The sequence below is a fragment of the Glutamicibacter sp. BW77 genome, assembly GCF_002332285.1.
In the GTDB taxonomy this organism is placed as follows: Bacteria; Actinomycetota; Actinomycetes; order Actinomycetales; family Micrococcaceae; genus Glutamicibacter; species Glutamicibacter bergerei.
In genome coordinates this window covers 1-57104 of the sequence record NZ_NRGT01000008.1, presented here as the reverse complement: position 1 = coordinate 57104, position 57104 = coordinate 1, and the positions used below count along the sequence as shown (strand labels likewise).

The 57104-nt window shown below is 59.2% G+C and carries 53 protein-coding genes, 7 tRNA genes and 1 riboswitch (1 of these 61 running past the window's edge); of the genes, 39 read left to right on the top strand and 21 right to left on the bottom strand.

Translation table 11 applies throughout. The annotated features are described in order from the left end of the window. Positions 1-745: the 5' portion of a DUF6421 family protein gene (locus tag CIK74_RS01000; protein ID WP_096253840.1), read on the bottom strand. The gene continues 629 nt to the left of window position 1, outside the view; 745 of the gene's 1374 nt are visible here — the first part of the coding sequence; its start codon is at positions 743-745; the stop codon falls past the left edge of the window. A gap of 146 nt (positions 746-891) precedes the next feature. Next, positions 892-1299: a peptide-methionine (R)-S-oxide reductase MsrB gene (msrB, locus tag CIK74_RS00995; RefSeq protein WP_096253853.1), complete on the bottom strand. Its 408-nt coding sequence runs from the start codon at positions 1297-1299 to the stop codon at positions 892-894. Between the two features lie 62 nt (positions 1300-1361). Here msrB and CIK74_RS00990 point away from each other — a divergent pair, with 62 nt between their 5' ends. Further along, on the top strand, positions 1362-2579 hold the full coding sequence (locus tag CIK74_RS00990) for an alpha/beta fold hydrolase (protein ID WP_096253839.1): 1218 nt from the start codon (positions 1362-1364) through the stop codon (positions 2577-2579). On the opposite strand, the gene ybaK is transcribed toward CIK74_RS00990, so the two are convergent. From ybaK to CIK74_RS00975, 3 genes are read right to left on the bottom strand one after another with little or no spacing between them, the layout of a single operon-like run. Beyond that, positions 2570-3076, bottom strand: coding sequence for a Cys-tRNA(Pro) deacylase (gene ybaK, locus CIK74_RS00985; protein WP_096253838.1), 507 nt, complete (start codon positions 3074-3076; stop codon positions 2570-2572). The genes CIK74_RS00990 and ybaK overlap by 10 nt on opposite strands. A gap of 32 nt (positions 3077-3108) precedes the next feature. Next, positions 3109-3546, bottom strand: coding sequence for a SufE family protein (locus CIK74_RS00980; RefSeq protein ID WP_096253837.1), 438 nt, complete (start codon positions 3544-3546; stop codon positions 3109-3111). Further along, on the bottom strand, positions 3543-4457 hold the full coding sequence (locus CIK74_RS00975) for a sulfurtransferase (protein ID WP_096253836.1): 915 nt from the start codon (positions 4455-4457) through the stop codon (positions 3543-3545). Before CIK74_RS00975 ends, CIK74_RS00980 begins: the two co-directional genes overlap by 4 nt. A 217-nt stretch (positions 4458-4674) precedes the next feature. Here CIK74_RS00975 and zapE point away from each other — a divergent pair, with 217 nt between their 5' ends. Further along, positions 4675-5715, top strand: coding sequence for a cell division protein ZapE (gene zapE, locus CIK74_RS00970; protein WP_096253835.1), 1041 nt, complete (start codon positions 4675-4677; stop codon positions 5713-5715). Positions 5716-5745: 30 nt separating this feature from the next. On the opposite strand, the gene CIK74_RS00965 is transcribed toward zapE, so the two are convergent. From CIK74_RS00965 to CIK74_RS00930, 8 genes are all read right to left on the bottom strand, one after another. Further along, complete coding sequence (locus CIK74_RS00965) at positions 5746-6933, bottom strand: benzoate/H(+) symporter BenE family transporter (RefSeq protein ID WP_096253834.1); 1188 nt, start codon at positions 6931-6933, stop codon at positions 5746-5748. A gap of 124 nt (positions 6934-7057) precedes the next feature. Next, positions 7058-7279 carry an antitoxin gene (locus CIK74_RS00960; protein ID WP_096253833.1) on the bottom strand — a complete coding sequence of 74 codons (222 nt, stop codon included), beginning with the start codon at positions 7277-7279 and terminating at the stop codon, positions 7058-7060. 163 nt (positions 7280-7442) lie between these two features. Beyond that, positions 7443-7518 (bottom strand) — tRNA-Gly (locus tag CIK74_RS00955). 28 nt (positions 7519-7546) lie between these two features. Further along, a tRNA-Val gene (locus tag CIK74_RS00950) sits at positions 7547-7618 on the bottom strand. 53 nt (positions 7619-7671) lie between these two features. Beyond that, a tRNA-Gly gene (locus tag CIK74_RS00945) sits at positions 7672-7744 on the bottom strand. 34 nt (positions 7745-7778) lie between these two features. Next, positions 7779-7850: transfer RNA gene (locus tag CIK74_RS00940), tRNA-Val, on the bottom strand. 25 nt (positions 7851-7875) lie between these two features. Continuing rightward, a tRNA-Cys gene (locus CIK74_RS00935) sits at positions 7876-7946 on the bottom strand. A 55-nt stretch (positions 7947-8001) separates the two neighbouring features. Further along, positions 8002-8074: transfer RNA gene (locus CIK74_RS00930), tRNA-Gly, on the bottom strand. Positions 8075-8268: 194 nt separating this feature from the next. Here CIK74_RS00930 and CIK74_RS00925 point away from each other — a divergent pair. From CIK74_RS00925 to hisF, 13 genes are all read left to right on the top strand, one after another. Next, the gene (locus CIK74_RS00925) at positions 8269-9132 is read left to right on the top strand and encodes a cytochrome (RefSeq protein ID WP_141392824.1); all 864 of its coding nucleotides are present in this window, start codon (positions 8269-8271) and stop codon (positions 9130-9132) included. 72 nt (positions 9133-9204) lie between these two features. Then, entirely contained in the window at positions 9205-9768 is a 564-nt protein-coding gene (gene def, locus CIK74_RS00920) for a peptide deformylase (protein WP_096253831.1), read from the top strand. Between the two features lie 2 nt (positions 9769-9770). Next, positions 9771-10703, top strand: coding sequence for a methionyl-tRNA formyltransferase (locus CIK74_RS00915; protein ID WP_096253830.1), 933 nt, complete (start codon positions 9771-9773; stop codon positions 10701-10703). Then, positions 10700-12214, top strand: a complete 1515-nt coding sequence (locus tag CIK74_RS00910) for a transcription antitermination factor NusB (RefSeq protein ID WP_096253829.1) — start codon at positions 10700-10702, stop codon at positions 12212-12214. The genes CIK74_RS00915 and CIK74_RS00910 overlap by 4 nt, the downstream gene beginning before the upstream one ends. 40 nt (positions 12215-12254) lie before the next feature. Continuing rightward, positions 12255-12917, top strand: coding sequence for a ribulose-phosphate 3-epimerase (rpe, locus tag CIK74_RS00905; protein ID WP_096253828.1), 663 nt, complete (start codon positions 12255-12257; stop codon positions 12915-12917). Between the two features lie 32 nt (positions 12918-12949). Further along, positions 12950-13088, top strand: a riboswitch (FMN riboswitch). Positions 13089-13200: 112 nt separating this feature from the next. After that, positions 13201-13911, top strand: coding sequence for a nicotinamide riboside transporter PnuC (gene pnuC, locus CIK74_RS00900; protein WP_096253852.1), 711 nt, complete (start codon positions 13201-13203; stop codon positions 13909-13911). After that, positions 13908-14966 (top strand): bifunctional diaminohydroxyphosphoribosylaminopyrimidine deaminase/5-amino-6-(5-phosphoribosylamino)uracil reductase RibD, encoded by a 1059-nt coding sequence (gene ribD, locus CIK74_RS00895; protein WP_096253827.1) that lies wholly within the window; start codon positions 13908-13910, stop codon positions 14964-14966. Before pnuC ends, ribD begins: the two co-directional genes overlap by 4 nt. Positions 14967-14980: 14 nt before the next feature. Continuing rightward, positions 14981-15604, top strand: coding sequence for a riboflavin synthase (locus CIK74_RS00890; protein WP_096253826.1), 624 nt, complete (start codon positions 14981-14983; stop codon positions 15602-15604). Next, positions 15604-16827, top strand: a complete 1224-nt coding sequence (gene ribB / locus CIK74_RS00885; protein ID WP_096253825.1) for a 3,4-dihydroxy-2-butanone-4-phosphate synthase — start codon at positions 15604-15606, stop codon at positions 16825-16827. Before CIK74_RS00890 ends, ribB begins: the two co-directional genes overlap by 1 nt. 35 nt (positions 16828-16862) lie before the next feature. Continuing rightward, on the top strand, positions 16863-17336 hold the full coding sequence (gene ribH, locus CIK74_RS00880; RefSeq protein ID WP_096253824.1) for a 6,7-dimethyl-8-ribityllumazine synthase: 474 nt from the start codon (positions 16863-16865) through the stop codon (positions 17334-17336). A 71-nt stretch (positions 17337-17407) separates the two neighbouring features. Then, positions 17408-17671, top strand: a complete 264-nt coding sequence (locus tag CIK74_RS00875; protein ID WP_096253851.1) for a phosphoribosyl-ATP diphosphatase — start codon at positions 17408-17410, stop codon at positions 17669-17671. 136 nt (positions 17672-17807) lie between these two features. Beyond that, positions 17808-18656 carry an ATP phosphoribosyltransferase gene (gene hisG, locus CIK74_RS00870; RefSeq protein WP_096253823.1) on the top strand — a complete coding sequence of 283 codons (849 nt, stop codon included), beginning with the start codon at positions 17808-17810 and terminating at the stop codon, positions 18654-18656. A 26-nt stretch (positions 18657-18682) separates the two neighbouring features. Continuing rightward, positions 18683-19453, top strand: a complete 771-nt coding sequence (gene hisF, locus CIK74_RS00865; RefSeq protein ID WP_096253822.1) for an imidazole glycerol phosphate synthase subunit HisF — start codon at positions 18683-18685, stop codon at positions 19451-19453. Between the two features lie 77 nt (positions 19454-19530). Here the strand turns inward: hisF and CIK74_RS00860 are convergent, their stop codons facing one another. From CIK74_RS00860 to CIK74_RS00850, 3 genes are all read right to left on the bottom strand, one after another. After that, positions 19531-20406 carry a hypothetical protein gene (locus tag CIK74_RS00860; RefSeq protein ID WP_141392823.1) on the bottom strand — a complete coding sequence of 292 codons (876 nt, stop codon included), beginning with the start codon at positions 20404-20406 and terminating at the stop codon, positions 19531-19533. Between the two features lie 27 nt (positions 20407-20433). Beyond that, complete coding sequence (locus CIK74_RS00855; protein WP_141392822.1) at positions 20434-21045, bottom strand: DUF6318 family protein; 612 nt, start codon at positions 21043-21045, stop codon at positions 20434-20436. A gap of 155 nt (positions 21046-21200) precedes the next feature. Next, the gene (locus tag CIK74_RS00850) at positions 21201-21860 is read right to left on the bottom strand and encodes a TIGR03085 family metal-binding protein (RefSeq protein WP_096253819.1); all 660 of its coding nucleotides are present in this window, start codon (positions 21858-21860) and stop codon (positions 21201-21203) included. Positions 21861-21976: 116 nt separating this feature from the next. Between CIK74_RS00850 and hisI the strand changes: the two genes are divergently transcribed. The 11 genes from hisI (at position 21977) to pyk (ending at position 36918) form a co-directional block, all read left to right on the top strand. After that, entirely contained in the window at positions 21977-22378 is a 402-nt protein-coding gene (gene hisI, locus CIK74_RS00845; protein WP_096253850.1) for a phosphoribosyl-AMP cyclohydrolase, read from the top strand. A gap of 77 nt (positions 22379-22455) precedes the next feature. Then, positions 22456-24018, top strand: a complete 1563-nt coding sequence (locus tag CIK74_RS00840; RefSeq protein ID WP_096253818.1) for an anthranilate synthase component I — start codon at positions 22456-22458, stop codon at positions 24016-24018. After that, positions 24015-24602, top strand: a complete 588-nt coding sequence (locus tag CIK74_RS00835; protein WP_096253817.1) for a Trp biosynthesis-associated membrane protein — start codon at positions 24015-24017, stop codon at positions 24600-24602. The genes CIK74_RS00840 and CIK74_RS00835 overlap by 4 nt, the downstream gene beginning before the upstream one ends. A gap of 147 nt (positions 24603-24749) precedes the next feature. Next, positions 24750-24998, top strand: a complete 249-nt coding sequence (locus tag CIK74_RS00830; protein WP_096253816.1) for an HGxxPAAW family protein — start codon at positions 24750-24752, stop codon at positions 24996-24998. 1 nt (position 24999) lies between these two features. Beyond that, a complete protein-coding gene (trpC, locus tag CIK74_RS00825; protein WP_096253849.1) occupies positions 25000-25824 on the top strand; it encodes an indole-3-glycerol phosphate synthase TrpC in 825 nt (274 codons plus the stop codon). An 85-nt stretch (positions 25825-25909) separates the two neighbouring features. After that, positions 25910-27169, top strand: a complete 1260-nt coding sequence (gene trpB, locus CIK74_RS00820; RefSeq protein ID WP_096253815.1) for a tryptophan synthase subunit beta — start codon at positions 25910-25912, stop codon at positions 27167-27169. Beyond that, positions 27170-27952: a tryptophan synthase subunit alpha gene (gene trpA, locus CIK74_RS00815; protein ID WP_096253814.1), complete on the top strand. Its 783-nt coding sequence runs from the start codon at positions 27170-27172 to the stop codon at positions 27950-27952. It abuts the gene before it with no gap. Positions 27953-27955: 3 nt separating this feature from the next. Beyond that, complete coding sequence (lgt, locus tag CIK74_RS00810; RefSeq protein ID WP_096253813.1) at positions 27956-28924, top strand: prolipoprotein diacylglyceryl transferase; 969 nt, start codon at positions 27956-27958, stop codon at positions 28922-28924. Between the two features lie 322 nt (positions 28925-29246). After that, a complete protein-coding gene (gene gltB / locus CIK74_RS00805; protein ID WP_096253812.1) occupies positions 29247-33860 on the top strand; it encodes a glutamate synthase large subunit in 4614 nt (1537 codons plus the stop codon). After that, positions 33853-35322: a glutamate synthase subunit beta gene (locus CIK74_RS00800; protein ID WP_096253811.1), complete on the top strand. Its 1470-nt coding sequence runs from the start codon at positions 33853-33855 to the stop codon at positions 35320-35322. Before gltB ends, CIK74_RS00800 begins: the two co-directional genes overlap by 8 nt. An 84-nt stretch (positions 35323-35406) precedes the next feature. Further along, entirely contained in the window at positions 35407-36918 is a 1512-nt protein-coding gene (pyk, locus tag CIK74_RS00795) for a pyruvate kinase (protein ID WP_096253810.1), read from the top strand. 185 nt (positions 36919-37103) lie between these two features. On the opposite strand, the gene CIK74_RS00790 is transcribed toward pyk, so the two are convergent. After that, a tRNA-Leu gene (locus CIK74_RS00790) sits at positions 37104-37185 on the bottom strand. A gap of 187 nt (positions 37186-37372) precedes the next feature. On the opposite strand from CIK74_RS00790, the gene CIK74_RS00785 reads away from it, so the two are divergent. From CIK74_RS00785 to CIK74_RS00770, 4 genes are all read left to right on the top strand, one after another. Then, on the top strand, positions 37373-37990 hold the full coding sequence (locus CIK74_RS00785) for a response regulator (RefSeq protein WP_096253809.1): 618 nt from the start codon (positions 37373-37375) through the stop codon (positions 37988-37990). A 309-nt stretch (positions 37991-38299) separates the two neighbouring features. Then, on the top strand, positions 38300-39541 hold the full coding sequence (locus CIK74_RS00780) for an inorganic phosphate transporter (protein WP_096253808.1): 1242 nt from the start codon (positions 38300-38302) through the stop codon (positions 39539-39541). Then, positions 39538-39774, top strand: coding sequence for a hypothetical protein (locus tag CIK74_RS00775; protein WP_096253807.1), 237 nt, complete (start codon positions 39538-39540; stop codon positions 39772-39774). Before CIK74_RS00780 ends, CIK74_RS00775 begins: the two co-directional genes overlap by 4 nt. Positions 39775-39842: 68 nt before the next feature. Next, positions 39843-40388 (top strand): dihydrofolate reductase family protein, encoded by a 546-nt coding sequence (locus tag CIK74_RS00770; protein ID WP_096253806.1) that lies wholly within the window; start codon positions 39843-39845, stop codon positions 40386-40388. A 7-nt stretch (positions 40389-40395) separates the two neighbouring features. Here the strand turns inward: CIK74_RS00770 and CIK74_RS00765 are convergent, their stop codons facing one another. Further along, positions 40396-40881: a hotdog fold thioesterase gene (locus tag CIK74_RS00765; RefSeq protein ID WP_096253805.1), complete on the bottom strand. Its 486-nt coding sequence runs from the start codon at positions 40879-40881 to the stop codon at positions 40396-40398. Here CIK74_RS00765 and polA point away from each other — a divergent pair. The 5 genes from polA (at position 40880) to CIK74_RS00740 (ending at position 49250) form a co-directional block, all read left to right on the top strand. After that, positions 40880-43582: a DNA polymerase I gene (polA, locus tag CIK74_RS00760; RefSeq protein WP_096253804.1), complete on the top strand. Its 2703-nt coding sequence runs from the start codon at positions 40880-40882 to the stop codon at positions 43580-43582. The genes CIK74_RS00765 and polA overlap by 2 nt on opposite strands. A 117-nt stretch (positions 43583-43699) precedes the next feature. After that, positions 43700-44998, top strand: coding sequence for a GNAT family N-acetyltransferase (locus tag CIK74_RS00755; protein WP_096253803.1), 1299 nt, complete (start codon positions 43700-43702; stop codon positions 44996-44998). A 5-nt stretch (positions 44999-45003) separates the two neighbouring features. Next, a complete protein-coding gene (locus CIK74_RS00750) occupies positions 45004-45954 on the top strand; it encodes a polysaccharide deacetylase family protein (RefSeq protein ID WP_096253802.1) in 951 nt (316 codons plus the stop codon). 253 nt (positions 45955-46207) lie between these two features. Beyond that, positions 46208-47692: a 30S ribosomal protein S1 gene (gene rpsA, locus CIK74_RS00745; RefSeq protein WP_096253801.1), complete on the top strand. Its 1485-nt coding sequence runs from the start codon at positions 46208-46210 to the stop codon at positions 47690-47692. 244 nt (positions 47693-47936) lie between these two features. After that, a complete protein-coding gene (locus CIK74_RS00740) occupies positions 47937-49250 on the top strand; it encodes a hypothetical protein (protein ID WP_096253800.1) in 1314 nt (437 codons plus the stop codon). Here the strand turns inward: CIK74_RS00740 and CIK74_RS00735 are convergent. The 3 genes from CIK74_RS00735 to CIK74_RS00725 form a co-directional block, all read right to left on the bottom strand. Beyond that, the gene (locus CIK74_RS00735; protein WP_096253799.1) at positions 49247-50839 is read right to left on the bottom strand and encodes an HNH endonuclease signature motif containing protein; all 1593 of its coding nucleotides are present in this window, start codon (positions 50837-50839) and stop codon (positions 49247-49249) included. The genes CIK74_RS00740 and CIK74_RS00735 overlap by 4 nt on opposite strands. 77 nt (positions 50840-50916) lie before the next feature. Beyond that, positions 50917-52035, bottom strand: a complete 1119-nt coding sequence (locus CIK74_RS00730; RefSeq protein WP_096253798.1) for a methyltransferase — start codon at positions 52033-52035, stop codon at positions 50917-50919. Continuing rightward, a complete protein-coding gene (locus tag CIK74_RS00725; RefSeq protein ID WP_096253797.1) occupies positions 52032-52703 on the bottom strand; it encodes a YigZ family protein in 672 nt (223 codons plus the stop codon). Before CIK74_RS00725 ends, CIK74_RS00730 begins: the two co-directional genes overlap by 4 nt. 26 nt (positions 52704-52729) lie before the next feature. On the opposite strand from CIK74_RS00725, the gene coaE reads away from it, so the two are divergent. From coaE to CIK74_RS00705, 4 genes are all read left to right on the top strand, one after another. Then, positions 52730-53320: a dephospho-CoA kinase gene (gene coaE / locus CIK74_RS00720; RefSeq protein WP_096253796.1), complete on the top strand. Its 591-nt coding sequence runs from the start codon at positions 52730-52732 to the stop codon at positions 53318-53320. Further along, entirely contained in the window at positions 53320-53574 is a 255-nt protein-coding gene (locus CIK74_RS00715; protein WP_096253795.1) for a hypothetical protein, read from the top strand. Before coaE ends, CIK74_RS00715 begins: the two co-directional genes overlap by 1 nt. Positions 53575-53636: 62 nt before the next feature. Continuing rightward, on the top strand, positions 53637-55721 hold the full coding sequence (gene uvrB / locus CIK74_RS00710) for an excinuclease ABC subunit UvrB (RefSeq protein WP_096253794.1): 2085 nt from the start codon (positions 53637-53639) through the stop codon (positions 55719-55721). 290 nt (positions 55722-56011) lie between these two features. After that, a complete protein-coding gene (locus CIK74_RS00705; RefSeq protein WP_096253793.1) occupies positions 56012-57070 on the top strand; it encodes a TerC/Alx family metal homeostasis membrane protein in 1059 nt (352 codons plus the stop codon). Positions 57071-57104: the final 34 nt, after the last annotated feature.

Here is a 57104-nt window from a genome sequence, read left to right as displayed (position 1 = left end):
GCATGTGGGTGCGATCGTGGATCAGATCCCACATAATGAAGGTCTCTTCGGTTAACTGCTGGTCGCTAAGGAGTTCTGCCGCGTCGTCAGGTAACTGTAGGTTGGTGATCGCGGCGGCTTCCTTGAGCACCTTGCGAAAACGTGCGGCCTCTCGGTCTTGGAAGATGGCGCCCCACGTAAATGACGGGGTTTCGCGAATAGCTACGGATTCTGGAAAGAGCACCGCGGAGTTGGTGTCGTATCCGGCGGTGAAGTCGAGGAAACGCAGTGGTACGAACAGCGCGTTAGTGTAGCTGTTGGCTTCGAGCTCGGAGATAAAGTCAGGCCACATGACCTGTACCAGCACGGCTTCGAGATAGCGGTTGGTCGAGCCGTTCTGCGTGTACATCGGGAAGAGCACCAGGTGCAGTAGTCCGTCTTCACGCTGGGTTTGAGGTTGGAACTGAAGTAGTGCATCCAAAAAGTCAGGGACCCCGAAGTCGGTGCTTTCCCACTTGGTCAGGTCCGCGATGAGTGCGCGGAGGTAGGCCTCATCATGCGCGAAGTATGGCAGGAGTTCTTCCAGTGCGGCCACGATGCGGGCAATCAATTCGCTGGCTTCGCCGCGTGTTGCTGGATCGGAGAGCGAACCGTCTTTGGACTGCAGGCTCTGGAATTGCGTGGCAGAGGCTTTCAAAGACAGCCATGCGCTATGGGAAACGAGCTGGTCCGCGGTGGCGCGTGGGGAGTGCTGGAGCTGAGTCATCGTGGGGCACCTCTTGAGATTCTGTGGTCGGTACGTTGCTTAGCTATCACGCTACGCCCAAAGAACAGCATTAGTAATGCTCGATCAGCTATGGATAAGCATCTCTAATGCTAAGAGTGAGGTGCACCCCACGACGGTCAGAGGCTTTAGCCCTGTGTTTCCCGCAGGCTCAAGCTCAGCGAGTTCATGCAGTACCGCAGATCGGTGGGTGTTTTAAAACCTTCTCCCTCAAAGACGTGACCCATATGCGAATCACAGTTGGCACAGCGCACCTCAACGCGCTTCATGCCCATCGTCTCATCGGTAATATAACGCACCCGGTCCTCCGCTAGCGGTGCGTAAAACGAGGGCCAACCGCAGCTCGCGTCAAACTTCGTGTCACTGGCAAACAACTCAGCGCCACAAGCCCGGCAGGAGTACACGCCCTGTGTGGTGGTGTCCCAGTATTCACCGGTAAAAGGACGTTCCGTGCCTGCCTGGCGCAAGACGTTGAACTCCTGCGGAGAAAGAACTTGCTGCCAGTCGATTTCTGTCTTCTTTGAATCTTCAGTCATATAGGACACAACGATTTGAACGGCGAGATGATTCCCGAGCGTTCATTTGAGAGTATGGGCACATGGCTCGAAACATTGTCGACACCTTAGAACCGCGCAAAACCCTGCCCGCCACGCTATTGGGCGTCTCCCTGGGACTTGCTGCGGGCTCGGTATTTGCCGCCAGCGTCTCGGCGTTGGCGGGATATTTTGCCCGGCGCATGGTCACCCCGGAAGAACGACGCACGGGCAACGCGCTTATTCGCGCCATCGTCACCGACGAGGAAGGGCAAATCTGGTTGCATTTCACCCGCGGCGCAGACACCGCCGATCCTGGCGCGTGCATGCTCATCGCCGAGGATGAAGCCTGCGTGGCCCGGCTATCGGCTCCGCGCCCGGTACCCGAGAAGCCTCGGCTAGTAGCCCGCAAACTCGAACAAATCTATCGCGGTAGCCTGGATGGAGTGCGTCGGGGATATCTTTCCGGGGCCATCTATGAACACCCGCAAGATGCAGGTTTTGACGCCGAAGACATCACCCTTGACTTGGCTGTGGGACCCGGACCGGCATGGCTGATTCCGGGCACCACCGCGCGGAATCTCTGGGTGATCGGGGTGCATGGACGCGGCGCCAAGCGTACCGAATCCATCCGCGCACTACCGGTGCTCACCGAGCTGGGCGCAACCGTGTTGCTGATGAGTTACCGCAACGACGGACTTGCCCCCAACGCGGTCGATGGGCGCTACGGGCTAGGGGATACCGAATGGCAGGATGTGGAAACGGCGGTGCGCTACGCCCGGAACCACGGGGCCACACAGATTGTGCTCTTGGGCTGGTCCATGGGCGGGGCAATCGCTCTGCAAACCGCGGATCGCTCGGCGCTGGCTGCTCACATCGACTCGCTGATGCTCGTGGGACCGGTGATCAACTGGGTTGATGTCATCTCGCACCAGGCAAGACTAAATAAAATCCCGCAAACTGTGGGGCGTTTTGCCGGGTGGCTCCTGACAAATAGGGCAGGGCGTTGGGCCACCGGGCTCGCCGCACCGGTGAATCTCAAAAGGCTCAACTGGGTGGACCGGGCCGCCGAGTTACACCATCCGACCCTGCTCATGCACAGTAAAGATGACCAGTTTGTGCCCTACGGTCCGAGTCTCAAACTTGCTGCCCTACGTCCAGATCTGGTCACCCTGCGAGTCTTTTCCGGTGCCGGGCATACCCGGGAACCAAATAGTGACCCGCAGGGTTTTGCCGCTGCAATCCGTGAATTCCTCACCCGGCGGATAGAAGCTCAGCGGTAGTTCGCGATTGGTGCGACCAGTGCGTTCAAGATTTTTACCGCATCATCGGCGGCTAGTTGAAGGCTGAACCCGCGCCGTCCACCGGAAATAAAAATGGTTTCAAACTGCCCCGCGCTGGCGTCGATTACCGTCGGGGAAATTTGGCGCTGGCCGAATGGTGAGATCCCGCCCAGCACATAACCACTGCGCCGTTGCGCGGCGTCTTTGTCTGCCATCTGCGCCTTTTTAGCGCCTAAAACCGCTGCCACGGATTTCAGGTCCAACGTCGAATCCACCGGGACAATCGCCACGGCCAACTCCTCGCTGGCCCGCGCGCCGGTGGACACCATCAGTGTTTTAAACACCCGCCGAGCATCAACGCCCAACTGCGCGGCAGCTTCCGCGCCGTAACTTTGCGCCGAATCACTATGCGTATAACTATGCGCCACATAGGTAATGTCGGCCGCTTCCAAGGCGGCGGTTGCCGGAGTGGAAGCGGCCTTCGATTTTTTCGCCACGAACTATTTTCGTTTCCGTCGTATGCCAACCGCTACGCGGCGGCCAACTGTTCGGTGACCTGACGCTTAATCCGGCCAAGCATCGCGCTCATCCCACGCATCCGCAACGGGGATAATGCACGGGACAAGCCCAATCGGGCAGGCATGTCCTCAGGAACGGCCAAGATTTCCTCGGCAGAAGACCCGTCTAGGCCGGCGGCAAGCACGGAAGCAAAACCACGAGTAGTCGGCGCCTCCGGGGGAGCGGAGAAGAACAAGCGCACCACCTGATCCGCGCCCACCTCGACGATCAAAAACAGCGGCGACTGGCACTCCACCACCTGTTCCAAAAGTTCTGGATGCTCGGCCAAATGCGGTGGCAGCTCGGGCAACTCGCGCGAGTAATCCAACAACAGTTCCAGCCTGTCGGCTTCAGGAACCTCACTGAACTCCTCGACGATTTCTGCCAGCGCCGGGTTTAGCGCGCTCATGCGCGAGCTCCGCGCTTAGCAGGTAGTTCGCCATTGGCCTCGCCGCGCACAATAGGCACACCTACCGCGTTGCCCCACTCGGTCCACGAACCGTCATAGTTTCGTACGGACTCAAAACCCAACAGATGCTTGAGCACAAACCAGGTGTGGCTGGAACGCTCGCCAATACGGCAATAGGCCACCACGTCGTCGCCTGGCTTCAATCCGGCTTCTTCGAAGTAAATCGCTTCCAATTCGGCGCGTGACTTAAATGTGCCATCGGCAGCGGCAGCTTTACCCCACGGCACCGAGGCGGCGGTCGGAATATGCCCGCCGCGCATCGCACCCTCTTCGGGGTAATTTGGCATGTGGGTACGTTCGCCGGTGTATTCCTCAGGGGAGCGCACATCAATCAGCGGGTTGCCCAGGTGTTCAAGCACCTGTGGCAGATAGGCGCGAATCACGCTGTCGTCGCGTTCGATCACCGGGTATTGGGTGGCGGTGACCGCTGGCTTCTCGGTGGAGGTCTCGCGACCCTCGGCGATCCACTTGTCACGTCCGCCATCAAGCAAACGCACATCTTCGTGGCCAAAGAGGGTGAATACCCACAGCGCGTAGGCGGCCCACCAGTTGGACTTGTCCCCGTAAATCACTACGGTCGAATCACGGCTAATGCCCTTGGCGGCCATGAGCTGGGCAAAGGCCTCACCCTCCACGTAATCGCGGGTGACCTCATCGTTCAGCTCGGTGAACCAATCGATTTTCAGCGCACCGGGGATATGCCCGGTGGAGTAGAGCAAAATGTCTTCGTTGGATTCGAGCACTACCAGGTTCTTAGCACCCAGATTTGCTGCCAACCAGTCGGTAGATACCAGACGTTCGGGGTGGGCATACTGCGCGTAGTTTGGGTTGTTCTCCAGCGGTAATGACATGCGTGATCACATTCCTTGTCTTGCGTTTTTATCCGCTGGCGCGCGGGCGCCAGCCACATTCTCACTTTCTAGCCTAGTACCGAAGTGCAAACAATCGTGTGGGGTGCGACATTCTTCTCCATCTTCGAGCCCTCGCCAAGGTAAACTGGCCGATGGGCCGCAGGTAGTAGACCCAATTCATCACCCGCACGTCGAACTGAAGGACACCACCGAACGTATGGCCAAGATCATTCACCTGACACAGACCACACCGAACCTCTCGGTCGATGAACTGTTGGCCGGCTTCCACCCGTCCTACCGTTTTGGTGAGGTGTCCTTTAACACCTACCGTCCGGACCCTAACCAGCCTTCTCAGGCCGAAGCGGTCAGCAAACTGAGCAACTTCGCGCAAACAGTGGGTAAAAACAACGGTGGTGGGCTGTTCTCCAAGCTCTTCGGGAAAAAAACCACTGCCAAAAACGGCATGTACCTCGACGGCGGCTTTGGTGTGGGCAAAACCCACCTGCTCGCCTCGCTGTGGCACGCTAGCCCGGGCCCTAAAGCCTTCGGCACCTTCGTGGAATACACCAACCTGGTCGGCGCCCTGTCTTTCCGTCGCACCGTAGAGGTGCTCAGCGAATACAAGCTGGTCTGCATCGACGAGTTTGAGCTCGACGATCCAGGAGACACCGTGCTGATGTCTCGGCTGATGCGCGAACTCTCCGACGCCGGAGTAAAACTGGCGGCGACCTCCAATACGCTTCCTGGCGCACTCGGCGAGGGCCGCTTCGCCGCCGTGGATTTCCAACGTGAAATCAAAACCCTCTCGGAGCAGTTTGACGTGCACCGCGTGGACGGTGTCGACTTCCGCCACCGTGGCCTGCCCGACGCACCGCAGCCGTTGGATGATTCGGCCATCGAGGACTTTGCCACCGAGCGTTACCCAGAGGCAACCCTGGCGGTTGATGACTTCGCTGAACTAGTGGCTCACCTGCACAAGGTCCACCCATCGCGCTACCGCCAGCTACTGGCGGAAACGGATGCGCTGGTCTTGCACAACGTGGACACCATCACCGATCAGTCGATCGCCTTGCGTTTTGTGGTCCTCGCTGACCGCTTATATGACAAGGACGTGCCGATCGTGGCCTCCGGCAAGCCATTTAGCGAGTTGTTCACCGCAGAAATGATGGCCGGCGGTTACCAGAAGAAGTACTACCGCGCCGTCTCTCGTTTGACCGCTCTAGCCCGTGAGGGGCAGGTTGGCGAGCCCGCGCTCTAAGCACGGCTGAGTTTCAAGAATTTTCCTACTTCATCGTCGAGCGCCACGCTCGACGATGAAGTGCGTTAACAGCCCGGCCAGCAGCGCCCAAAATGCACCGCCAACCCCCAGCAACGTGACATTACCGGCGGCTACCAGCGCCGTCACCAACGCACTCAAACGCCATTGCACATCGTGCATCGCACCGAGTAATGACTGCGTGAGGGTGGCCAAAAGAGCCAATCCTGCCGCTGCCTGGAACAACCCTGCCGGCGATGCGCTCGCCACAGAAACAATTAGCGCGCTAAACACCGCGAAGAAGAGATAGAAGCCTCCAGAACTTACCGCCGCGCGCCAGCGCTTAGACGGATCCACTCCCGCTTCGGGCCCGGAGGCCAAGGCCGCGGTAATCGCCGCCAAGTTGATCGCATGCCCACCAAAAAACGCGCTCACACCAGTTCCAGCACCGGTGAGCAACATTGAGGAACGCCACGGCACGGTGTACCCGAAGGATTTGGCCACCGCCACCCCCGGGATATTCTGCGAAGCCATGGTCACGATAACCAACGGCACGCTAATGCTCACAATCGCCGCCCAAGAAAATTCCGGGCTTACCCACTCCAGAGTCGGAAGCAGTTCCAATTTCACCCATGCATTTGTCCCGGCAATATGCCACAGCCCAAAGCACACCGCCGCCAGCATGCTCAGGACTACCGCAAATTTAGGCAAAAATCTGAGTCCGAGGAGAAACACCAGTAGGATGCCGAACGCGGGGACCGGTATCGTACTAAGCGCGGTGAGTGGTTTCAGGCACAGCGGAAGCAATACGCCTGCGAGCATTCCCTGAGCGATCGGCACCGGAATGTGAGTCAGTAAGCGCTGTAAAAAGGGGAGTAGGCCGGTTGCCATGATCAGCACCCCGCCCACGATGAATGCACCGACTGCCTGCTCGAAGCTAAATGCGCCAGGAGCCAGTGCCGCGAGCATTGCAGCGCCCGGCGTAGACCAAGAAATAGTTAGCGGTATGCGATGTCTTAATGACAGTATGATGCTGCACAGCCCCACGCCCAGGGAGAGGATCAGTAATCCGGATGCGGCCTGACTCTCGGTCGCACCGACCTGGAAAAGCCCCGCAAGTACCACGGCAAAGGATGCGATGAATCCGACCATTGTGGTCACTAGGCCAGCGATGATCGCTTGAGCCAAGCCATTGACGTGAGTATCGGTGCGTTCGGTCATAGGGACATTCTGTCAGGTCAGGCACGAGATGAAGTTATTCGTTATTAAAGCAAGAAAGGTACCAACAGTCTGTCGGTACCTTTCCAGGATGCTTGGTCAAGGCCGAAGCACGAACAATAGGGGATTAGCCCTCGTTGTTCTGTCCTTCGTTTTGCTCAGCGTTGCCGCCAAGTCCGCCAAGGAAGTCGTTAGCACCCTGCTGGGCACCGTCGACCTGTCCTTCGAACTTGCCGCCGGTCTTGTCATCGACAAAATTGCCGACATTCTCAATACCTTCTGAGACCTGATCCGGGTTCTGCTTTGCGAATTCCTCTGCCTTGCCACGCAGATCATCAAATCCTGCCATGCTGCACCTCCATTCGACTGTGGGAACCCTTTTAGCTCCACAACTGTTGTCCACCCTAAAACGAATTCCGCCTGCATGGAAGAGTCTGGGAATTCCCGGGCGTGTTGGTGCTGTGACCTTAAACAAAAAAGAGAATCACTTGGAGTGATTCTCTTTTTTGTTTTGGAGCGGTCAACGAGGTTCGAACTCGCGACCTCAACCTTGGCAAGGTTGCGCTCTACCAGCTGAGCTATGACCGCATGAATACTAGTTTTCACTAATATTCAGTGCGCGATACTGGGATCGAACCAGTGACCTCTTCCGTGTCAGGGAAGCGCGCTACCGCTGCGCCAATCGCGCCGAAGGATTCCGAAGAATCTCGACAGAAAACAAAGTAAACTCTGATTTCTCAGAGCGGACAACGAGGTTCGAACTCGCGACCTCAACCTTGGCAAGGTTGCGCTCTACCAGCTGAGCTATGTCCGCATTTGTGAATCTTGATCCGAAAATCAAAAGTCCGTGCGCGATACTGGGATCGAACCAGTGACCTCTTCCGTGTCAGGGAAGCGCGCTACCGCTGCGCCAATCGCGCAAAAAGAATAACTAACCTCTTTGCGAGGTGGGGACGGGATTCGAACCCGCGTAAACGGCTTTGCAGGCCGCTGCCTCGCCTCTCGGCCACCCCACCATACTCGGCCGAGGCCGAGCTGACTAATTTTACCTAGTCGATGTTTCTTTCTGCGAGCGGACAACGAGGTTCGAACTCGCGACCTCAACCTTGGCAAGGTTGCGCTCTACCAGCTGAGCTATGTCCGCAAAAAGTGCTTGTTTTCGCGCCGTTTCCGTTCGCTCCAACGAGTAAAAACTCTATACGAGTTTCCGCAGGCTTCCAAATCGAGAGCGTGAGATCTGGTTCACAAAGCCTAAAACCCGCGGAACTACGCGGAATATTCATGAATCTCGTTCGGACTAGGAGCAAAGCGTCCACAGGCCGTGCCATGATCGTGTGCATGACGTCACCAAAACTTGCTATTCAAACCGAATTGGGTCGAATGTACAGCCGTCAAGTGGGAGGGGAAGCCACCGTCCCTTCGATCACCACGGTCATCGGTATGGACAAAATGGATCTCTCCGGATGGGCCGGCTATCTGGCAGCCAAGACCCTGTCTGAAGATCAACGTTTGTCCGAGGCGTTGTCGCAACCGAGCAAAATGCGTTCATTGGTGCGTGAATCTGCCGCGGCCGCCGAACGCTTCCGGGACTCGGCTGCCGCTCGCGGGGATCGGGTGCATAACTACGCCGAACACTACGCATTGCGTGCCTTAGGAGAACCCGAGCAACTGGAGAAGGCGTACGCCGAACTGGAAGCCAATAACGAACTGGGCTTTGCGGCACACTTTGAAAAATGGTGGGAACAGTATCAGGTGCAACCATTAGCCACCGAGGTGACGGTGTGGAATCACAGTGTCGGCTACGCGGGAACCATCGACCTGGTGGCCCGAATTGGCGGCAAGGTGTGCTTGGTGGATTACAAAACCAAGGCCATGGATCGTGAGGGGTTCGTGAAAACCCCGGATGACAAAGTCATCATGCAACTTGCGGCGGCCGCCAAGGCCGAGGAGCAAGTGCTCGACGCTGAAGCCGGCGCCTGGCAGGATTGGCCTCATGGCACCGATTCGATGCTGCTGGCGGTCGCGCTAGGGGAGGGCGGGAGTCGAACTTTTATGGCTCCGGTTCAGGCGCTCCCCGATTATTGGTCGAAGTTTTACGCACTGCGCCGCAACTGGGAAGCGCAGTTCAAGATTGCCCAAGCTCGTGCCTCACTGGTGGAAATCACGCCGCCGCCTCAGGACCAGTCGCCTGCGGCACCGTAGACTGGTGTAGTTAGTGTTGGTGCGCCCGACACTGACACTTCGCACAGCACTACTAAGGGAGCCACACGTACTATGGCGATTTTGGGAATTCGGATCATCGGTGATCCCGTTCTACGCACACCAGCGCAGGAGGTGACCGAGTTTGGGCCGGAAATCCAGAAGCTGGTCGACGACATGGATCAAACCATGGAAAACGTTGACGGTGCGGGCTTGGCGGCCCCTCAGGTAGGTGTTTCGCTGCGCGTTTTCACGTACCAAATCGGTGCCGAACGTGGCCATATCATCAACCCGGTACTTGAACTGAGCGAAGACTTTCAGGCGGACGAAAACGAAGGTTGCCTGTCCATTCCAGGGATATCCGCACCGGTTGCCCGCCGGCGCCACGTGGTAGCTACCGGCTTCGATAAGTTCGGAAAACCGGTTCGTATTGAGGGCGAAGGCATGCTTTCCCGGTGCGTGCAGCATGAAACCGATCACCTCGACGGGGTGCTGTTCTTGGATCGACTGGCCCCGGATGAGAAGAAAGCTGCCTGGCGCACACTGCGTGCCAGCAACTATGAGCAGATGACCACCGCTACCGTGGCGCAACGCGCAGGATTCCTCGGATCCAGCTTCGGCGCCGGACTGGGGAACTAACCATGCGCATCCTCTTTGCTGGAACTCCGCAGGTTGCGGTCACCTCACTGAACTACCTAAATGACGCGGGTTTTGAGATTGCCGCGGTGCTCACCCGCCCGGATGCCCCGCTAGGACGCAAGCGCGTCATGACTGCCTCCCCGGTGGCCGCGCGCGCCGCGGAACTAGGGTTGGAAACCATCAAGTCGAATAAAATCGATACGCAGGTGACGGCCCAATTGGCGGAGCTGAACCTCGACGCGGCAGCCATTGTCGCCTTCGGCGGGTTGGTTCCCCAAGCCGCGCTGAACGTTCCTACCCACGGCTGGATCAACCTGCACTTTTCCTTATTGCCCCAGTGGCGTGGTGCTGCACCGGTGCAGCACTCGATCATTCACGGCGACGACATCACCGGAGCGGTCACCTTCCAGTTGGAAGCTGGGTTGGATACCGGGCCAGTCTTTGGTCAGGTCACCGAGCATATTGGTGAGCTAGATACCGCCGGAATCATGCTGGAGCGGCTGAGCATTTCCGGCTCAATGTTATTGGTGCAAACTCTGCAGGCAATCGATTCGGGCCAAGCGCTAGCGGTTGCACAAAGCGGGTCTCACACCTATGCACCAAAAATTCTCGACGGTGACGCGCAACTAGATTTCACTCGCACCGCCACCGAGATTCGCCGCCGCGCCCACGGCACGAGCCCCTTCCCGGGTCCTTGGGCTACCGCCGACGGGTCCAGATACAAGTTTGGACCGCTTAGTGAACGCCGCGAGCGCATCGATCTGGCACCGGGCGTTGTGCATATTGAGCCGGGCAAGCACCCCCAAGTGTTTATCGGCACCGCCACCTGGGCGTTGGAACTGTCAACTATCCAGCCTCCAGGTAAAAAAATGATGAACGCCTCCGACTGGGCTCGCGGAATCTTGACCCAGGGAACGAAAGTGAGCTTCGCATGAGCGAACACGATCGACACAACGAACCTCGACGCAACGAAGCCGGTCGTACCCGCAACCGCGGGCAGGGGGACCGCCCTCGCCAGTACAGCCAGTCGGCTCCTGGGCAGCGTAAACGCGCCGCCGATCCGGCTCGACTAGTCGCTTTTAAAGTGTTGCGCGAGGTCTCCGCCAAGGACGCCTACGCCAACCTGGTATTGCCCAAGATGATTCGTGAGCATCAGCTCGAAAAGCGCGACGCCGGTTTTGCCACCGAGCTTGCTTATGGTGCGCTGCGCTCACAAGGTTTTTACGACGCGATCCTATCCACCTTGGTGGACCGGCCACTGTCCGAGCTTGACCCGGCGATCCTCGACGCACTGCGTCTGGGCGCCCACCAGTTGCTGGCGATGCGCGTGCCAAAACACGCGGCGTTAGATGAAACCGTGTCGTTGGCTCGCGCGCAGATTGGTGCTGGCCCCTCGGGACTCATCAACGCGGTCCTGCGCAAGGTCAGCCTGCAGGAGCCCGAACAGTGGGTCGCACAGCTGACCGCGGCTACTACCAGCGAGTCAGAAAAACTGTCCATCGAGCACTCGCACCCGGACTGGATCGTGCGTGCACTACGCGGCGCATTGATCGCGCACGGCCGCGAGGCCACCGAACTTTCCGCGTTGCTCGAAGCAGACAACCTCGCCCCGGTAGTCAACTTGGTCGCTCTGCCCGGTCTGGGCACCGTGGATGCGGCGCTGGAAGCTGGCGCCGAGCCGGGCACCCTGGTGGTGGATTCGGCGACCTATAAGCATGGCGATGTGGCCCGCGTGCCAGGCGTGCGTGAGGGAACCATCCGCGTGCAGGACGCCGGCAGCCAGCTGGTAGCCCGCGCGCTGGCCAACGTTGAGTTGCCGGTGCCAGGCGAAGATACCTACTGGCTCGATCTCTGCGCAGGTCCCGGCGGCAAGGCGGCGTTACTTGGTGCACTAGCCGTACAGCGCGACGCCAGACTAACCGCAAATGAGCCTACCGAACACCGTGCCCGACTGGTTGAACAGTCCATGTCCGCGGTGCCCGGAGACTTCTGGATGGTCACCACCAAGGACGGCCGCGACTACGGCACCGAAGAATTCGCCGGAGACTATGACCGCATCATGGTCGACGCGCCCTGCTCCGGGCTTGGTTCGCTTCGCCGCCGGCCAGAATCTCGCTGGCGCAAACAGCCTCGTGACATTCCGGAGCTGACCAGCTTGCAAGGAGAACTGCTCAGCGCCGCGTTCAGCGCGGTGCGCGTGGGCGGGGTCATCGGGTTTGTCACCTGTTCACCGCATATGGCAGAAACTCGTCTGGTGGTCGAGGATTTCCTCAAATCCCAGCCGAACGCCACACTGCTAGATACCGGTGCCGCGGTCAACGCCGTTGCCCTCGAAGGTTTCCCCGCCAGCGGTCACGAACTTGCCGGTGGCAGCACCGCGCAGCTGTGGCCACATGTGCACGGTACCGATGCCATGTTCATGGCGATCATCACCAAAACCGCATAGTTCGCGACCTATTTCCCAGCGCCCCACCCAAGGAGCACCGATGAGTCACCCGCGCATTAACCCGTCGATCCTATCCGCAGACTTCGCCAACCTCGCCAGCGAGCTGGACCGTATCCACACCGCAGACGCCGTCCACGTGGATGTGATGGACAACCATTTTGTGCCAAATCTGACCCTCGGGCTTCCCGTGGTGGATTCGCTGCAAAAGGTTAGCAAGCTGCCGATCGATGTGCACTTGATGATCGAAAACGCCGATCGCTGGGCCCCGGAATATGCGCAACTCGGCGTGGATTCGGTGACTTTTCATGCCGAGGCCTCCGCCGCGCCGATCCGTTTGGCCCGCGAATTGTCTGCCGCCGGGTCCAAGGCGGCGATGGCCTTGCGTCCGGCCACCCCGATCGAACCGTACTTGGACATGCTCGGTGAGTTGGACATGATCTTGTTGATGACCGTTGAACCGGGTTTTGGCGGACAGAAGTTCCTGGACCTGGTGCTGCCGAAAATTAGGCGCACCGCGAAGGCTATCGCCGGCACCGGAAAGCCGATCGCCCTGCAGGTGGACGGGGGCATCTCCCGGGACACGATCCTGCGCGCCGCCGAGGCCGGCGCCGACGTATTTGTGGCGGGTTCAGCGGTGTATTCGGCACCCGAACCGGCCGCAGAAATTGACGCATTACGAAACCTTGCGCGCATCACCCACTAGGATGTGTCAGACTAGGTGTAAATAAACACGAATACGTGCTCCGGGGTCGGTGTAAGTCCGAACCGGCGGTGATAGTCCGCGACCCGCTTCCAAGGCCACAAGCTAAGGTAAGCGGTTGAGCCGGTGAAATTCCGGTACCGACAGTTAAAGTCTGGATGGGAGAAGCACGGGTTTGATTTGCCGTTGGCGTTGCTGACCGGACCGCTCTTTTGAGCCGTTCGAGCACTACGTCTAGGCCATCAAATGCACACCCCCGGAGCCGCCGCTTCGAGAAGGGTGAATGATGGATATTCTGCGGTGGCTCATTGAAGCTTTTAACTCACAAATTGCGATCGGTACCTCGGCACTTTTGGTGCGTGAGGTCGTCGGCAATATTTTTGGTCTAGCCAGCGCGCTAGGCGGCATGCGCCGTAAAATCTGGGCCTGGCCCGTAGGCATTATCGGCAACCTCTTACTGCTCACGGTCTTTTTGGGCAGCATTTTTGACACCGGCTACACCGCCAACCTCTGGGGTCAGGCAGGCCGGCAAATCATGTTCATCGCCGTGTCCTTCTACGGATGGGTGCGCTGGAAGCAAGCCCGCGATGAAAACGGTGCGGGCCACGCGGTCACCCCACAATGGGCATCAAATAGGGCCCGAGTCTCTCTGGTTGCGATCCTCATTGTCGGCACCGTGGCGCTGACTCCACTCTTTAGGGCACTAGGCTCCTACGACCCGGTCTGGGCCGACGCCTGGACCTTCGTCGGTTCGCTGCTGGCCACCTATGGCATGGCCAAGGGCTGGGTCGAATTCTGGCTGATCTGGGTCGCGGTGGACGCGGTCGGCGTCCCCTTGCTCTTCTCCGCCGGCTACTACGCCAGCGCCTTCATGTACCTGTTCTACGGTGGTTTCACCATCGTTGGCTTCTTCGTCTGGATGAAGGCTAAAAGGAACGAAAAACCGGCGATCGAAACCGAAATGCTCGATCCGACGATCAGGGGGAAACAGTCATGATCGAAACCACAGACCTGGACCAGGCACTGCGCACCGCACTGGAAGCTGCGACGCGTGGCGCCCGCGGGGCCAACCCACTAGTTGGCGCGTGCGTGCTAGACGGGGCGGGACGTGTGATCGCCACCGGTTTCCACCTGGGCGCCGGCAACCCGCATGCGGAGATTGACGCGCTGCGCCGTTTAGGCCGGATGGATCGTGACCAAGCGGCGGAGCTGACCATGGTGGTCACCTTGGAACCGTGCAACCACACCGGACGCACCGGTCCGTGCGCTCAGGCTATCGCCAACGCCGGCATCGGACATGTGCACTACGCGATGAGTGATGACACCAGCGCTGCCAGTGGCGGCGCGCAGTTCCTGCGTTCGCGCGGGGTGCAGGTGACACAGAGCGAAAATAATCAGCCGGCCTGGGAACTAAATCACCGCTGGTTCCGCGCCAAGGCAGAAAATCGCCCCTTCATCACCGTGAAGACCGCACAATCCCTGGACGGGCGGATCAACGCGCCCGACGGCAGCAGCCAATGGATTACCTCCGATGCCTCGCGCAACCACTCGCACGGGCTACGCGCCCGAGTAGACGCGATCGTTGTCGGTACCAATACGGTGATAGCCGACGATCCGCGGTTGACCGCACGCACCGCCGCCGGGGGACTGCACGAGCATCAGCCTTACCGCTTTGTGATGGGGCACCGCGAACTGCCAGAAAACCTCGCCTTAGCCTATGACAACAACTGGGAACAGCTGCGCACTCACGAGGTCTCCGTGCTCATCGAGCGCGCCACCGAGTTGGGCTTTAATCACCTGCTCATCGAGGGCGGTTCGATCATCGCCTCGGCCTTCATCGAAGCCGACCTGGCAGATGAAATTTACTGCTACCAGGCCCCGGTGATCATCGGTGCGGGCAGTACCTCGGTGAATATCGCCTCGGTGACCACCCTGTCCCAAGCCCGGCATTTTAGGCTCGACGCCCACCAGTCTGACGCACTGACCAGGCTGGATGCCGACGTGATGATGCATCTTGAACCGTTGCCGCAGCGCGTCGCCCAAACTTTTTAGAAGGAAACCACACCATGTTTACCGGAATTATCACCGGCACCGGAACGGTACTGGCAATCACAAACCACCCCGAGCAAGACCTCGCCGTACTGACCCTCAAAGCTCCCGGGCACGCCGAAGACCTCGGACTCGGTGGCTCCCTGGCGGTCAACGGCGTCTGCCTGACCGCCACCGAATTAGACGGCGACACCGTCAGTGTGGACGTGATGGGTGAAACCCTGCGTCGCACCAGCACCGGAGCACTGCATCCTCAGTCGGTCGTTAACCTAGAGCGCTGCACCCCTGCGGGCGCCAGACTCGACGGGCACGTCGTACAGGGCCACGTCGACGCGGTCGGCACCGTACTGGCCCGCGAGGATCACGGACAGTGGACCACCTTCCGCATCTCGGTACCCGATGACTACGCACCGCTCACCGCAGAAAAGGGCTCCATCGCACTGGATGGCATCTCGCTGACGATCACCGCGGTGTCCCCAGCCAGCGCCACCGGCGCACACTGGGTGGAGGTCGGCATCATTCCGATCACCCTGCAGGAAACGACCATGGGCACCCGCCAAGCCGGCGACGCCATCAACATCGAGGTAGACGTGCTGGCCAAGTACGTGGCACGGCTGAACGAGTTTGGAGGCCGAATCTAATGGCCGGCAAAGAACTTGATTCGATCCCTACCGCATTAGCCGCGCTAGCCGCCGGTGGCGCGGTAGTAGTAGTGGACGACGAAGACCGCGAAAACGAAGGTGACATCATCTTCGCCGCACAATTTGCCACTCCAGAGCTGATGGGTTTCACCATTCGTTACACCTCCGGGGTCATTTGTGTGCCACTGGACGCTGCCCGCGCCGATCAGCTCGGTCTGGCCCCCATGGTCGGTATCAATCAGGATTCCAAGGGCACCGCCTTCACCGTGTCCTGCGATGCCGCCAGCGGGATCAGCACCGGAATTTCGGCCGCTGACCGGGCGCTGACCTCACGCCTTTTGGCCGATCCTGACACTGTGGCGGCTCAGCTATCGAGGCCAGGGCATATTTTCCCGTTGCGCGCCGCAGCCAACGGCGTGCTCGAACGCCGCGGACACACCGAAGCAGCCGTGGACCTGTGCCGCGGTGCGGGCTTAGCACCAGTGGGTGTGATCGGAGAAATCGTCAACGATGACGGTTCGATGATGCGCCTCGATGAGCTGCGCGTCTTCGCCGCCGAGCACCAATTACCGCTGATCAGCATCGAGGATTTGGCTCGCTGGCGTCGGGTCAACGATGAAATCGCGTTGACCGAAGCGGTAAAGTTGCCCACCCCCTTTGGTACCTTCAGCGCACGGGCCGCCTCTGTGGAAGGGCATGAACATATTGTGCTCAGCCACCCGGCCCCCACCTTGGACGGACCGACTAACCTGGTGCGGATTCACTCCGAATGCCTCACCGGCGACGTATTTGGGTCCTACCGTTGTGATTGTGGCGAGCAGCTTCACGCGGCACTTCAGCAGATTGCCGCCGAGGGCGGACACCTGGTGTACGTACGTGGGCACGAAGGCCGCGGCATCGGGCTATTTAACAAGCTGCGCACCTACGCGCTGCAAGAAACGGGTGTTGATACGCTCGACGCAAACCTGCACCTAGGCTTCCCGGCAGATGCCCGCGAATACTTCGCGGTCGCCGCCATCCTCAAGCACCTGGGTATCGACGAGATCCGCTTGCTGACTAACAATCCCGATAAGCAGGCACAGCTCATCCAAGCCGGCGTGCACGTCACCGAGCTGGTCCCCAGCCGCATCGCCCCGCGCAGCGAAAATGAAAGCTACCTGCGCACCAAACAGCAGCGCTTCGGCCACGACCTGCAATTGCCGCACACTAAAACCAGCTTCTAACCCAGCTGCAAACCAAGATTTTCAAGGAGAACCCCATGAGCAAACACGGAGCCCCGAGCAACGTCGCCGATGAACTTACGGCACTTGACCTCTCCGGAGTTAAAGTCGCGATCGTTGCCGCCAGCTGGCATGAGGTCATCATGAACGGTCTGATCGACGGCGCACAGCGTGCCGCTCGCGACGCTGGCATTGTGCCCACGCTGGTCCGTGTACCGGGCACCTTCGAACTACCGGTGGCAGCCAGCCATCTGGCACAGAGCTACGATGCGGTGGTCGCGCTCGGCGTGGTCATCCGCGGCGGAACCCCACACTTCGATTACGTCTGCCTGGCTGCAACCAACGGGCTCACCGACGTTTCGGTAAATACCCGCACCCCGGTGGGCTTCGGCGTGCTCACCTGCGATGACGAAAAGCAGGCGCTAGACCGTGCAGGTTTGGAAGGCTCCAGCGAAGATAAAGGCTACGAGGCCTTCTCCGCTGCTGTGATGACCGTCGCAGCACTACGCTGAAATACGGTTTTGGCGTCACAAAGCGAGCTAGAAGTTCGGGCGTCGGCTGGAAAACCGATAAGCTGGTGCACGTGAAAACTTTTGACGAGCTCTTCAGCGAATTGTCGCTCAAGGCCCAAACCCGCCCGGAAGGCTCTCGTACCATCGCCGAACTCGATTCGGGTGTCCACGGCATCGGCAAGAAAGTTGTCGAGGAAGCCGCCGAAGTATGGATGGCCGCAGAGTACGAAAGTGACGAAGAAACAGCGGAAGAAATCTCCCAGCTGCTCTACCACTTGCAGGTTTTGATGATTGCCAAGGGTCTAACCTTGGCCGACGTTTACAAGCATCTCTAGCCGTCGCGCTGCTGCGACCGGGTTTTTGAACTCGGTCGTAGGCATCGCCCGGCGGCAGTAACAACGGCCAACTAATCCCTTGGCGCTTGTTTTTGGCATCTCGCCGCAGCGCCACACTCATGAAACGAGTAAATAAATGCTACGCGTAGCCCTGCCCAACAAAGGCGCACTGTCCGAAATCGCTTCCACCATGTTCAAGGAAGCCGGTTACCTCCAGCGACGCGACACCCGCGAACTGGTGCTCGTTGACGAGGAGAACCAGGTTGAGTTTTTCTACCTGCGCCCCCGCGACATCGCCGTTTATGTCGGTCGCGGCATCCTAGACATTGGAATCACCGGTCGCGATCTATATCTAGACGCCGATGTAGACGACGATGTGGAAGAGCAGCTCTCGCTGGGAATCGGCAAATCGGCCTTCCGCTTTGCCGCCCCGGTGGGCGCCTTCAATTCCATCGAGGAACTTAACGGCAAGCGTATCGCCACCAGCTACGACATTCTGCTCGATCACTTCCTGAAGAAGAACGGTATTAACGCCAGCGTGGTCCGCCTGGACGGTGCCGTGGAATCCTCGGTGCGCCTTGGCGTAGCCGACGCCATCGCCGATGTTGTCGAAACCGGCAACACCATCAAGGCTGCCGGGATGGAAATCTTCGGCGACGTGCTTCTCCAGTCCGAAGCCGTGCTCATCGGCCGAGTCGGACACAAGCCAGCCGGCCTTGACGTGCTGATTCGCCGTCTGTCTGGTGTGCTTGTTGCACGCCAGTACGTGATGCTGGACTACGACATTCGTCGCACACAGGTCGAAGAGGCTTGCGCGCTGACCCCTGGCTTAGAGTCGCCTACGGTCTCTGACCTAGCGAACTCCGACTGGTGCGCGGTGCGCGCGATGGTCAAAAAATCGCAGACCAACAACATCATGGACGAGCTGTACGACGTCGGCGCCCGCGCGATTCTGGTCAGCCAGATCCACGCTTGCCGCATCTAGCCACGCCAACTCAGGAGAAACAGCTCATGACCGTAGCAATCCGTGTCATTCCCTGCCTAGACGTTGACGCCGGCCGGGTAGTTAAAGGCATCAATTTTGAGGGTCTGCGTGACGCCGGTGACCCGGTGGAACTCGCCCGTCGGTACAACCTGGCCGGAGCCGACGAACTAACATTCCTCGACGTCACCGCATCCAGCTCCGATCGCGAAACAACTTTTGAAGTTGTACGACATACTGCGGAAGAAGTTTTCATTCCGTTGACCGTTGGCGGGGGAGTACGCGCCGCAGAAGATGTAGATCGTCTGCTGCGCAACGGTGCCGATAAGGCCTCGATCAACACCGCCGCAGTGGCTCGCCCTGAGGTCATCAACGAAATTACCGAACGTTTCGGCTCGCAGGTATTGGTTCTGTCGCTCGATGCACGTCGTACCGATGATCCAAACATCGCTTCCGGCTACGAGGTCACCACTCATGGTGGCCGCAAAGGCACCGGTATGTGCGCGGTGGCTTGGGCCAAAGATGCGGCAGAGCGCGGCGTCGGTGAGATTTTGTTGAACTCGATCGATGCCGATGGGACCAAGGACGGGTTCGATCTGGAAATGATTCGTGCCGTGCGTGCCGCGGTGAAGGTTCCACTGATCGCTTCCGGCGGCGCGGGTAAGCCCGAAGACTTCCCGCCTGCGATCGAAGCTGGAGCGGACGCGGTATTGGCTGCCTCGATCTTCCACTTCGGCCCAACCGACATGATCGCCAAGGTCAAGGATAAGATTCGCGAAGCCGGTTATCCGGTCCGCTAATAGGTGCTTCTTAGATGGGTCAGTTCTCCGTGAACTGGCCCATTTTTTATACGTTGATCATTGTTGCTGTTGACCAACTAGTCTCGTGCGATGAGTTCTTTCTTGGTTCTCCAGACATCGATTTCAATTGGGTCGCTAGGCACCGCAGCTTGGCCTGGGATTGACTGCCAGGGGCCGCCATCAACACTAAATTCGCCTCGGAACAATGTCGTGAGACCGACACTGTAAGTGCCGGTTTCCTTGTAGGAATGGCTTGTTGGTGTCTCGTCGCGGAGCGTATGGTTTGGAGCCGGCTCACCGGGGAAATCTAGTTTCCTCGTAGTCCCATCGCCGTACTGCCAATTCCACCCGTCAGGAATTGCTTTCACTCTTACTGGTTCACCATTCATACTTATATTGAATTTTTGGCGCACAGCATCGGCCCAGAAATGTGAGTTTCCATTGCGAAGAGAGAACTTTTCGGGATCACTTTTAACCTTGGAAGCTAGAATCGGTAAACTTCGAAATTTCGAAGGACTGATTAAGACTTGTTCTTGGCGCAACTCAGCGTCGGGAATATTTGGCGGGGTTTCCTCTCCCGGACAGAGCCCGTGGGTGATTATCTGTTCACCTTTTCGCGGCCCTTCTATGAAACGAATGATACGCGTGTATGGAGAAGAGCCGTCTTCGCACAAAATAGCGTCAGGGTTTTGGTGACACCCACGCATATGCTCAATGCCAACAGAGCAGGGGTTGAGATATTGGATTTCGTACAGCGGTTTTGGTGGATTTTTATCTCGCTTACGTTCATCATTATTGTCGTTGTAAAAACGATCCTTCTCAGGGAGAGTCTCGCGACATTCTCTCTTTTTTGTTTCTCCATGGTCCTCTATGAATTCAATTACTTCCTTACAATCACTGAGAGCGAGGTCTTGCTGGAATCCAGTGAAGTACGGTGTGGTAACCATTGCCATTAAGAGCAGGACTTTTAGCATTGGAGATCACTTCGAAAAATCTACTTGAGACATCATCCAAGCTTTATCCCACTGGAGAGTCGCGATCCCCAAAGCTTCCTTTTTCCTTGCAGGGCTGTTAGCAACTTCTAGCGCAGGCGCTGAATAAACTGCTACTTCGTCTGTTCTCGTACCGAACTCGACTAGGGCCTCATCATCAGAGGTTAGCTTTACCCCGTAAACATTGGTTCGGTACTCTCCATCAACTTGCCAGTATTTCTTTTTTGCGTGGCTCTGGATTGGATCGATAAAGTTATCGCCGCATATACGACAAGTCCGGTTCGTAATCGCGATCAAATCGTCGACTGAGTAGGTTTCCAACGAGTAGTTCATCACGTCAAAGTAGTACTTGACGAAAGCGATTGCGCCTTCCTCATTGTGTTCCTTAGCAAGCTTTGGCATTTCAGGCTTTGGAACATTCTTTGCGGGACCTTTAGCCGTCGCAGGCTGATACTTGGGCTTCGTCGGAGATGGCGATGGTGTCGGCGAGGGGGATTGTTCAACCGAGGGTGAAACCGATTCTGGAGGCTGCGGTGGAGAAGCGCCACCGGTGCAGGCAGTAACCGTCAACGCACAGGCCAAAAGGATCGATTGTGCCATTGCATTTTTCCGAGTGTTCATCAGAACTCTCCGAGCATGTCGAGGATAGCGTGTGAGCGTTAGCCTAGACCCATTGCGCGGCTATTGGGAGAGTTAAACCGAAACCTGTGGATAGCGAAAGATAGACCTTCGGCTAGGGAAAGTGCCCATCGGAGTTAAAGCGAAGGGTGATATCCGCGGATAATTTGCAACGCGCTCTCGCCAGCTTCGAAGGTGACTAGGGCTTCCGAGGTGCGACCCGAGGCATACATGGTCAACTCGGTCACCGGACCATTGACCGAAACCGCGTTAGGTGCTTTCTTCGCCACATGACGCTGCCCATCAGGGCGGCAAAGAATGATTCCGACCGGAGCCTTGCGGAAAAAGTAACGCGAGGTTTTGATCAGTGACTGCCACAGCAGCTCGGTGTATTCCTTGTCCAGTACGCGCGGGGCCCATTGGCTGCGCGCGCGTCGAACATCTTCGGTGTGAATGAAAAACTCGTTCAGGTTCAGCGCCTTATCAAGTTTCTCGAATGCGAACGGGGAATAACTTTTGGGCCCAGAACGGAAACGTCGCACCAGGGCAGCGTAGCGTTCGGGGGTTTGCGATTCATCGGCGAGCTCTTGCAGGCGCGCTTCAAGTTTCGAAGCGACGGGCTTGAGCACAACGCCTGCGCTGAGCAATGAATTTTCGCGGAGAACGAGGTGCGCGGCGAGGTGCCGAGTCTGCCAACCGGCGCACAGGGTATCGGCGGTGGGGCCTGCTGCGAGCAGGGTCTCGGCCAACGCTAAACGGGAAGCTTGAACTAGGTGCATCACCTCTGAAACTAGCACGTGCAGCAGGTTCTTGCGCGTTCCCTGCGGCGGGTGTCGCCCAACGGTTAACTTTGGCTTCTAGCGGCGCGTCATGCTCGGGCACATGGGCGGTGAAACCCAGTATGCTAAAGGGGATGTCTACTTCGCATAGTGGCTCGAATTCGAGCTCTGAAACAGAAAAACTTGACCCGCAGATCGCGCAAAAATTAAAGCGCGATGCCAATGGGCTTTTCGCCGCGATCGTGCAGCAGCATGATACCGGGATGGTGCTCATGCTTGGCTGGATGGACGACGAGGCATTGCGCCGCACCCTCTCTAGCGGCCGCGTCACCTTCTACTCGCGCTCGCGGCAGGAATATTGGCGCAAGGGCGATACCTCCGGGCACGCGCAGTATCTGAAGACTGCCGCGCTGGATTGTGATGGCGACGCGCTGCTGCTCACGGTTGATCAGGTGGGAGCCGCTTGCCATACGGGCACACAATCCTGCTTCACCGATCGTGAGCTGCCAGCCACCATCGGCCACCGCCCGAGCTAGTTCTGCGCCGGTAGTACGGTCGCGCCCGGGCCGATTTCGGGCAGCATCACCAGGTTTAAGCGTTGAAAAGAAGTTGAATGAAAACCCTAGGCAAGATTTCCCCGTCCCGCGAAGCCTTTTTGGCCATGGCACCTACCCGCCGCGTCATTCCGGTCACCATTTCGGTGCTGGCGGATTCGCTGACCCCGATCGGTTTATACCGTTCCTTGGCCGGCGGACGCCCGGGCACCTTCTTGATGGAGTCTGCCGCCCCCGGCGGGGTGTGGAGCCGCTACTCCTTCGTGGGGGTGAACTCTCCGGCGACGCTCAGCACCCGCGGCGGCGAAGCGTATTGGCAGGGGCACGTGCCCGAGGGGTTGCCCACCGGCGGGGTGAGTGTCGAGGTTTTGCGCGACACCGTGCGCGCGCTACACACCGAACCGATCCCGGGGATGCCGCCCTTGACCGGCGGCATGGTCGGCTTCATCGGCTGGGAATGCGTCCGGCACTGGGAGCATCTGCCCAATCCGCCGATCGATGACCTGAACATCCCGGAACTGAGCATGAACCTGGTCGCCGATATGGCCGCCCACGATGCGACCGAGGGGACCGTGACGCTGATTGCCAACGCGATCAACTTTGACGGCAGCGCGCAACGTGTGGAGCAGGCCTATGACGGTGCGGTGGCTCGGCTTCAGGTGATGCTCGATCAGCTGGGCAGCCCACTAGAAACGACCGCCACCATCTTGCAGGGTACCGATGTGCCCCGCGAGAAATTGATGGAAGAGGTCACTCATTCCTGGGCGGAAAACGAGTACCTGGACGCGCTCGTCAAATCAAAAGAGGCGATCGTGGATGGGGAAGTCTTCCAGATCGTTGTTTCGCGGCGCTTTGAACTTGAGACGCAGGCCGATGCGTTGGACGTCTACCGGGTGTTGCGGGCGACGAACCCGAGCCCGTACATGTACCTGTTTAACTTTGAAAACGAGGATGGCGAGGCGTTCCAGATCGTCGGTTCATCCCCGGAAGCGCTGGTCACGGTCAACGACTCCCACGTGGTCACGCACCCGATCGCCGGATCCCGGCCACGCGGGGCAAACTACGAGGAAGACCAGCTGTATGAAAAGTCTTTGCTGGCCGATGAGAAGGAACGCGCCGAGCACCTGATGCTGGTGGATCTCTCACGCAATGACCTGTCCCGTGTCTGCCAGGCCGGCACCGTGGAGGTCACCCAGTTCATGGAGGTCGAACGCTTCAGCCACATCATGCACCTGGTCTCCAATGTGGTCGGTAAGGCGCGTGCGGACGTCGACGCCTACGACGTGCTCGCCTCCACCTTCCCAGCCGGCACCCTGTCCGGGGCTCCCAAACCACGCGCCCTGCAGCTGCTCGATCAGTACGAGCCGTACCGCCGGGGGGTGTACGGTGGCGTGGTGGGTTATCTGGACTTCGCCGGCGACATGGATATGGCCATCGCGATCCGTTCCGCATTGCTCAAAGACGGCCGCGCCTATGTGCAGGCCGGAGGCGGCATCGTGAACGATTCGAATTTCGCCGATGAGGCGCTAGAAACCGTGAATAAGGCCGCGGCTCCGCTGCGTGCGGTATATGCCGCCGCGACGATGCGCCAAGCCCAAACCGAAATTGGTGAAAGCAAGTGAACAAACACCTATCTGCCCGCAATACCGCGCTGCTTGGAATGCTCGGTGCGTTGCTGGGCCTCTGGACCGCGACGCGCACCTGGATTACCGTCGACGTGGAATCGGGTACCGTGCAGGTCCCGCAAATTATCGTTGCTGGGTCCACCGCCGCAGCCTCGGTCACCGCCGTCTGTGTGGCGGTGCTGGCCGGAGCGCTGGCGCTGCTGATCGCCGGAAAGATCGCCCGCTATGTCATCGGGGTCATCACCGTGCTGGCCGGTGCCTCGGTGATCACCTCCGGAATCAGCGCCTTGGCTAACCCGCAGGCGGCGGCGGCCAGTGCCGTGGCCGAGGCCACCGGGCTGACCACTAGCGCCGGAGAATATGCGGTGTCCGTGTGGCCCACGATCACCGTGCTGGCCGGGGTGATCATCGTGCTCCAAGGCCTGCTAGTACTGGTGATCAGCGGGCGCTGGAAGAAGAGCTCGAAGTACGACCGGAAGGTCAGTACCGCCGGGCAGCTGCCGGCGGATGCACAATCGCGTGGCATTTCCGATTGGGAGCAGTTGTCCAAGGGGGAGGACCCCACCACTGGCGAACGCTAAGTGATGCCCAACACCTGCTTGAAATGAAGCGCCGTGGAATAGGCCAACTGCGCGGGCAAGTGGCAGAATAGTATTCGAAGACCAAAGCGCTGACCGTCTCACGCGGACGGAGCGCACCCCCAGAAGAGCAAAGGGACACATCTAGTTATGTCGCAAAACACCGAGATTGATCCTGTCTACACCGAAGAAATCGGCCACGGCAACTCGATCGCAGCCTGGGCCTGCGTCGGCATTATGACCATCGGCTTCATCATCGGCGGGATCGCTTTCGCTTTCCACAACGCCACCGTGGTGTACGCGAGCATCGGCGTCGTAGTGCTCGGCTTGATCGTCGGCTGGATCATGAAGAAGGCCGGTTTTGGTGTGGGCGGTTCGCGCAGCGGAGCAGCACACTAAATTGAGCGTACTTGATGACATCATCGCGGGCGTCCGGGAAGACCTGGGCGCCCGTCGCGCCATCCTGAGTCTGGACTCGGTCAAAGCCGCGGCGCAGGACACCCCGGCAGCACTCGATGCCTACGCTGCGCTCGGTGGACACGCCGAGCCAGGCGCACGAGACACCACCTTAAAGGTGATCTCCGAGGTGAAACGCAAGTCCCCTTCCAAGGGCGCGCTCGCGCAGATCCCGGAACCAGCGGTGCTTGCCGCGGCCTACCAGGCCGGCGGTGCGTCGGTCATTTCGGTATTGACCGAAGCCCGGCGTTTTGGCGGTTCGTTGGCCGATCTGGACGCGGTGCGCGCAGCGGTGCAAATTCCGGTGCTGCGCAAGGACTTCACGGTCGATGAGTACCAGATTTACGAGGCCCGCGCCCACGGTGCGGACCTGATATTGCTAATTGTTGCGGCCCTAGATGATGAAACCTTGGCCAGTTTCCTACAATTAACTCACCAGCTAGGCATGAATGCCCTGGTGGAGACGCATACCGAAGAAGAAATCGCCCGGGCCGTGAAGGCCGGAGCGAAAATTATCGGTGTGAACGTGCGCAATTTGAAAACGCTCGACGTGAACGTAGACACCTTCGCACAGCTGGCTCCACTGTTGCCGCTCGACGCGGTGATCATCGCCGAATCCGGTGTGGAATCGGTGGCACAGGTGCAAACCTATGCGGCGGCCGGCGCCGACGGTGTTCTGGTAGGCGAGGCGTTGGTGAAACACGCTGACCCGCAGGCTACTGTTGCCCAGTTCATCGCCGCCGGGACAGCTGCCAAGCCGGCACGCTAACCACGGCGCATCCAGTTTTTGATGCCCCGCCAAGGAACGCTCCTTGGCGGGGCATCGCCCAACATTTTCAAGAAAGAGGGAGTCGATGAACGCATCGGATGACTCATTGAAACATGCAAGTGGACCTTACTTTGGCCAGTATGGGGGACGTTGGATGCCCGAATCCCTCATGGCCGCTATGGACGAGCTGACGCAGACCTTTGAGGATGCGAAAGCCGATCCAGCGTTCATTGAAGAGGTCAAAGAGCTGAACCGGAACTACTCCGGACGCCCCTCACTGCTCACCGAGGCAAAGCGTTTCTCCGCACAGGCCTGCGGCGGGGTGCGGATTTTCTTGAAGCGTGAAGACCTCAACCACACCGGCAGCCACAAGATCAACAACGTGCTCGGCCAAGCACTGCTGGCCAAGCGCATGGGTAAAACCCGGATCATCGCGGAAACCGGTGCCGGCCAGCACGGCGTCGCCTCGGCTACCGCAGCGGCCTTGATGGGGCTCGAATGTGTGGTCTACATGGGCGCCGAAGACACCCGCCGGCAGGCGTTAAACGTCGCGCGCATGCAGCTGCTCGGCGCCACCGTGATCCCGGTGACCGTAGGCTCCCAAACGCTAAAAGACGCGATCAACGAGGCGTTGCGCGACTGGGTCGCGAACGTTGATAACACCCACTACCTATTAGGCACCGCTGCCGGCGGACACCCATTCCCCGCCATGGTGCGTTACTTCCACCAGGTCATCGGCGAAGAAGCCCGCGAACAGGTGCTCGCGCAGACCGGACGCCTACCGGACGCCGTCACCGCCTGCATCGGCGGTGGCTCGAACGCCATTGGCATTTTCCACGGCTTCCTGGACGACAAAGACGTTGAACTCTACGGCTACGAGGCCGGTGGCGACGGTGTGGATACCGACCGCCACGCCGCGACCATCACCCTGGGCAAGCCCGGCGTGCTGCACGGCGCGAGGAGCTACCTGATGCAGGACGACGACGGCCAGACCATCGAATCACACTCGATTTCCGCCGGGCTGGACTACCCCGGCGTTGGCCCGGAGCATGCCTACCTGGCCGACATCGGCCGGGTGCACTACGAACCGGTCACCGATACCGAGGCGATGGACGCGTTTAAGATCCTGTGCCGCACCGAGGGTATTTTGCCGGCGATCGAGTCCGCTCACGCACTGGCCGGAACCATCCGTTTGGCCCAGCGCAAGCTCGCCGAAGGTGCAAAGCCCGAGGAAACGATCATCATCGCGAACCTCTCGGGGCGCGGGGACAAGGATGTCTCCACCGCCGCGCAATGGTTCGGAATGCTCGAAGACGACGCAGCTAACACCCCGGAAGGCAACTAAATGTCGCGTGTGACAAGTGCAGAAAAGATCGCGGCGGCACGTGCCGAAGGACGTCCGGCACTGATCGGCTACCTGCCAGCGGGCTTCCCAGATGTGGAAACCAGCATCGAGGCGGCCGTCGCGCTAGCCGAGAACGGTGTGGACGTCATCGAAATGGGCATCCCCTACTCGGATCCGGTCATGGACGGGGCGGTGATTCAGGAAGCCACGGTACAGGCACTGGCCAACGGTTTCCGCGTCGCACAAATTTTTGACATCGTACGCGGAATTACCGCGCGCACTAACGCCGCCGTGATGGTGATGACCTATTGGAACCCGGTGCTCAGCCTGGGCGTGGACGAATTTGCCAGGCGCTTCGCCCAAGCTGGCGGTGCCGGGCTGATCACCCCGGACCTGGTGCCCGACGAAGCCGATCAATGGTTTGCCGCCAGTGAAAAGTACGGTCTGGAGCGGGTCTTCCTGATCGCCCCAAGTTCCACCGAAGCCCGCGTGAAACGAACCGTCGAGGCATCCAGCGGATTCGTCTACTGCGTTTCGCTGATGGGTGTTACCGGCGCGCGCGCTGAGGTGTCCTCCGCCGCTCAAGCGGTAGTGGACGCGGCACATGGCGCCGGGGCAGAAAACGCCTGCGTCGGTTTGGGCGTCTCGCGCCGCGAACATGTGCAAGAAATCGGCAGCTACGCCGACGGCGTGATCGTCGGCACCGCACTGGTCGCCGCGCTACGCGACGGGGGAGTACCGGCCGTGGGCCGGTTGGCCGCACAGTTGAGCGGGCGGGCCTAAGAAATGTTTCCGGCTTCCATCCCGTCACCGCCGGTCGAGTTTTCAAAGTTTTCGATCGGCCCACTGACCATCCACGCCTATGCGCTGTGCATCTTGGTGGGCATCGTGCTGGCGCTCTGGCTGACCAGCCGGCGAATGCGCGCCCGCGGCGGGGACTCGGATCAGCTCTGGGACATCGTTATTTGGGCGATCCCTTTCGGCATCGTCGGCGGACGGCTTTACCATGTGCTGATTACCGACCCCGGCTACTATTTTGGGCTCGGCGGGCGGCAATCGCACTGGGCCGAGATTCCGCAGTTGTGGCTGGGCGGATTGGGTATTATGGGGGCGATCTCGCTGGGCATCGTCGGCGCCTGGATAGGTTGCCGGCGCACCGGGGTACGGCTCTCGGCGTTTATCGACGCGGTAGCGCCCGGCGTATTGCTGGCCCAAGCCGCCGGCCGCTGGGGCAACTGGTTTAACCAAGAGCTCTTTGGTGCGCCGACCACCCTGCCCTGGGGACTGCAGATCGACCCGGAGCACTACAATTTCCCGGCCGGGCTCCCGGCAGATACGCTCTTCCACCCCACGTTCCTCTACGAATCACTGTGGAATGTACTGGGCGTGGTGGTACTGCTCGCGCTGGACAAAAAGTTCAAACTGCGCCGCGGGGCGATGTTCTGCTGCTACGTGATCTGGTACGGCATCGGCCGCACCTTCACCGAGTCGCTACGTCTGGACCCGGCAGAAATCATCACCATCGGGCCACTGTCCCTGCGCATCCACCAGTGGTTGGCCATCGGCTTGGTAATTTTTGGTTCGTTGGCGCTGAGCTATGTGTTGGCAAAGCTACGCCCCGAGGGCAAAGATTCGCTGTTCGCCGAGGGCCGGGAACCGGCGGCGGTGCAAGCGTCCGCGTCCGCAGAGAAGCATAAATCTCCCGGAGTCGAGAAAAAATCGAGCTCCGACGATGAATCCCAACCGCTAGCCTAAGCACTAGGCCGCAGCGAAAACCGGGGAGCAGACACCGAGACAGGGTGTCGGCTCCCCGGTTTTTTGTGTCCGCTGCAACACGCATTAACATTTTCGAAACAAAACTGCGTGCCAGCAAGAAACATAACGCGCGTACTGTGAAGCTACACGTCCGGACGAGCCGCACCGTCGGTGAGCCCGATCGGACGTCAAAAAGAACCACAGCGCGGTGGATTCCTGCACCCTGCAATGCAGGTATGGCGAGCGGCAGTAATTACCGATCAACGATTTATCGGCCCGGCCCGGCTCGCCTTTCACCGTACACCCCACGAAAGGCACGCTCATGAGCACGACCGGAGTCCAGCTGAACGCCTCCCCAGGTTTAGGCGGGGAAGTTACCTCGCCCTACACCCGATTCTCCGCGATTCCACCGGCTCAGGGTTTATATGATCCGGCCGCGGAAAAGGACGCCTGTGGTTTAGCGATGATCGCTTCGCTGAAAAATGCTGCCTCGCACCAGATCGTCACTCATGCACTGACCGCGTTACGCCGGCTGGAACACCGCGGCGCGATCGGCGCCGATGAAGGCACCGGCGACGGAGCAGGCATTCTGCTGCATCTGCCCGACGGATTTTTTCGTGCGGTCACCGAGTTTGAACTGCCCGCCGCCGGAACCTATGCCGTAGGCATGGGCTTTTTGCCGGCCGAGCCCGGCGAAGCCGAATTTGCCCGCAACGAGCTGGAAGCGCTGGCAGCCGAAGAGCAGCTGCGCGTGCTCGGCTGGCGTGAGGTGCCCGTTGATGCTTCGGTACTCGGCGCCTCCGCGCGCAAGGTGATGCCGAAGATCACCCAATTTTTTGTCACCGGCTCCGCTACCGCGTTGAGCAGTCGTGAGCTAGATTCCGCGGCCTGGCGTATCCGCCGCCGCGCGCACAACAAGATCGGCGTGTACTTCGCCTCATTCTCCGCGCAGACCATCGTCTACAAGGGCATGGTTTCCACCGCGCAACTCGAACCGTTTTACCCAGACCTGTCCGATGCGCGTTTTGCTAGCCGCTGCGCGATCGTGCACTCACGCTTCTCTACCAATACCTTCCCTTCCTGGCCGCTGGCCCAACCCTTTCGGAGCATCGCGCATAACGGCGAGATCAACACCGTGAAGGGCAACCGCAACTGGATGCGCGCCCGGCAGTCCACGCTGTCCTCGTCGCTACTTGGCGAGGTACCCGAGGAACTATTCCCGATCTGCACGCCCGGCGCCTCGGATTCGGCCTCCTTCGACGAGGTCGCCGAGATGCTGATGCTCTCCGGCCGCAACGTCAGCGAAGCGATCATGATGATGATCCCGCAACCATGGGAAAACGATGAGACCATGGACGCGGACCTGCGCGCCTTTTACGAATACCACTCGATGCTCATCGAACCGTGGGATGGCCCGGCCGCGGTGTGCTTTACCGATGGGCAGATGGCCGGCGCCGTGCTGGACCGCAACGGTCTGCGTCCGGCCCGCTGGTGGGTGACCGACGATGACCTGGTGGTGCTTGCCAGCGAGGTCGGCGTCATCGACACCGCAGAGCAGCATATCCTCGCCAAGGGCCGCGTGGCCCCGGGCAAAATGTTCGCCGTGGACCTAGCCGGCGGACGCATAGTCCCCGACGCGGAAATTAAGGCACAGGTGGCGGCCGCGAAACCCTGGCGTGAATGGGTGAGCGCAAACCTGAAGACGCTCGATGATTTTCCGGATCTTGAACATGTGCGCCACTCCTCGGCCTCGGTGCAATTGCGCCAGCTGACCTTCGGCTACACCACCGAGGAACTGCGCATCCTGCTGGCACCGATGGCGAGCACCGGCGCCGAACCACTAGCCGCGATGGGCACCGACACGCCGATCGCCGCGCTAGCCGATCGTCCGCGTCTGCTCTTTGACTACTTCACCCAGTCCTTCGCCCAGGTGACCAACCCGCCACTGGATGCGATCCGTGAAGAACTGGTCACCTCCATGGGCACCAGCATTGGCCCGGACGGCAACCTGCTCTCGCTGGATCGTGTGCCGCAGACCCATATCTCGCTGGACTACCCGGTGCTCTCCAACGACCAGCTGGCCAAGATCGTGAACCTGCGCGATGAGCAGGGGGAGAAGTACTCGCTGAAGGTGCGCGGGCTGTACCGTCCGGCCGGCGGCGAGTCCGAGCTACGGGCCCGGCTGCAAGAAATTTGTGAGAAGGTCTCTGCCGCGGTGAACCGCGGGGTGCGCTACCTGGTGCTCTCGGACCGTGATTCTTCCGCCGCGTGGGCTCCGATCCCGTCGTTGCTGCTGACTTCCGCGGTGCACCACCACCTGCTGAAAAGCTCAAACCGTACCCGTGTGTCACTGATTATTGAATCTGGCGATGCTCGCGAGGTGCATCATATCGCCGCGCTAATCGGTTACGGCGCCTCGGCAATCAACCCGTATCTGGCCCTGGAATCCGTGGAAGAAATGGCCGAGCAGGGCGAATTGTCCGGGGTTGACGGTGCACTAGCCAGCTCGAACCTGCGCAAGGCCCTGGGCAAGGGGGTGCTGAAGATTATGTCCAAAATGGGCATTTCAACGGTCTCCAGTTATTGCGGTGCGCAGACCTTTGAAGCCATCGGGCTGTCCCAGCGCGTGGTCGATCAGTACTTTACCGGTACCACCACGAAGCTTTCGGGCATTGAACTGGAGGTGGTGGCCGCGGAGGCTGCCGCCCGCCACGCGCGGGCCTACCCGGAAAACTCCGGTGGCGCCCAGCCCAACGAGTTGGAAACCGGTGGTGAATACCAGTGGCGCCGTACCGGGCCACCGCATCTTTTTGATCCGCAAACCGTGTTCCGCCTGCAACACGCAACACGCACCCGACGCTACGACGTGTTCAAGCAGTACACCCAGGCGGTAGATGACCAGGCAACGCAGCTTAAAACCTTGCGTGGCCTGCTGGAATTCGACACCTCCGGGATCACCCCGATCGACATCGACCAGGTGGAACCGGTTAGCGAGATCGTGAAACGTTTCGCTACCGGGGCGATGAGCTACGGCTCGATCTCCGCCGAGGCCCATGAGACGCTGGCCATCGCGATGAACCAGCTGGGGGCAAAATCTAATACCGGCGAGGGCGGCGAAGATCCCGAACGCCTGCTCGATCCGGCGCGCCGCAGCGCGGTGAAGCAGATCGCTTCGGGCCGTTTTGGGGTGACCAGTCTCTACCTGACGAACGCCGATGACATTCAGATCAAGATGGCCCAGGGTGCCAAACCCGGCGAGGGTGGCCAGCTGATGAGCCAGAAGCTCTACCCGTGGGTGGCGAAAACGCGTCATTCCACCCCCGGCGTGGGACTGATTTCTCCGCCGCCACACCACGATATCTACTCGATCGAGGACCTGGCCCAGCTGATTCACGATGCGAAGTGCTCCAATCCTTCGGCGCGGGTGCATGTGAAGCTGGTCTCCGAGTCAGGCATTGGCACCGTGGCCGCCGGGGTGGCGAAGGCCAAGGCCGACGTGGTGCTGATCTCCGGTCATGATGGTGGTACCGGTGCTAGCCCGATGAATTCGCTCAAGCATGCAGGAACCCCGTGGGAGCTGGGCCTCGCCGAGGCGCAGCAGACACTGATCCTCAACGGGCTGCGCGACCGGGTGACCGTGCAGGTTGACGGGCAGCTGAAGACCGGGCGCGATGTGCTGATCGGTGCGCTACTGGGCGCCGAAGAGTTCGGTTTCGCCACCGCCCCGTTGGTGGTTTCCGGTTGCATCATGATGCGCGTATGCCATCTGGACACCTGTCCGGTAGGCGTCGCCACACAGAACCCTAAGCTGCGTGAGCGCTTCACCGGCAAGGCCGAATTTGTGGTGAACTTCTTCGAGTTCATCGCCCAGGAGGTACGCGAGTTATTGGCCTCATTGGGTGCGCGCACGCTGCAAGAAGTGATCGGCCGAGTTGAACTATTGACCGGTTCCGCCACGCAGCTAGCCGCGCACGAAAAGATTCAGGGATTGGCGCTGGATGCGATCACTCATGTGCCGGGCGTGGAACTGGCAGCGCGCAGCCGCCGGATCGGCCAAGATCATGGGTTGGAAGCGCACCTGGACCAGAAGTTGCTAGCTGCCGCGCAACCGGCGTTGCGCGATCGGCTGCCGGTGGTGCTGAATGCACAGATCGTGAACACCGACCGTTCGGTGGGTACGCTGCTTGGCCATCACGTGACCAAAACCTTCGGAATCCAGGAGTTGGACGCAGACACCATCACGGTGAACCTGACCGGTCGCGCCGGTCAGTCGTTGGGCGCGTTCCTGCCCGCCGGGATCACCGTGCACCTGGCCGGAGACGCCAACGACTACGTGGGCAAGGGCTTGTCAGGGGGCCGAATCGCTATTCATCCGCCGCACACCACCTTGTCTCAACCGGAAGAGCAGGTGATCGCCGGAAATGTTGTCGGCTACGGGGCAACGAGCGGCGAATTGTTCATCAACGGCATGGTGGGCGAACGCTTTGCGGTGCGTAACTCGGGAGCGGTAATCGTTACCGAAGGCATCGGCGAACACGGTTGTGAGTACATGACCGGCGGTCAGGTCCTGATTTTGGGGCAGACCGGGCGCAACTTCGGCGCCGGGTTCTCCGGTGGTACCGCCTGGGTGCTGGACTTTGACCCGGCCAAACTTAACCCGCTGGCGGCCGAACAAGGCGATGTGCTCATCGGCGCCATCAGCGATGCGGAAGCTGACATCATTTTTGCGCTGCTCACCGAGCATATTGCGCTGACCGCCTCACCGTTGGCGCAACGTTTGGTGCTCGATTGGGAGCACACCCGCACCCGGCTAAGCAGCATTATCCCGCGCGATTTTGCCGCGGTTCAACAAGTTCGTGCCCAAGCCGAAGCGTCGGGGGAGAACCCCGATTCGCCGCAGGTGTGGAGCAAAATTCTGGAGGTGACCCGTGGCTGATCCACGAGGATTCTTGAAGGTGACCGAGCGTGTCACCCAACCTAAACGCCCGGTGCCGATCCGCCTGATGGACTACAAAGAAGTTCTGCAACGGCAAACGGCGGGCACGCTCACCGAGCAAGCTGGCCGTTGCATGGACTGCGGCGTTGCCTTCTGCCACAACGGCTGCCCGCTGGGAAACCTGATCCCGGAGTTTAACGACTTGACCTACCGGGGCCGGAAGGACGACGCTGCCGCTAGGCTGCTGAGCACCAACAATTTTCCAGAGTTCACCGGAAAACTGTGTCCGGCGCCCTGTGAAGCGTCCTGCGTGCTGGGCATCAACCAGCCTGCGGTGACGATCAAGCAGGTAGAGGCCGAGCTGGCCGAACATCTGATGGAGCAAGGCGATTTTGTGCCTTACCCACCGGCACGTCATACCGAGCACCGCGTGGCGATCGTCGGTTCGGGTCCGGCCGGACTGGCGGCCGCGCAGCAGCTGACCCGCGCCGGTCACACCGTGGCCGTGTACGAGCGTGACGAGGCGATCGGCGGACTACTGCGCTTTGGCATTCCTGACTTCAAACTAGAAAAGCAGGTGATCGACCTGCGCCTGGCGCAAATGGAAGCCGAAGGGACGATTTTTCGCACCGGCATCGAGATTGGCAAGGACATCAGCTGGGAGCAACTACGCCGCGATTATGATGCGGTGATCGTTGCCACCGGGTCCACCGTTGCGCGTGAGCTGCCCATAACCGGGCGTGAGCTGGGCGGGGTGCATCATGCGATGGAGTACCTCACCGAGAGCAATCGTGTGGTTTCCGGTTCGCAGCAGAGCACCAGCATCGACGCCAAAGGCAAGCATGTGATCGTGCTTGGCGGAGGTGACACCGGTTCGGATTGCATCGGTACCGCGCTGCGCCAGGGGGCCGCCTCGGTGACCACACTGGCGATCGGTGTGAAGCCGCCGACCGAACGTGGCGAAAATCAGCCGTGGCCGATGATGCCGTTGCTCTTTGAGGTGCAATCTTCGCATGAGGAAGGTGGGCAGCGTAATTATCTTGCCTCAACGGTGAACTTCGTTTCCGGCGAGGGAACCGAGAAAAATAAGGTGATCGGTGTTACAGTTGCAGAGACAGAGATCGTTGCTGGCAAGCGCCTGCCGAAGCCTGGAACCGAACGCGTACTCAAAGCGGATCTGGTACTGCTGGCTCTTGGCTTTACCGGTCCGGAACCTTCCGGACTCACCGAGGCGCTGAGCATCGATTTTGACAACCGGGGCAACGTCGCCCGAGATGGCTACTACATGACAAATACCGAAGCGGTATTTGTCGCCGGAGATGCTGGTCGGGGGCAGTCGCTGATCGTTTGGGCTATCGCCGAGGGTCGCGCATGCGCCGCCTCGGTCGATAAATTCCTGACGGGAACGACTAACCTTCCTGCACCTGTTGCTCCAAATGATAGAGCCATCAGCATCATTTGAATGGCATAAGCTTTGATGCGACGAATCCACCACGGGTTCGTCGCATTTTGCCTATGTAAACATGAAAGGCATTTGGCTGACGGTATGAGACGCGCAAAAATTGTGGCAACATGGGGCCCGGCCCTAGCAAGCTATGAAAACACAGTAGCGGTACTCCAAGCGGGCGTTGACGTAGCCCGACTAAATATGAGCCATGGGGATTACTCCATGCATGCTCAATCCTTGGCGAATGTGCGTAATGCAGCCGCCGAGGTGGGACGTGCGGTCGGCATCTTCGCCGACCTGCAGGGCCCTAAAATTCGTTTGGGACGCTTCAAAGACGACGCCAAGTTCATCTTGGAGGTCGGCGAGAAGTTCACCATCACCATTGAAGACATCCAGGGTACACGCAACCTGTGCTCCACCACGTTTAAGGGCTTGCCAACCGACGTGAAGCCCGGAGACTTCCTGTTGATCAATGACGGCAAGGTCAAGCTCAAAGCACTTGAGGTGACCGACACCGAGGTTCGCTCCGAGGTTGTAGTCGGCGGCGAAGTATCGAACAATAAGGGTATTAACCTACCTGGCGTTGCGGTTAATGTGCCGGCGCTGAGCGAAAAAGACGAAGACGATCTGCGTTGGGCGATTCGCGCCGGCGTGGACATGGTTGCTTTGTCCTTCGTGCGAAACGCGAGCGACATCGAACGCGTGCACGAAATCATGGACGAGGAAGGCCGCCGCCTGCCGGTGATCGCAAAGATCGAAAAGCCGCAGGCAGTCGCCGCCCTAGAAGAAATCATCCACGCCTTCGACGCGATTATGGTCGCCCGTGGCGATTTGGGTGTGGAGCTGCCACTGGAAGAGGTTCCACTGGTGCAGAAGCGTGCGGTGGAGCTTGCTCGCCGCTGGGCTAAGCCGGTCATCGTCGCCACCCAGGTGCTCGAATCGATGATCGAATCGCCAACCCCAACCCGTGCGGAAGCTTCGGACTGCGCCAACGCGGTGCTTGATGGCGCCGACGCGGTCATGCTTTCGGGGGAGACCTCCGTTGGTGCTTACCCGGTGGAAACCGTGGAGACGATGTCACGCATCATTTCCTCCACCGAACAGCACGGACTGGACCGCATCCCACGTCTTGGCTCGCAGCCAAAGACCCGAGGCGGCGCGATCACCCGCGCCGCGGTGGAGATCGCCGATCAGCTCGACGCGAAATACATCGTCGCTTTCACCCAGTCCGGTGATTCTGCCCGTCGCCTATCACGTTTGCGCCCGAAGAAGCCTGTGCTGGCTTTCACCCCGCTGCAGCAGACCTACAACATCATGACGCTGATGTGGGGCGTGCAGGCCCGTTTGGTCGCTTACGCGGATCACACCGATAAGATGACCGCGCAGGTTGACGAGCAGCTGCTCAGCGAAGGGTTGGCGCAGATCAATGATCTGGTCTGCATCGCTGCCGGTTCCCCTCCGGGACAGGCCGGTTCGACCAACTCGCTACGCGTGCACAAGGTCGGTGACCTGGCCGATGCCGGACAGCTGGTTGACGGTAAGCCGATGCCAGTACGTGAACATGTTGGGCCGTGGGCACCATCAAATGTTTCAACACCTAAGGACCTGTAAACAACCGTTTCGGGTAGTTAGCTAAAAACCTGCCCGCACGCCTTCAAATTTGAGGCGTGCGGGCAGGTTTTTCCGTTACCGCACAGTATTGGGTGTTTTTGCGAAATGCATCACATTTATGCTCAGAGGTTAACAAAAAATGCCGTCGAGCAAAGTTTTCACTTTGCCCGACGGCATCTGCCTTGTGCCCAAGGTGGGACTCGAACCCACACATCTTTCGATACTGCATTTTGAGTGCAGCGCGTCTACCGATTCCGCCACTTGGGCGAGCACATTGACGAGTTTACTAGAGGTTTCGTAGATTTCCTAATCGAGAACCTCGCGTCATCGCCTCGATAATCGTACATGCAAGTAGGCTTAGAAAGGAAACCGGAGCAACGCGGCTCGCGGAGAAATAATTCTTTACTTCTGTCAGCACCCCGGCAGAAACGCAGACCACGAAGGAAGGCGCCCTATGAGCGAGCTACCAGAAATCACCAAAATCCCCTCCAAGGCGCCCACCAGTGCGCGCCGGGTGCTCGTGGCCGAGGACGAGACGCTGATTCGCTTGGACATCGTCGAAATCCTCCGCTCCGAAGGCTACGACGTGGTCGCCGAGGTCGACAATGGGCAAAGCGCGCTAGAGAAGGCACGCGAATTGAAGCCAGACCTGGTTTTGATGGACGTGAAGATGCCGGTGATGGACGGTATCACCGCCGCAGAGGCGATCGTTAAGGAACGCATCGCCCCGGTGGTTCTGCTCACCGCGTTTAGCCAGAAGGAACTGGTTGAGCGCGCTCGCGAGGCCGGTGCCATGGCCTACGTGGTTAAGCCCTTCACTCCGGCGGATCTGACGCCGGCCATTGAAATTGCGATCTCCCGCAACGATGAGCTGCGTGCCTTGGAATCCGAGGTGAGTAACCTTGCCGAACAGTTCGAAACCCGTAAATTGGTCGATCGAGCCAAATCGTTGCTGATTACCAAGATGGGGCTGACCGAACCAGAGGCGTTCCGTTGGATCCAGAAAACCTCCATGGATCGCCGGTTGAGCATGCGTCAGGTCGCAGACACCGTGATCGACCAGGTTAAGTAACCGAAGCAAAGTACCCCAACGCCGGGAAATCCGGCCATGTGCGCCAAGCCACCTATGGTTTGGCGCACATTTTTTGGTTAAAAAATAAAATAATCCGGCCAGTTTGCGCGAGTTTGATCAAAACCCACTAACTGTTCACCCAGATTTATACGTCGAGCAGTTGACAGTTCAGATTGACGTATCTGCTCAGGGGCATAAGATTGAAATTGCGCTTTGAGCCCAATCTGGCACGACACTATTTGCACCGGATTTTGTCACTCTAAGCCCAAGTTCTTTTTCCTTGCCGTTCGACCCTCAGGCTGGTATTCAATGGATTTGACGCTAATCGTCGTCCTTGTCATCGCCTTGGCGTTGTTTTTCGACTTCACCAATGGTTTCCATGACACGGCCAATGCGATGGCCACTCCAATCGCAACCGGAGCAATCACTCCAAAAAAGGCTGTAGCTCTTGCCGCAATTTTGAACCTTGTTGGCGCGTTCCTCTCCACCGAGGTAGCAAAGACAATTTCAGGCGGCATCATTAACGAAGACCCCACTACGGGCGTGCAAATCATGCCCGAAATGATTTTTGCGGGTCTGATGGGTGCCGTGGTCTGGAACGTATTCACCTGGTTGCTTGGACTTCCTTCGAGCTCTTCGCACGCATTGTTTGGTGGCTTGGTGGGAGCGGCGATCGTCGGTGCCGGGTTTGGTGCAATCGATTATGGCGTGCTGCTGTCCAAGGTGCTGCTGCCAGCACTGTGCGCTCCGCTGATTGCTGGTATTTCCGCCTACCTGTGCACGAAGCTGGCGTATTCAATTACCAAACGTCAGAACGGTGTCTCGCCTAAGCGCGGAGGCTTCCGTTACGGACAGATCTTCTCCTCGTCGCTCGTGGCACTTGCCCACGGCACCAACGATGCGCAGAAGACCATGGGCGTTATCACGCTGACCCTCGTGGCCTCCGGCCTGCAGACCGCAGGCACCGGCCCGCACCTGTGGGTTGTAGCAACCTGTGCGATCGCGATCGCACTTGGCACCTACACCGGTGGCTGGCGCATCATCCGCACCATGGGTTCGGGACTGACCGATGTTAAGCCAGCACAGGGCTTTGCCGCTGAGGTTTCCACCGCATCGGCGATCCTCACCTCCTCACACCTGGGCTTTGCACTGTCAACCACGCAGGTCGCCTCCGGTTCCGTGATCGGTTCCGGACTGGGACGAAAGGGCGCCGAAGTGCGCTGGGGTACCGCCGGTCGCATCGCTTTGGGCTGGTTGTTCACCCTTCCAGCGGCGGCCATCATCGGCGGCCTAGCAGCCTGGCTCACGCACACTGGTGCGGTGGGCGTGGGCATCGTCGCCGTAGTCGGTGTCGGAATGCTCTTGCTCTTCTGGTACCTGTCACGCAAAAACCATGTAGGACATGAAGACACCCTGTCAGACATCGATAATTCGGGTGCCGCGGTGAACATTCTGTCGAAGAAGGAGCGTCGTGCTCGTGCTAAGGCTGACGCGAAGGCTGCCCGCAAGGCCGCCCAGGAAGCCATGGACAAGGAGCCAGATAACTCATGATCGATTGGTCAGCTTTTCTTATCGTCGCGCTGGTTAGCTGGGTTGCGGCCCTTTGCATCGTGACTGCCTATTCCTTTGGCGTTCGGCTACTTGCCGTGGCTCGCGACGAAGACAGTAATACGTCGGTTAATAAGTTCGGCGCGTACCTGTGCTTCGGCGTGTGCGGCGTGATCGTACTCTTTGGCGTGGTGCTTATCGTTCCACAATTGAGCCGGGCAATTCTGGGTGCGTAGCAGCGCCTCACCGGTAGTGCGTAACAACTAAATATTGCCTTCGATGGAGGCACCCCTAGACTGGAGCTATGACTAGCTTCAAGTACTACGTGGGTGCCTCCATCGACGGTTTTGTGGCCGATGAGGCGGGCGATACGCACTGGCTCCGCCCATTTCGCGAACTCGCTGGCTTCCACGGCGACCTGCAAGAATTTTTTGACGGCATCGGCGCGGTGGTGATCGGCGGGAAAACCTACGAAACCATCGTCCGAGATGTCAGCGAAGGGCACCTGCAGTGGCCTTTTGGCACCAAGCCGGTGTGGATTTTCACGCATCACGAACTGCCTACGCTGCCCGATACCGACCTCACATTTATCCGCGGTGAGATTAGTTTCTGGAGCCGGGATATCGCCAAAAGTGCCGGGGCGGGAGATGTCTGGCTGGTCGGTGGAGCGGATCTGGCCGGTGGTTTCATTCAGGCCGGGATACTTGATGAACTGACGGTCATCACCGTGCCAGTGTTCCTGGGTAGCGGAGTGAACATCTTTGGGCGCAACGCTAAGGCGCAACTGTCGGAACTGAAAATTCGCGAGCTCGGAGACGACATCTTCGCCTCCAGCTACGCGATTTCCTAAGTACCAGTCAGCTCTCGATGGGCAGGAGCATGTTGGTGATTCGTGCGGTGGCCACCCGGTGGCCCTCGTCGTTGCTGATGATGATTTCATGGGTGGTGATGCGCCGGCCCAAATGTATCGGCGTGCACACACCGGTGACCAGCCCCGCTCGTCCGGCCTTATGGTGGGTGATGTTCAGATCAACACCGACCGGGTTGGCCTTGCCCGCGCCATGCAACGCGGCGGCCATCGAGCCTAAGGTCTCGGCCAAAGCGGCCGAGGCGCCGCCGTGCAAAATTCCCACAACCTGCGTGTTGCCAGCCACCGGCATGGTGGCCGAAACACGCTCGACGCTGAATTCGGTGAAGTGAATATCCAGCTTTTCTACCAGCGTGCCGACTCCGTGTCCGTGCAACGCAGGCCACATCGTTGCGGGCACACCGTGCTTGGTTAGTTGGGCCGCAAATGGATGTGCTGAAGATTGCTCGGCGTGAGAAGTGTAATTGTCGCTCATGACAACTAGGCTAAAAGGCGTGAGCGAAACTACCAAAACGACTTCTGCGTCGGATAAGAAACTGCTGATCATCGATGGGCATTCGATGGCCTTCCGCGCGTTCTATGCGCTGCCAGCCGAAAACTTTGCGACAAGCACCGGCCAGCATACAAATGCCGTCCACGGATTCGTCTCCATGTTGTTGACGATGATCCGCCAACAGAAGCCCACGCACGTTGCGGTGGCCTTCGACCTTGATACCCCCACCTTCCGTTCCTTGGAGTACACCGAGTACAAGGGCGGGCGCAATAAAACACCCGAGGAGTTCTACGGCCAGATCGACCTCATCGCGCAGGTGATGAAGGCGATGAACATTCCAAACATCACGCTGGAAAGTTTTGAGGCCGACGATATTCTGGCCACCATGGCCACCCGGGGTGAAGAAGCCGGCTTCGAGGTACTGGTGGTTTCCGGGGACCGTGACGCCTTCCAGCTGATCACCGACAGGACCTTAGTGCTCTACCCGAAGAAGGGTATTAGCGATATTCCGCCGATGGACGCCGAAGCGGTGGAAACCAAATACTTTGTACGCCCCGAGCGATACTCGGACCTGGCCGCATTGGTAGGCGAAACCGCCGATAACTTGCCAGGGGTGCCCGGGGTAGGACCTAAAACCGCTGCGAAGTGGTTAAACCTCTACGGGGATCTGGACGGAATTCTGGAGAACGCGGAATCCATCAAGGGTAAGGTCGGCGAATCTCTGCGCGCCCACGTGGATAACGTGACGCGTAACCGTCGGTTAAACCAGTTGCGCCACGATTTAGAGCTACCGGTGAGCTTGGAGGAAACCGAGCTGGTGGCACCAAACCGCGAAGAGATCGAAAACCTCTTTGACGCGCTGGAATTTAACACCTTGCGTAAGCGCCTCTTTGACCTGTTTGCTGCAGAAGAGGATGAAGAGCAGCCCGAAGCGGCAGTTTTTGAACGTCTGGAAGCGAAAGACGCGGGCGCTTTGGGTGACTTTATCGCTGCCGGTCAGGGCGCGCCGATTGCGGTGCAGCTGGCGGTGACCGGCGCAGAAGCCGTGGGTGTGGCGCTGTTCCGCGAAGGGAAGGCGATCTGGCTTGAACTGGCCGGACTGGATGAGGACAGCGAGAAGGTGCTGGCCGATTTCTTGGCCGATGCGCAGGGTCCGAAGATCTTCCACGATGCCAAGCTTGCCAAGCACCGGTTGATCGAACGTGGTTTTAACGTTGCCGGACTCGGCGATGACACGCTGATTAGTGCGTATCTGATTCAGCCTGATCGTCGCAGCCACGAGCTGGTTGATCTGGTGCAGTACCACCTGAAGTACACGGTGCCGGTGCTGAAGCCGGCGAAGAAGGGGGAGCTGGATCTGGGGTTGACCGCGGATCTGGCCGAACCGACGCTCGCGCAGGCGCAGGCGATCTTTGACCTCTCCGCGTTCTTGGCGATTAAGGTTGCCGAGAAGCATGCCGCGCAGCTTGCCGCCGAGATGGAACTGCCGCTGATCGATGTGCTCTTTGACATGGAACGTGCGGGTATTGCGGTGAGCCGTGAACGTTTAGACGAGCTCAACGCGCACTTCACCGGTCAGGTGGAACAGGCCACGAAGGAAGCTTACGAGTCGATCGGCCACGAGGTGAATCTTTCCAGCCCGAAGCAGCTGCAGGTGGTCTTGTTTGAAGAGCTGGATCTGCCGAAAACGAAAAAAATCAAAACCGGTTTCACTACCGATGCGGAATCCTTGCAGGATTTGTTGGTGAAAACCCAGCACCCATTCTTGGTCGCGCTGATGGCGTACCGCGAGGCGATTAAGCTACGTCAGACCGTGGAGGGGTTGCTGAAATCTATCGGCGACGATGGGCGGATTCACACCACCTACGCGCAGACCGTGGCGGCCACCGGACGGCTGTCCAGCCTGAACCCGAACCTGCAGAACATTCCAATTCGCTCCGAAGAGGGCCGGCGAATTCGCGACGTATTCATCGTCGGCGAAGGCTACGAAACCCTGCTGACCGTGGACTACTCGCAGATCGAGATGCGTATTATGGCGCACCTTTCCGGGGACGAGGGACTGATCGAAGCCTATGAAAGCGGCGAGGACCTGCACCGCTATGTCGGTTCGCACGTCTTTGGGGTGAGCCCGGCGGAGGTGAGCTCCGAGATGCGTTCCAAGGTCAAGGCGATGAGCTATGGGCTGGCTTACGGGCTGAGCTCCTTTGGGTTGTCCAAGCAGCTGAAGATTTCCGTGGATGAGGCGCGCACGTTGATGAAGGACTACTTTGCACGCTTTGGTGCGGTGCGTACTTACCTGCGTGCGGTGGTCGATCAGGCACGCAAGGACGGGTACACGGAAACCATCTTCGGTCGACGCCGGTACCTGCCGGAACTGAACAGCTCGGATCGGCGGTTGCGTGATATTGCCGAACGTGCGGCGTTAAACGCACCGATTCAGGGTTCGGCGGCGGATCTGCTGAAGGTGGCGATGCTGAAGATTTCGCAGCGGTTGCGCGAAGGATCATACAAGTCGCGGATGCTCTTGCAGGTGCACGATGAGTTGGTGCTCGAAATTTCCGCCGGCGAGCTGGACGCGGTCCAGGAGTTGGTCACGCACGAAATGAGCCAGGCTGCGGACCTACTGGTGCCGTTGGATGTCCAGCCGGGCATCGGCAAGTCCTGGCACGAGGCGGAGCACTAAAGCCCGTTTAACATATTCGGAGCCGCCGGGGTGCCCCTGTTATTAGGTGCGCACTGGCGGCTTTGAACTCATAGCAGTGAGGGTTGCCCACATGCTGGCCAGCGAAAGGTACAAACCATGAGTTCTGCGACACCCCAGGGCATTAACCTTGAATTTTTTGCTGCCGAACAAGCAGCGAAGGAACCTGAGCAGCGTTGGGTGTCCTTCTCGCGTGCCGTCGGGCGAGGTTTTCATGACCCTGGCACCGATGCGGACAGCGATAAGATTCTGGCCGAGATGGATCTCCAGGACGGTGTGCAGTACATCGGGGCCTACGATCGGTCGGCGCTCGCGCCAAGCTTGCATGTCAGCGACCCGGTGGGCACGTACCAGTATTATCCCGGCACGCTCAATGTGGGTGGGCAGAACTGCCTGACGGTGCATCAGATCACCGCGGTGACCGTGAGCCCGACACATCGCCGGCGCGGAATATTGCGCTCGATGATCACCACCCACCTGCAGCAGGCCGCTGGTGCAGGGGTGCCGGTGGCCGTGCTCACCGCCACCGAAGCCACCATTTACGGGCGTTTTGGGTTTGGGCTGGCTGCCGAGCAGTGCCGTTTTGAACTGAATGTTGAACATGGGGCACGGCTACGCCGGCCACACACCGGAAGCGTGGTGGCCGTGGATCCGGCGAGCATCAAAGAGCAGATGCTGGCGCTGCGCCACGAGCACCAGCAGGTCACAGTTGGAGCGGTCAGCCACCGGGCCTTCGACATCGGGCGCGATACCGGAGCGTGGGAAAACCACGGCAACCTCAAACCGGTCAAAAACCTGCGCGCCGCGGTGCATTATGATGCCCAGGGAACCGCCGACGGGTATCTGACCTACACCTTTGAGGGGTGGGCCAAGGAAACGGCCACGATGTCGGTGAAAACCTTGTGCACGACTAATGGTGCCGCGCGACTAGAACTGCTGGACTATTTGGGCGCGCACGATCTGATTAAACGCGTGACCGGCTCGGCTCCGGTTGATGATGTGCTGCCGATCGCGCTTGAAAACCCGCGTTCCTACCGGGTGCTTGGCCGTGATGATCATCTGTGGTTGCGTATTTTGGATCTGCCGGCCGCGTTTTCGGCGCGCAATTATCACGGTGACGCGCAGCTGGTGATCGCGGTGAGCGACGAGCTGGGTTATACCGCTGGTACGTGGCAGCTGCAGGTTGTCGACGGGAGGATGTCGGTGCAGCGTGTCGAGGGTCAAGACCCCGAGGCCTGGCTTGACTGTCGCGAACTGGCCAGCCTCTATTTGGGCACTCGCAGTGCCACGCAGTTGGCCGAAGCCGGATTGCTAGACACCGCTACACCGCAGCTTCTCACCGTGCTTGATCGGCTCTTTGCCGGCCGGCAAGCACCCTATTGTCAGGTGGATTTTTAACCCCTATGCAGTCAAATACACGAGTAGTGAACGCTGGGCTGACACGTCGCCGGTTGTTACGCTTCGCTTTGGACGGCGTCGCCGGTGCGGTGGGACTGCTGGGTTTGGCGGCGCTGAGCGGATGCACCGAGCTGCCCGAAAGCTCAGCAACTTCAGCTACCGGGCAGGCATCTGCACCTGCGACAGCCAGTGGGTCTGCGCCGGCTTACGGTCCGGCGAAGGCCAGCCCGAGCGCTGAACCGTTGTTTAGCCCTAGTTTGAGCAAAAAGGAAGCGACCGCCAAGTTTGCTCGGCGTGCACCAGGGCAATTCGGACTGGAGGTGCCGGGTATTCAGCTCGCGCTACCCTCCGGGGCGCGGGGCGTGGCGCTCACCTTTGATGCCTGCGGGGGAGCCCATGGCAGCAAAATGGATCACCAGCTGATCGAAGTATTGCGCACACACAAAACCCCGGCCACGTTGTTCGTCAATCAACGGTGGGCACGGAGCAACCGGCAACTGCTCACCGAACTGATCGCGGATCCCTTATTTGAGATCGCAAATCACGGCACCAAACATGCCCCGCTCAGTGTTGCCGGGCAGCAGGCATACGGAATACCAGGCACCGGGTCCGTGGCGGCGGCCTATGACGAAATTGTGCTCAATCAGCGGTACTTGGCGCAGGAATTTGGCGTGGAGGCGCGCTTCTTCCGTTCGGGGACGGCACATATGGATCAGGTGGGTGTTGCCCTCTGCCGAAAACTCGGGTTGGTGCCGATGAACTTCACCGTGAATATGGATGCCGGGGCGACGTTCCCGGCAGCAAGTGTCGCCACGCAGGTGAGCGCGATGAAGGCCGGCGACGTGGGGATCGGGCACTTTAATCAGCCAAAGTCGGGTACCGCCCAAGGAGTGGATCGTGGGCTGAAGAAGCTGGCGGACACCGGGATAAAAGTTGTCCGGCTCACCTCTGCCTGAGTCGGCCGCGGCCCTGGTGAGTGCGCGGAGGCCTGAGCATCGGACGCCAGAAAAGCCAAAACGTAACGAACCTCACAAAGTGAGGCTGTCGATCTTAGACGTTTACGCTTTGACCCGCACTTAGCTCGGCGCGTAGACTGAGGAAGGCGTGTCATGGCTTTGTCATGTCCGCAGGTAAACTTTACCCACTCGAAACTCCGGGACTTCCGGGGTCTCGACTGATCAAATCTATCCACAACGGAGTCCCTACTACATGACCATCACCTCGAACGAGAACAACAGCGCACCAGTCGTTGCGATTAACGACATTGGATCTGCTGAGGACTTCTTGGCCGCAGTCGACGCCACCATCAAGTACTTCAATGATGGTGACCTCGTCGAAGGCGTCGTTGTTAAGGTTGACCACGACGAAGTTCTGCTCGACATCGGTTACAAGACCGAAGGTGTCATTCCTTCCCGCGAGCTTTCCATCAAGCACGATGTTGACCCAGGCGACGTTGTCGCTGTTGGTGACAACGTCGAGGCCTTGGTTCTGACCAAGGAAGATAAGGAAGGCCGTCTGATCTTGTCCAAGAAGCGCGCTCAGTACGAGCGTGCCTGGGGCGACATCGAGAAGATCAAGGAAGAAGACGGTGTCGTTACCGGTACCGTCATCGAGGTTGTCAAGGGTGGCCTCATCCTGGACATCGGCCTGCGTGGCTTCTTGCCAGCATCGCTCGTCGAGATGCGCCGTGTGCGCGACCTGGCACCGTACATCGGTCAGGAAATCGAAGCCAAGATCATCGAGCTGGACAAGAACCGCAACAACGTTGTGCTTTCCCGCCGTGCATGGCTTGAGCAGACCCAGTCTGAGGTTCGCTCGACCTTCCTCAACAAGCTGGAAAAGGGCCAGGTTCGTCCGGGCGTCGTTTCCTCCATCGTCAACTTCGGTGCATTCGTGGACCTTGGCGGCGTAGACGGTCTCGTCCATGTTTCCGAGCTGTCCTGGAAGCACATCGACCACCCATCAGAGGTTGTCGAAGTTGGCCAGGAAGTAACCGTCGAGGTTCTCGAAGTCGATCTGGACCGCGAGCGCGTTTCGCTGTCGTTGAAGGCTACCCAGGAAGATCCTTGGCAGACCTTCGCCCGCACTCACGCGCTGGGCCAGGTTGTACCAGGTAAGGTCACCAAGTTGGTTCCTTTCGGTGCGTTCGTTCGCGTCGAAGACGGCATCGAAGGCCTTGTTCACATCTCCGAGCTTGCAGTGCGCCACGTTGAGTTGGCCGAGCAGGTTGTCTCCGTGGGCGACGAGCTGTTCGTCAAGGTCATCGACATCGACCTGGAACGCCGCCGCATCTCGCTGTCGCTCAAGCAGGCTAACGAAGGCGTGGACCCAGAGGGTACCGAATTCGATCCAGCTCTCTACGGCATGGCCGCAGAGTACGACGAAGAGGGTAACTACAAGTACCCAGAGGGCTTCGACCCAGAGACCAACGAATGGCTCGAAGGCTTCGACACCCAGCGTTCGGCTTGGGAAGCACAGTACGCTTCCGCTCAGGAGCGTTGGGAAGCTCACAAGAAGCAGGTTGTTGCTGCAATCGCTGCCGACGCAGAAGCAGAAGCAGAACCAGCCGCTACCGGCGGTTCGTCAGCTGCTGCTCCAGCATCGTACTCCTCGGAGGCGCCAGCCACCGACGCAGGCACCCTGGCTTCGGACGAAGCACTGGCTGCACTGCGCGAAAAGCTGACCGGCAACTAATTTCGATTGGTGCTAGTGAGCTTGGCGAAGAGCTAAGTAAACGCTGAATGAAAAGGTCCAACCCATTGCGGGTTGGACCTTTTCTGCGTCATCAGGTGCTTAACCGCAGGGGTGGTGGTTCTTAGTCATCCTTCGTGCTGAGTGTGAAGCCTGCAGATCGACCCAAAGGTGCAGTGCCCGCAGAATGTAACAGTTATAGACTAAATCCTGTAGGTCACCAAGTCGGGGCCGGTGAGGGATAAGCATGAAGCAGGCAAAGAGCGGCGACGCGTTGATTGGTGATCGTATCGGTGAAGGGAAAATGGTACCTTTTTACTCGGTCGGCATCGATGAGTGGCGCGAGGTCCCTGGTGCGCTGCCCAATATGCTGGTGATCCTTGCCAGTTGGGTTCCGCTAATAGCTTTGAACATCTACCTGTTCCGCTTCGCTTTCCCGCAACGACCAGAGATGGAAGTCGGAAAACTGCTGACTTTCTCGGTCATTGCAGCCTGCATCGCGATCATGTGGGCCGCCGCGCGGATCGCCCCGTGGTTGGCTTTAGCCGCGACCGCCATGCTCTACGTCATCTTGCAACCAACGGGAACCGCGCAACTGGTGGTGTTGGCATGTGCAAGCTGGTTTGCGCTCCTGGCCCTCAGCGGAATGATCAACCAGTGGCGACTGATCCTCAGACTGCGTCGATGGCGAGCTCATGCAACCTCCACGGTGCTCATCCCGAGCGAACAATTACGACAATTGCGCATCTACCGGCAGCTGCCGACCACGCTCTGGTATCTGGCTTTAGGCTCGATCCTCTACCCGCTACTGAAGCTCACCTGGCAGTTCCTCACCGACGACGAGCAGGTATTTTCTGGCCTGGATCGGGAGCGCATCGACGGGTTCTTGATCGGAAGCGTCGCGCTGGGACTGTGCTTGATCGTGTTATTGGTGCGTTGGGTCGAACAAGGCATCGTGGGGCATATTGCTCTAGAAGTCCCGTTGACCAGCGATTTTGGTCCGCTAAGTTTTGTGGCGATCGGCGCCTCGGTGGCACGCGAACCGGAAAACGGTGCGCGATGTGAATGTACCGACCCAAATGAAGATTCCAAGAGCAGCGAATATGAGCAGTTTGTTGAATGTTTGGATCGCTGTTCGGTGCACGGGGTTGGTGCGGTCAACGCGTTGAGCGAGGCTGAATTTACCCGGATTGCCGATCAGCCTTGGGTGTACGGCGAACATGCCAATGACCGGTTGCTGCGCAAATCAGCTCGACTGGTGATCGCCGGGTTCAGCGGGTGGGACTCCAAGCCGGTGCGTTTGCAGGTAGACACGGTGTTCGGGCAGGGCAGCGTTGCACCAGCAAACTACCTCCCGAAACGGGCCACCGAACCGCTCTGCCGGGCCAAGCGCAGACTGTCGTGGCGAAACTGTGCTGATACCCCGCTGGTGGTAGAAGAGTTTAACCCCGCGACGATGCGGGTGTTGGATCAGATTCCACTGGGCACGCTGGGACTGACTGGCTATGCGGTGCGCGTGGCGGGTCGACGACCATTTCTTGTTGACCACCCGGTGCGCTAAACCTCGGGGCGGTCACTGATCGTGTTGCGACGTGGTCTTTGGGTGGGATCCATAAATTTGGGCAGGATCACCTGGGGTAGGCCGCCATTGGAGATGACCTTAAGGATTCCCGCATGCACGTCGTGATGATGCGCGGTGCACAGGCAGCAGCCAAGATGCACGGCGGTCGGCCCACCAAGTGACCACCACCAAATATGGTGTAGTTCGCAGTGTTCGGGCGCAACGGTGCACCCGGGCACAATGCAGCCGCGGTCTCTGGCCTTGATCGCCCGGCGCATATACGCCGGGAAATTTCGTTGTTGGCGGCCGATATCCAAAATTTCACCGCGGCCACCGAGTACCAGCGGAATGATTTTTGCTCTGGCCAGAGCCTGGCGTAGTTGGGCGGGGCGCAGCGTGAAGCCATGTTCGGTTACCCCGTAGGTTGTGGCCAGGCCGGTGAGTTCGGCTAAGGAAAGGTGAACCATGATGGTGGGCTGGACTACCGGGATTTCTGCTTCTTCCGGTTCCGTAAGCTGCGTTGCGGCTGGAGTTTCGTGAATTTTGCTGAGCAACTGGTTCAGCTTTTTGCCGTTGACCTTCAGCAGCATCAACAAGGCCTGCAATCGTCGCCTGGCAACGCTTGCCTCGGTGAGCGGGTTCCACGTGGCACTGGCAGCTTCGGCCTCGGTTACAAAATCAGGATGTTCGGCGGTGCTGCCTGGGGAATGCTCGGCGGCCACCTGCCGGCTGGCCGCACCGGCTGCGGTGCGTGGGTTATTGGCCTGAGTGAGCAGCGACTCGAAGCCGTCGGCGTCCAGCGGGGTCAGGCGCACCTCATAGATGATCAGACCGTCTCTTTCGCCTTTGCGATAGACCCCGGCTTCGGCTTGTGGGTCCGCTAATGCGTGTTGTTCCTTGGCGGATTTGATCAGCCGGTTCAGTTTTTTGGTGCGAGTTTTAGGTTCTGGCTCGGTCAGTACCTCAAGCGCTGCGTCTTCGAGCAGTTGGCCGGCGGCATTCTGGGCGCTGGCGGTGACGGGGGAATCAAATTCACCGGTAGTCGGTTCGAACTTTTCTAAGCGGCGAGCTGCGCTCAGCGACTCGCGCGGGTCCGGGCCAACGGTATTAAACCGCTGGGCAAGTGCCGTGAATTGTGCGGGGCAGCGGTTACCTTGGGCATCGAACTGGCAAATCATCAGGTGGGAGTCGTTCACCCTGCGTCGGGCTTCAAAAAAGTCTAGGTTCAGCCAAGCGGCGAGCACCTCGGGCGCGCCCTTAAAGCTGGGGCGGGAAGCGGTGAGAACCGGCGGCGCTGCTAGATCACAGGCGTTGGCACGCAAGGCGTCAAGCTCGGTGATTTCTAGTTGGTGGGCGCCGGTGGCCTCGATCAGGTGGGCGCAGTGAATTTGGGTGCGCACGGTCTCATGAGCTAGCGCCTCGGTGTCGGAGGCCAGTAGCAGTGCGGCCCGGGGCTCGGCCAAGGAAGTTAGCTTGGTGCGAATGGCGGATTGAAGTTCCGGGGCAAACGCGGACAGGGCGAGCAGCTCGGAGGTGGAAAGCGCCTCCAAGTCGGCCAAGGTTGTGTGCAGCTCGGTGAGCAGCTGCATGATCCGCGTTGTCATAAAGCTAGTGTGCGCGCAGCGCCGAGCCTGGGATTTAGCTGCGCTGCCGGATGTGGAAAAGACTAACGGCGGCGGATAGAACGGGTCACGGTGAAGGTTGCATTGCGCGCCAGCTGTGTGGTGGGGCCGATGCGACGGGTCAGCTCGCTGCGGTAGCGCAGGTGTGAGTTGAACACGCACAGTAGCTCGCCGCCGTCGGCAAGGACGCGGGCGGCCTCATCGAACAACTTTAACGCGATCCCCGCGTGCACGGTGTTGCCGATGTGAAACGGCGGGTTCAACGTGATTAATGTGGCGCTGGCCGGTGCATGGCGGCTCAGTCCGTCGTCTTGCACCGCGGTGATCCGCTCGGATAGTCCGTTGGCGTGCGCGGATAAGCCGGTGGAGGTGACCGCGGAGGCCGAATGATCCGAGGCGTCGATGAGCAACCGTGGGTGGGTGAGCGCCGCATAAACACCGATGGAACCGTTGCCGCAGGCAAGATCGAGCAAGCTGGCGTGCCCGCTGAGATCTGGAAGGTTTTCCAACAACAGTCGGGTGCCCGGATCCAAGCGTTGTGCCCCGAAGGTGGCGGCCCCGGCACGCAGCGTGAATTCGGTCCCATTAACCGTGTGGGTGGCGCTGCGTGGGTAGTCGCGGGTGGACGCGTCCGGCTGCGGGGTACTGGCGGAAAGTACGCGCGCCTTCTGCCGGGCTAGGGATACATCGAGCGTGGAAAAATATTTGCTGAGCGTCTCATTCATCGCGCGGTTCATATGCTTGAGCATCCCGCCGGCATGCACGATGACCGTGGGGTCGCAGGCGGCGGCGATGGCCGCGGCCTGCTCGTCGAGCACGTCAAGACCGCGCGGCAGGCGTAGCAACACCAACGACGCATCTTGGGCCACGGAATCGAGAGGAAAAAATTCCACGAAGTTGACCGCGTGCGGGGCGAGGGCTTGCAGATTGGCGGTGATCGCGCGCCGGGAAGTCAGCGAATCGGTATGCACCCGCAGCGCGGTGGCACCGGCCGCTAGGGCACCCAGGGTCAACGCGCCGTAGTGATCGCCGATGATGGACACGGTGTGTGGCCAGTGCGTGACGGTATCGAGCATAAGCCGGTCCGCGGCGTCGTGGGCAAAGAGGTTTTGTCCCTCAACCTCGGGCCAGCGGCGCAGTGTGTTCAGCAGTTCGTGAGTCATGAATCCAGCCAGGTGGTGTGGCCGGCGCGGAGCAATCCGGCGCCGGAGGTGAGTGTGGCGATAAAAGTGTGTAGTTCTTCGGTGGCGGCCGGTTCATCGTTGATGCCGATGCTCAGTACCGCATGGGCGTCGCCCCAATGGGTGTCGCCGAGTTGATAGCCGGCGGAGCGCAGCTCATTTTCCCAGCGTGCGGCCCACCCATGATCGGCGGACAGCTCAAAGATGCGTAGTCGCTGTACGGTGCAAAGGCTCGCGTGGGCTAACGCCTGAGAGACCGAATCCGAGTACGCGCGCACCAGTCCGCCGGCGCCGAGCTTGATGCCGCCAAAGTATCGTACGGTCACCGCGAGGATATCGGAAAGATCCGTCCCACTGCCGGTGTCGCGTTTTGCCAGCGCTTCAAGCATCGGCAGCCCGGCGGTGCCCGAGGGTTCGCCGTCGTCGTTGGAGCGCTGAGTCATTCGATCCGGACCAAGAATGAAGGCGCTGCAGTGGTGGCGGGCATCAAAATGGGTTTTGCGTAAGGCCGCGATGTGGGCGCGGGCCTCGGCCTCGGTCTGCACCCGGTATAAGTAGGTGATGAATCGCGAACGCTTAATTTCGATCTCATGCACCGCGTCGACACGAAGCGTCGTGTAGCTAGTCGCGGCCGAGTCGTTGGTGTTCATCGTACTTAGTTTATAGGGTGGTAGACATGATCCATGTGGGACTGACCGGCGGCGTGGCTTCCGGCAAATCGGCAGTAGCAGCACAATTAGCCAAACTGGGCGCGGTAGTGATCGACGCGGATAAGCTCGCCCGTGAGGTTGTGGCGCCCGGAACCGACGGGTTAGCCCAGATCCGGCAGGCCTTTGGCCAAGCAGTTTTTAGCCCTGACGGTTCGCTGGACCGGGCGGCCCTCGGTGCGCTGGTCTTCAGCGACGAGGCGCAACGACTGACGCTGAACGCGATCGTGCACCCATTGGTACGCGCCGAGGCTAACCGTCTGCGTGCGGCCGCCGCCAACGAAGCGGTGGTGGTCGAGGACATCCCATTGCTCGTCGAATCTGGGCAAGCGGATCGTTTTGATCAGGTTCTGGTGGTGCAGGCACCACCCGAAGCACGGATTCGCCGGATGGTTGAAGACCGGGGGTGGAGCGTGGCCGAGGCCAAATCCCGGATGGCCGCGCAGGCCAGTGACGCGGATCGCGCGGCGATCGCCGATCATTTGCTGATAAATGATGGCACACTTGAACAACTCCAAGCGCACGTGAGCGAACTATTTGAGAAGGAACTAAACCGCTGATGCAGAAAATTTCGAAGTGGACGATGCTCGCCAGTTTTGCCGTGGCACTGGTGCTCTGGTTGGGCTTTGGCGGCCGCGCCGAATTTGTTGCCTCGGCCGGTCCTTACTCACCGGTGGTTTATATCTCCGGATGGATTGCCCTGCTCGGATTGCTCGCTGCCACCGTGCTTACCGTGGGTTTCTTCGGCGCTCAGATCCGCCGGACCGCTACGCGCAACGCGATTCGCACCGGAATGCGCCTCGGCGGCAAGTAATTTCACGTTCAGCGTGCACACAGGCGTAGGCGAGTGTCGGTTGCGCTGGTTATGCTGGAATCATGAGTCTTGCCCAGCCGATTAAACGTGTAGTAGCTCCCTTCGAAGTCATCAGCGATTATGTTCCGGCGGGGGACCAGCCCACGGCGATTAAAGAGCTGACCGAACGGATCAACGGCGGCGAAAAAGATATCGTGTTGCTCGGTGCCACCGGTACCGGTAAGTCCGCGACCACCGCCTGGCTGATCGAACAGGTACAACGCCCCACCTTGGTGCTGGTGCAAAATAAGACGCTCGCCGCACAGCTAGCCAATGAATTCCGCGAGCTGATGCCAAATAACGCGATCGAATACTTCGTGTCTTATTACGACTACTACCAGCCCGAAGCGTATGTGGCACAGACCGATACCTTCATCGAGAAAGACTCCTCGGTCAACGAAGAGGTAGAACGGCTACGCCACTCGGCGACTAACGCGTTGCTTACCCGCAGAGACGTGATCGTGGTGGCAACGGTCTCCTGCATTTACGGCTTGGGTACGCCGGAAGAATATGTGGCCGGCATGGTGACGGTGCGCAAAGGCGAAGAATTAAACCGCGATGCGATGCTTCGCCAGTTCGTTAACATGCAGTACACGCGCAACGACATGGACTTCCATCGAGGAACCTTCCGGGTGCGTGGGGATACGGTGGAGATCATCCCGATGTATGAGGAGCAGGCGCTACGCATCGAGTTTTTCGGTGACGAAGTCGAAGCAATCTACACCCTGCACCCGGTGACCGGTGAAGTGATCCGCGAAGAAACCGAGATGTACATTTTCCCGGCTAGCCACTATGTTGCCGGTGCCGAGCGCATGCACAAGGCGATTAAAACTATCGAAGATGAGCTGGCGGCTCGGCTTAAAGAACTTGAATCGCAAAATAAGCTCGTCGAAGCCCAGCGGTTGCGCATGCGCACCACCTATGACCTGGAAATGATGGAGCAGATGGGCTTCTGCAATGGCATCGAAAACTATTCACGGCATATTGATGGACGTGAATCGGGCAGTGCACCACACTGTTTGCTAGATTATTTCCCCGATGATTTTTTGATGGTCATCGATGAGTCTCATGTCACCGTGCCGCAGATTGGTGCGATGTATGAAGGTGATATGTCGCGTAAGCGAACCTTGGTGGAGCACGGCTTCCGACTTCCTTCGGCTATGGATAACCGACCTTTGAAGTGGGACGAGTTCTTGGAACGCATCGGGCAGACCGTGTATCTTTCGGCGACCCCGGGCAAATATGAGCTGGGCAAGGCCGATGGTTTTGTGGAACAGATTATTCGCCCAACAGGCCTGATCGACCCTGAAATCATCGTGAAGCCAACCAAGGGTCAAATTGATGACCTGCTCGATGAGATCCGCATGCGCGTGGAACTCAATGAGCGCGTGTTGGTGACCACACTGACCAAACGGATGGCCGAGGACCTGACTGACTACCTCACCGAACATCAGGTTCGTGTGCAATACCTGCACTCAGACGTTGATACGATCCGCCGTGTGGAGTTGCTGCGTGAATTGCGCATGGGCTCCTACGACGTGTTGGTGGGAATTAACCTGCTGCGTGAGGGGCTGGATCTACCTGAGGTGTCCTTGGTCGCGATTCTGGATGCCGACAAGCAGGGGTTCTTGCGTTCGGCGACCTCGCTGATTCAGACCATCGGCCGTGCTGCGCGTAACGTGTCCGGCCAGGTGATCATGTATGCGGACAAGATCACCGATGCGATGGACAAGGCCATTGACGAGACCAATCGTCGACGCGAGATCCAGCGGGCACATAATACGACGCACGGCATCGATCCGACTCCGTTGCGCAAGAAGATTGCCGATATCACCGATCAGCTGGCCCGTGAGGATGCAGACACTCAGGAGTTGCTGAACAACAACCGGCTGGCCAAGGACGCGAAGCGCACGAAGTCCTCGAAGATTCGTCAGGATGGTTTGGCGGCCGCCCCGGCGGAGGACCTGTTGGGTCAGATCGAAGAGATGACCGCTCAGATGCATGCCGCCGCGGCGGAACTGCAGTTCGAACTGGCGGCACGTATTCGCGACGAGGTGGGCGAGCTAAAGAAGGAATTGCGTCAAATGAAAGACGCTGGCCACGCGTAACACGATGTTAACCTTAGCTAGTTAAAGCGTGTTTGATAAGTGATTATACCGTTTTGTCAGGTTAACAGAGAGGAGCTGGAAGTGCGTGATGGCACGTATCACGCGTCATGGATAAGGCTTGTGCGCTAGACTTAACTCTCGTACGTAGGGGAGTATCCCAAATGCTGTGAACGTCAACACGCGAACCATCGAAGCTTCGCCGGGCGCAGCAGCCGAACAAGAACTAGTTCTTGACGGCGGAGAGACTTGCGAATCTTTGTCCTAACCTTACGACGAAAGGCTACTCTTCTATGGGTGCTTCAGGGTTAACACTCCAGTTTGAAATCATTGCCTTGGTGGCGCTCTGCGTTGTCTTGCTGCTTGATTTGCTCTATGTGGTCAAGCGACCGCACGAACCATCGATGAAGGAAGCCGGAATTTTTGTTGGCTTCTACATCGCTCTTGCAATAATTTTCGGTGGAATTGTCTGGTGGCAGGCAGGCTCACAGCTTGGTCAGGAATTCTACGCCGGCTGGATTACCGAATACTCGTTGTCGATTGACAACCTCTTTGTCTTTATTATCATCATGACCCGCTTTGCTGTGCCACGTAAGTACCAGCAAGAGGTGCTGATGTTCGGCATTATCATCGCGTTGGTGCTGCGCGCAATCTTCATTATTGCCGGTGCCGCGATGATCGAACACTTCTCCTGGATCTTCTACATCTTCGGTGCTTTCTTGCTCTGGACCGCTTGGCACCAGCTGAAGGACGACGACGACGAAGACGAAGACAGTGATAGCGGCATCGTTAAGAAGCTCACCAGCAAATTGCCAATTGCCAAGGAATACGACGGCAACAAGCTGCGTACCGTCGTGGACGGCAAGAAGCTGTTCACCCCTATGGTGATGGTCTTCATTACCATCGGCATGACCGACCTGCTGTTCGCAGTGGACTCGATTCCAGCGATCTTCGGTCTGACCAACTCGGCGTTTATCGTCTTCACCGCGAACATCTTCGCGCTGATGGGTCTGCGTCAGTTGTACTTCCTGCTCGGTGGGTTGATGAACCGTCTGGTCTTCCTGAAGCACGCACTGAGCTTCATCTTGGCGTTCATCGGCGTCAAGTTGGTGCTCCACGCACTGCACACCAACGAACTGCCATTCATCAATGGTGGTGAAGGCTTCGCTTGGGCTCCAGTAATTCCAACCAGCATCTCGCTGATTGTTATTCTGGCGACCATCGTGATCGCTACGGTCTTGTCGCTGTGGACCCCGCTGGGTCGTAACGCGGCAGCCAAGGTCGAGGCAGCAGAGGCCGAGAAGGCAGCTGCTAAGGCTTCAATCGAAGGTGAGCAGGAGTCGGGCAAGTAACGACAACAAGCTATAAAGAATACCCACCGTAGCT

Excerpts from the sequence above, each read along its gene's own strand:
- uvrB (WP_096253794.1), top strand. The coding sequence starts at position 53,637 with ATGAGTCTTGCCCAGCCGATTAAACGTGTAGTAGCTCCCTTCGAAGTC.
- CIK74_RS00730 (WP_096253798.1), bottom strand. The coding sequence starts at position 52,035 with ATGACTCACGAACTGCTGAACACACTGCGCCGCTGGCCCGAGGTTGAG.
- CIK74_RS00725 (WP_096253797.1), bottom strand. The coding sequence starts at position 52,703 with ATGAACACCAACGACTCGGCCGCGACTAGCTACACGACGCTTCGTGTC.
- CIK74_RS00860 (WP_141392823.1), bottom strand. The coding sequence starts at position 20,406 with ATGGCAATGGTTACCACACCGTACTTCACTGGATTCCAGCAAGACCTC.
- def (WP_096253831.1), top strand. The coding sequence starts at position 9,205 with ATGGCGATTTTGGGAATTCGGATCATCGGTGATCCCGTTCTACGCACA.
- CIK74_RS00785 (WP_096253809.1), top strand. The coding sequence starts at position 37,373 with ATGAGCGAGCTACCAGAAATCACCAAAATCCCCTCCAAGGCGCCCACC.
- CIK74_RS00765 (WP_096253805.1), bottom strand. The coding sequence starts at position 40,881 with ATGAGCGACAATTACACTTCTCACGCCGAGCAATCTTCAGCACATCCA.
- polA (WP_096253804.1), top strand. The coding sequence starts at position 40,880 with ATGACAACTAGGCTAAAAGGCGTGAGCGAAACTACCAAAACGACTTCT.
- CIK74_RS00740 (WP_096253800.1), top strand. The coding sequence starts at position 47,937 with ATGAAGCAGGCAAAGAGCGGCGACGCGTTGATTGGTGATCGTATCGGT.
- CIK74_RS00780 (WP_096253808.1), top strand. The coding sequence starts at position 38,300 with ATGGATTTGACGCTAATCGTCGTCCTTGTCATCGCCTTGGCGTTGTTT.
- pyk (WP_096253810.1), top strand. The coding sequence starts at position 35,407 with ATGAGACGCGCAAAAATTGTGGCAACATGGGGCCCGGCCCTAGCAAGC.
- CIK74_RS00890 (WP_096253826.1), top strand. The coding sequence starts at position 14,981 with ATGTTTACCGGAATTATCACCGGCACCGGAACGGTACTGGCAATCACA.
- CIK74_RS00960 (WP_096253833.1), bottom strand. The coding sequence starts at position 7,279 with ATGGCAGGATTTGATGATCTGCGTGGCAAGGCAGAGGAATTCGCAAAG.
- CIK74_RS00770 (WP_096253806.1), top strand. The coding sequence starts at position 39,843 with ATGACTAGCTTCAAGTACTACGTGGGTGCCTCCATCGACGGTTTTGTG.
- CIK74_RS00925 (WP_141392824.1), top strand. The coding sequence starts at position 8,269 with ATGACGTCACCAAAACTTGCTATTCAAACCGAATTGGGTCGAATGTAC.
- coaE (WP_096253796.1), top strand. The coding sequence starts at position 52,730 with ATGATCCATGTGGGACTGACCGGCGGCGTGGCTTCCGGCAAATCGGCA.
- gltB (WP_096253812.1), top strand. The coding sequence starts at position 29,247 with ATGAGCACGACCGGAGTCCAGCTGAACGCCTCCCCAGGTTTAGGCGGG.
- CIK74_RS00750 (WP_096253802.1), top strand. The coding sequence starts at position 45,004 with ATGCAGTCAAATACACGAGTAGTGAACGCTGGGCTGACACGTCGCCGG.
- rpe (WP_096253828.1), top strand. The coding sequence starts at position 12,255 with ATGAGTCACCCGCGCATTAACCCGTCGATCCTATCCGCAGACTTCGCC.
- trpB (WP_096253815.1), top strand. The coding sequence starts at position 25,910 with ATGAACGCATCGGATGACTCATTGAAACATGCAAGTGGACCTTACTTT.
- CIK74_RS00735 (WP_096253799.1), bottom strand. The coding sequence starts at position 50,839 with ATGCAGCTGCTCACCGAGCTGCACACAACCTTGGCCGACTTGGAGGCG.
- rpsA (WP_096253801.1), top strand. The coding sequence starts at position 46,208 with ATGACCATCACCTCGAACGAGAACAACAGCGCACCAGTCGTTGCGATT.
- CIK74_RS00855 (WP_141392822.1), bottom strand. The coding sequence starts at position 21,045 with ATGGCACAATCGATCCTTTTGGCCTGTGCGTTGACGGTTACTGCCTGC.
- lgt (WP_096253813.1), top strand. The coding sequence starts at position 27,956 with ATGTTTCCGGCTTCCATCCCGTCACCGCCGGTCGAGTTTTCAAAGTTT.
- CIK74_RS00830 (WP_096253816.1), top strand. The coding sequence starts at position 24,750 with ATGTCGCAAAACACCGAGATTGATCCTGTCTACACCGAAGAAATCGGC.
- CIK74_RS00715 (WP_096253795.1), top strand. The coding sequence starts at position 53,320 with ATGCAGAAAATTTCGAAGTGGACGATGCTCGCCAGTTTTGCCGTGGCA.
- CIK74_RS00705 (WP_096253793.1), top strand. The coding sequence starts at position 56,012 with ATGGGTGCTTCAGGGTTAACACTCCAGTTTGAAATCATTGCCTTGGTG.
- CIK74_RS00775 (WP_096253807.1), top strand. The coding sequence starts at position 39,538 with ATGATCGATTGGTCAGCTTTTCTTATCGTCGCGCTGGTTAGCTGGGTT.
- CIK74_RS00980 (WP_096253837.1), bottom strand. The coding sequence starts at position 3,546 with ATGAGCGCGCTAAACCCGGCGCTGGCAGAAATCGTCGAGGAGTTCAGT.
- CIK74_RS00975 (WP_096253836.1), bottom strand. The coding sequence starts at position 4,457 with ATGTCATTACCGCTGGAGAACAACCCAAACTACGCGCAGTATGCCCAC.
- CIK74_RS00965 (WP_096253834.1), bottom strand. The coding sequence starts at position 6,933 with ATGACCGAACGCACCGATACTCACGTCAATGGCTTGGCTCAAGCGATC.
- hisI (WP_096253850.1), top strand. The coding sequence starts at position 21,977 with ATGTCTACTTCGCATAGTGGCTCGAATTCGAGCTCTGAAACAGAAAAA.
- msrB (WP_096253853.1), bottom strand. The coding sequence starts at position 1,299 with ATGACTGAAGATTCAAAGAAGACAGAAATCGACTGGCAGCAAGTTCTT.
- hisG (WP_096253823.1), top strand. The coding sequence starts at position 17,808 with ATGCTACGCGTAGCCCTGCCCAACAAAGGCGCACTGTCCGAAATCGCT.
- CIK74_RS00840 (WP_096253818.1), top strand. The coding sequence starts at position 22,456 with ATGAAAACCCTAGGCAAGATTTCCCCGTCCCGCGAAGCCTTTTTGGCC.
- ribB (WP_096253825.1), top strand. The coding sequence starts at position 15,604 with ATGGCCGGCAAAGAACTTGATTCGATCCCTACCGCATTAGCCGCGCTA.
- hisF (WP_096253822.1), top strand. The coding sequence starts at position 18,683 with ATGACCGTAGCAATCCGTGTCATTCCCTGCCTAGACGTTGACGCCGGC.
- CIK74_RS00755 (WP_096253803.1), top strand. The coding sequence starts at position 43,700 with ATGAGTTCTGCGACACCCCAGGGCATTAACCTTGAATTTTTTGCTGCC.
- pnuC (WP_096253852.1), top strand. The coding sequence starts at position 13,201 with ATGGATATTCTGCGGTGGCTCATTGAAGCTTTTAACTCACAAATTGCG.
- zapE (WP_096253835.1), top strand. The coding sequence starts at position 4,675 with ATGGCCAAGATCATTCACCTGACACAGACCACACCGAACCTCTCGGTC.
- CIK74_RS00910 (WP_096253829.1), top strand. The coding sequence starts at position 10,700 with ATGAGCGAACACGATCGACACAACGAACCTCGACGCAACGAAGCCGGT.
- CIK74_RS00915 (WP_096253830.1), top strand. The coding sequence starts at position 9,771 with ATGCGCATCCTCTTTGCTGGAACTCCGCAGGTTGCGGTCACCTCACTG.
- trpA (WP_096253814.1), top strand. The coding sequence starts at position 27,170 with ATGTCGCGTGTGACAAGTGCAGAAAAGATCGCGGCGGCACGTGCCGAA.
- CIK74_RS00990 (WP_096253839.1), top strand. The coding sequence starts at position 1,362 with ATGGCTCGAAACATTGTCGACACCTTAGAACCGCGCAAAACCCTGCCC.
- ribH (WP_096253824.1), top strand. The coding sequence starts at position 16,863 with ATGAGCAAACACGGAGCCCCGAGCAACGTCGCCGATGAACTTACGGCA.
- ribD (WP_096253827.1), top strand. The coding sequence starts at position 13,908 with ATGATCGAAACCACAGACCTGGACCAGGCACTGCGCACCGCACTGGAA.